This window comes from Aquidulcibacter sp. (assembly GCF_049239865.1).
Taxonomy (GTDB): domain Bacteria; phylum Pseudomonadota; class Alphaproteobacteria; order Caulobacterales; family Aquidulcibacteraceae; genus Aquidulcibacter.
Genome location: NZ_JBMLTR010000075.1, coordinates 1 through 55,433 on the forward strand (window position 1 = coordinate 1; position 55,433 = coordinate 55,433).

The 55,433-nt window shown below is 56.2% G+C and carries 58 protein-coding genes, 4 tRNA genes and 1 other RNA gene (1 of these 63 running past the window's edge); 45 read left to right on the forward strand and 18 right to left on the reverse strand.

All coding sequences use genetic code 11. The features are described 5' to 3' along the window. Window positions 1-354: 354 nt before the first annotated feature. The 3 genes from ACOVRA_RS04880 to ACOVRA_RS04890 form a co-directional block, all read right to left on the reverse strand. Window positions 355-1,149 (reverse strand): hypothetical protein, encoded by a 795-nt coding sequence (locus tag ACOVRA_RS04880; RefSeq protein ID WP_421719322.1) that lies wholly within the window; start codon window positions 1,147-1,149, stop codon window positions 355-357. A 114-nt stretch (window positions 1,150-1,263) separates the two neighbouring features. After that, window positions 1,264-2,049: an arginyltransferase gene (locus ACOVRA_RS04885; protein ID WP_421719323.1), complete on the reverse strand. Its 786-nt coding sequence runs from the start codon at window positions 2,047-2,049 to the stop codon at window positions 1,264-1,266. Between the two features lie 60 nt (window positions 2,050-2,109). Beyond that, the gene (locus ACOVRA_RS04890) at window positions 2,110-3,000 is read right to left on the reverse strand and encodes a flagellar motor protein MotB (RefSeq protein WP_421719324.1); all 891 of its coding nucleotides are present in this window, start codon (window positions 2,998-3,000) and stop codon (window positions 2,110-2,112) included. A 75-nt stretch (window positions 3,001-3,075) separates the two neighbouring features. On the opposite strand from ACOVRA_RS04890, the gene ACOVRA_RS04895 reads away from it, so the two are divergent. From ACOVRA_RS04895 to ACOVRA_RS04905, 3 genes are read left to right on the forward strand one after another with little or no spacing between them, the layout of a single operon-like run. Next, window positions 3,076-3,564 (forward strand): flavin reductase family protein, encoded by a 489-nt coding sequence (locus ACOVRA_RS04895; RefSeq protein WP_421719325.1) that lies wholly within the window; start codon window positions 3,076-3,078, stop codon window positions 3,562-3,564. After that, window positions 3,561-4,439, forward strand: coding sequence for an NAD(P)-dependent oxidoreductase (locus tag ACOVRA_RS04900; protein WP_421719326.1), 879 nt, complete (start codon window positions 3,561-3,563; stop codon window positions 4,437-4,439). Before ACOVRA_RS04895 ends, ACOVRA_RS04900 begins: the two co-directional genes overlap by 4 nt. Further along, entirely contained in the window at window positions 4,439-5,035 is a 597-nt protein-coding gene (locus tag ACOVRA_RS04905; RefSeq protein WP_421719327.1) for a hypothetical protein, read from the forward strand. Before ACOVRA_RS04900 ends, ACOVRA_RS04905 begins: the two co-directional genes overlap by 1 nt. A 3-nt stretch (window positions 5,036-5,038) precedes the next feature. Here ACOVRA_RS04905 and hemB read toward each other — a convergent pair whose 3' ends face one another. Next, window positions 5,039-6,049, reverse strand: a complete 1,011-nt coding sequence (hemB, locus tag ACOVRA_RS04910; RefSeq protein ID WP_421719328.1) for a porphobilinogen synthase — start codon at window positions 6,047-6,049, stop codon at window positions 5,039-5,041. Between the two features lie 64 nt (window positions 6,050-6,113). Here hemB and ACOVRA_RS04915 point away from each other — a divergent pair, with 64 nt between their 5' ends. From ACOVRA_RS04915 to ACOVRA_RS04945, 7 genes are all read left to right on the forward strand, one after another. After that, the gene (locus tag ACOVRA_RS04915; protein ID WP_421719329.1) at window positions 6,114-7,256 is read left to right on the forward strand and encodes an acyl-CoA dehydrogenase family protein; all 1,143 of its coding nucleotides are present in this window, start codon (window positions 6,114-6,116) and stop codon (window positions 7,254-7,256) included. A 127-nt stretch (window positions 7,257-7,383) separates the two neighbouring features. Beyond that, the gene (locus ACOVRA_RS04920; RefSeq protein WP_421719330.1) at window positions 7,384-8,391 is read left to right on the forward strand and encodes a glycerophosphodiester phosphodiesterase; all 1,008 of its coding nucleotides are present in this window, start codon (window positions 7,384-7,386) and stop codon (window positions 8,389-8,391) included. Continuing rightward, a complete protein-coding gene (locus tag ACOVRA_RS04925) occupies window positions 8,388-9,479 on the forward strand; it encodes an enoyl-CoA hydratase/isomerase family protein (RefSeq protein WP_421719331.1) in 1,092 nt (363 codons plus the stop codon). Before ACOVRA_RS04920 ends, ACOVRA_RS04925 begins: the two co-directional genes overlap by 4 nt. Then, window positions 9,473-10,360 carry a 3-hydroxyisobutyrate dehydrogenase gene (gene mmsB / locus ACOVRA_RS04930; RefSeq protein WP_421719332.1) on the forward strand — a complete coding sequence of 296 codons (888 nt, stop codon included), beginning with the start codon at window positions 9,473-9,475 and terminating at the stop codon, window positions 10,358-10,360. The genes ACOVRA_RS04925 and mmsB overlap by 7 nt, the downstream gene beginning before the upstream one ends. A 78-nt stretch (window positions 10,361-10,438) precedes the next feature. Continuing rightward, a complete protein-coding gene (locus ACOVRA_RS04935) occupies window positions 10,439-10,945 on the forward strand; it encodes a MarR family winged helix-turn-helix transcriptional regulator (RefSeq protein ID WP_421719333.1) in 507 nt (168 codons plus the stop codon). Between the two features lie 192 nt (window positions 10,946-11,137). Further along, window positions 11,138-12,358, forward strand: a complete 1,221-nt coding sequence (gene hemA, locus ACOVRA_RS04940; RefSeq protein ID WP_421719334.1) for a 5-aminolevulinate synthase — start codon at window positions 11,138-11,140, stop codon at window positions 12,356-12,358. Window positions 12,359-12,360: 2 nt separating this feature from the next. Continuing rightward, window positions 12,361-12,687, forward strand: coding sequence for a DUF6898 family protein (locus tag ACOVRA_RS04945; RefSeq protein ID WP_290803535.1), 327 nt, complete (start codon window positions 12,361-12,363; stop codon window positions 12,685-12,687). A 60-nt stretch (window positions 12,688-12,747) separates the two neighbouring features. Here the strand turns inward: ACOVRA_RS04945 and ACOVRA_RS04950 are convergent, their stop codons facing one another. Further along, entirely contained in the window at window positions 12,748-13,167 is a 420-nt protein-coding gene (locus ACOVRA_RS04950) for a MucR family transcriptional regulator (protein WP_290803532.1), read from the reverse strand. 345 nt (window positions 13,168-13,512) lie between these two features. Here ACOVRA_RS04950 and glyA point away from each other — a divergent pair, with 345 nt between their 5' ends. The 7 genes from glyA to thiL are packed head-to-tail and all read left to right on the forward strand — an operon-like array spanning window position 13,513 to window position 18,665. Continuing rightward, window positions 13,513-14,811 carry a serine hydroxymethyltransferase gene (glyA, locus tag ACOVRA_RS04955; protein WP_421719335.1) on the forward strand — a complete coding sequence of 433 codons (1,299 nt, stop codon included), beginning with the start codon at window positions 13,513-13,515 and terminating at the stop codon, window positions 14,809-14,811. Window positions 14,812-14,865: 54 nt separating this feature from the next. After that, window positions 14,866-15,360 (forward strand): transcriptional regulator NrdR, encoded by a 495-nt coding sequence (gene nrdR / locus ACOVRA_RS04960; RefSeq protein WP_421719336.1) that lies wholly within the window; start codon window positions 14,866-14,868, stop codon window positions 15,358-15,360. Further along, window positions 15,350-16,042, forward strand: a complete 693-nt coding sequence (locus ACOVRA_RS04965; RefSeq protein WP_421719337.1) for a RibD family protein — start codon at window positions 15,350-15,352, stop codon at window positions 16,040-16,042. The genes nrdR and ACOVRA_RS04965 overlap by 11 nt, the downstream gene beginning before the upstream one ends. 11 nt (window positions 16,043-16,053) lie before the next feature. After that, on the forward strand, window positions 16,054-16,662 hold the full coding sequence (locus ACOVRA_RS04970; RefSeq protein WP_421719338.1) for a riboflavin synthase: 609 nt from the start codon (window positions 16,054-16,056) through the stop codon (window positions 16,660-16,662). A 35-nt stretch (window positions 16,663-16,697) separates the two neighbouring features. Further along, entirely contained in the window at window positions 16,698-17,165 is a 468-nt protein-coding gene (gene ribH / locus ACOVRA_RS04975) for a 6,7-dimethyl-8-ribityllumazine synthase (protein ID WP_421719339.1), read from the forward strand. Then, window positions 17,162-17,647, forward strand: a complete 486-nt coding sequence (nusB, locus tag ACOVRA_RS04980; RefSeq protein WP_290801368.1) for a transcription antitermination factor NusB — start codon at window positions 17,162-17,164, stop codon at window positions 17,645-17,647. The genes ribH and nusB overlap by 4 nt, the downstream gene beginning before the upstream one ends. 16 nt (window positions 17,648-17,663) lie before the next feature. Continuing rightward, window positions 17,664-18,665, forward strand: a complete 1,002-nt coding sequence (gene thiL / locus ACOVRA_RS04985) for a thiamine-phosphate kinase (protein WP_421719340.1) — start codon at window positions 17,664-17,666, stop codon at window positions 18,663-18,665. On the opposite strand, the gene ACOVRA_RS04990 is transcribed toward thiL, so the two are convergent. After that, window positions 18,652-19,107, reverse strand: a complete 456-nt coding sequence (locus ACOVRA_RS04990) for a hypothetical protein (RefSeq protein WP_421719341.1) — start codon at window positions 19,105-19,107, stop codon at window positions 18,652-18,654. The genes thiL and ACOVRA_RS04990 overlap by 14 nt on opposite strands. Before the next feature lie 223 nt (window positions 19,108-19,330). Here ACOVRA_RS04990 and ACOVRA_RS04995 point away from each other — a divergent pair, with 223 nt between their 5' ends. From ACOVRA_RS04995 to ACOVRA_RS05020, 6 genes are all read left to right on the forward strand, one after another. Continuing rightward, window positions 19,331-21,460 (forward strand): sodium-translocating pyrophosphatase, encoded by a 2,130-nt coding sequence (locus ACOVRA_RS04995; protein ID WP_421719384.1) that lies wholly within the window; start codon window positions 19,331-19,333, stop codon window positions 21,458-21,460. Between the two features lie 451 nt (window positions 21,461-21,911). Continuing rightward, window positions 21,912-22,916, forward strand: coding sequence for an SH3 domain-containing protein (locus ACOVRA_RS05000; RefSeq protein WP_421719342.1), 1,005 nt, complete (start codon window positions 21,912-21,914; stop codon window positions 22,914-22,916). 121 nt (window positions 22,917-23,037) lie between these two features. Beyond that, window positions 23,038-24,141 (forward strand): SH3 domain-containing protein, encoded by a 1,104-nt coding sequence (locus ACOVRA_RS05005; RefSeq protein WP_421719343.1) that lies wholly within the window; start codon window positions 23,038-23,040, stop codon window positions 24,139-24,141. A gap of 172 nt (window positions 24,142-24,313) precedes the next feature. Continuing rightward, complete coding sequence (locus tag ACOVRA_RS05010) at window positions 24,314-24,736, forward strand: rubrerythrin family protein (protein WP_290807618.1); 423 nt, start codon at window positions 24,314-24,316, stop codon at window positions 24,734-24,736. A gap of 84 nt (window positions 24,737-24,820) precedes the next feature. Then, window positions 24,821-26,197 (forward strand): (Fe-S)-binding protein, encoded by a 1,377-nt coding sequence (locus ACOVRA_RS05015; protein ID WP_421719344.1) that lies wholly within the window; start codon window positions 24,821-24,823, stop codon window positions 26,195-26,197. Between the two features lie 10 nt (window positions 26,198-26,207). Further along, window positions 26,208-26,801, forward strand: coding sequence for a DUF3501 family protein (locus tag ACOVRA_RS05020; RefSeq protein ID WP_421719345.1), 594 nt, complete (start codon window positions 26,208-26,210; stop codon window positions 26,799-26,801). Here the strand turns inward: ACOVRA_RS05020 and nudC are convergent. Next, on the reverse strand, window positions 26,798-27,754 hold the full coding sequence (gene nudC / locus ACOVRA_RS05025) for an NAD(+) diphosphatase (protein WP_421719346.1): 957 nt from the start codon (window positions 27,752-27,754) through the stop codon (window positions 26,798-26,800). The two genes, ACOVRA_RS05020 and nudC, sit on opposite strands and share 4 nt — an antisense overlap. Before the next feature lie 127 nt (window positions 27,755-27,881). On the opposite strand from nudC, the gene ffs reads away from it, so the two are divergent. The 4 genes from ffs (at window position 27,882) to recR (ending at window position 30,895) form a co-directional block, all read left to right on the forward strand. Beyond that, window positions 27,882-27,980, forward strand: an RNA gene (ffs, locus tag ACOVRA_RS05030) — signal recognition particle sRNA small type. Between the two features lie 36 nt (window positions 27,981-28,016). Next, window positions 28,017-29,894 (forward strand): DNA polymerase III subunit gamma/tau, encoded by a 1,878-nt coding sequence (locus tag ACOVRA_RS05035; protein ID WP_421719347.1) that lies wholly within the window; start codon window positions 28,017-28,019, stop codon window positions 29,892-29,894. Between the two features lie 48 nt (window positions 29,895-29,942). Continuing rightward, window positions 29,943-30,266: a YbaB/EbfC family nucleoid-associated protein gene (locus tag ACOVRA_RS05040; protein WP_298226504.1), complete on the forward strand. Its 324-nt coding sequence runs from the start codon at window positions 29,943-29,945 to the stop codon at window positions 30,264-30,266. Between the two features lie 2 nt (window positions 30,267-30,268). Continuing rightward, window positions 30,269-30,895 (forward strand): recombination mediator RecR, encoded by a 627-nt coding sequence (gene recR / locus ACOVRA_RS05045; protein ID WP_421719348.1) that lies wholly within the window; start codon window positions 30,269-30,271, stop codon window positions 30,893-30,895. Between the two features lie 12 nt (window positions 30,896-30,907). On the opposite strand, the gene ACOVRA_RS05050 is transcribed toward recR, so the two are convergent. From ACOVRA_RS05050 to parE, 3 genes are all read right to left on the reverse strand, one after another. Further along, window positions 30,908-32,077 (reverse strand): saccharopine dehydrogenase family protein, encoded by a 1,170-nt coding sequence (locus tag ACOVRA_RS05050; RefSeq protein WP_421719349.1) that lies wholly within the window; start codon window positions 32,075-32,077, stop codon window positions 30,908-30,910. Between the two features lie 66 nt (window positions 32,078-32,143). After that, window positions 32,144-32,425: a DUF1272 domain-containing protein gene (locus ACOVRA_RS05055; protein ID WP_421719350.1), complete on the reverse strand. Its 282-nt coding sequence runs from the start codon at window positions 32,423-32,425 to the stop codon at window positions 32,144-32,146. Next, complete coding sequence (gene parE / locus ACOVRA_RS05060; protein ID WP_421719351.1) at window positions 32,394-34,409, reverse strand: DNA topoisomerase IV subunit B; 2,016 nt, start codon at window positions 34,407-34,409, stop codon at window positions 32,394-32,396. The genes ACOVRA_RS05055 and parE overlap by 32 nt, the downstream gene beginning before the upstream one ends. A 260-nt stretch (window positions 34,410-34,669) precedes the next feature. On the opposite strand from parE, the gene ACOVRA_RS05065 reads away from it, so the two are divergent. The 5 genes from ACOVRA_RS05065 (at window position 34,670) to ACOVRA_RS05085 (ending at window position 36,413) form a co-directional block, all read left to right on the forward strand. Then, a complete protein-coding gene (locus ACOVRA_RS05065; protein WP_421719352.1) occupies window positions 34,670-35,197 on the forward strand; it encodes a cold-shock protein in 528 nt (175 codons plus the stop codon). 84 nt (window positions 35,198-35,281) lie between these two features. Further along, window positions 35,282-35,782 (forward strand): DUF192 domain-containing protein, encoded by a 501-nt coding sequence (locus tag ACOVRA_RS05070; protein WP_421719353.1) that lies wholly within the window; start codon window positions 35,282-35,284, stop codon window positions 35,780-35,782. Window positions 35,783-35,848: 66 nt separating this feature from the next. After that, window positions 35,849-35,925: transfer RNA gene (locus ACOVRA_RS05075), tRNA-Pro, on the forward strand. 103 nt (window positions 35,926-36,028) lie between these two features. Next, the gene (locus tag ACOVRA_RS05080; RefSeq protein ID WP_298226493.1) at window positions 36,029-36,337 is read left to right on the forward strand and encodes an ETC complex I subunit; all 309 of its coding nucleotides are present in this window, start codon (window positions 36,029-36,031) and stop codon (window positions 36,335-36,337) included. Next, window positions 36,337-36,413, forward strand: a tRNA-Arg gene (locus ACOVRA_RS05085). The genes ACOVRA_RS05080 and ACOVRA_RS05085 overlap by 1 nt, the downstream gene beginning before the upstream one ends. Before the next feature lie 80 nt (window positions 36,414-36,493). On the opposite strand, the gene ACOVRA_RS05090 is transcribed toward ACOVRA_RS05085, so the two are convergent. Beyond that, window positions 36,494-37,015 carry a type II toxin-antitoxin system HicB family antitoxin gene (locus tag ACOVRA_RS05090; RefSeq protein WP_421719354.1) on the reverse strand — a complete coding sequence of 174 codons (522 nt, stop codon included), beginning with the start codon at window positions 37,013-37,015 and terminating at the stop codon, window positions 36,494-36,496. A 114-nt stretch (window positions 37,016-37,129) separates the two neighbouring features. After that, window positions 37,130-37,345 (reverse strand): type II toxin-antitoxin system HicA family toxin, encoded by a 216-nt coding sequence (locus ACOVRA_RS05095; RefSeq protein WP_421719355.1) that lies wholly within the window; start codon window positions 37,343-37,345, stop codon window positions 37,130-37,132. Window positions 37,346-37,577: 232 nt separating this feature from the next. Between ACOVRA_RS05095 and gatB the strand changes: the two genes are divergently transcribed. Further along, the gene (gene gatB, locus ACOVRA_RS05100; RefSeq protein WP_421719356.1) at window positions 37,578-39,071 is read left to right on the forward strand and encodes an Asp-tRNA(Asn)/Glu-tRNA(Gln) amidotransferase subunit GatB; all 1,494 of its coding nucleotides are present in this window, start codon (window positions 37,578-37,580) and stop codon (window positions 39,069-39,071) included. Window positions 39,072-39,085: 14 nt separating this feature from the next. On the opposite strand, the gene ACOVRA_RS05105 is transcribed toward gatB, so the two are convergent. Further along, window positions 39,086-40,240, reverse strand: coding sequence for a DUF1176 domain-containing protein (locus tag ACOVRA_RS05105; RefSeq protein WP_421719357.1), 1,155 nt, complete (start codon window positions 40,238-40,240; stop codon window positions 39,086-39,088). 46 nt (window positions 40,241-40,286) lie between these two features. After that, a complete protein-coding gene (gene lipB, locus ACOVRA_RS05110) occupies window positions 40,287-40,955 on the reverse strand; it encodes a lipoyl(octanoyl) transferase LipB (RefSeq protein ID WP_421719358.1) in 669 nt (222 codons plus the stop codon). A 75-nt stretch (window positions 40,956-41,030) separates the two neighbouring features. On the opposite strand from lipB, the gene ACOVRA_RS05115 reads away from it, so the two are divergent. The 3 genes from ACOVRA_RS05115 to mgtE all read left to right on the forward strand — a co-directional run bounded on the left by ACOVRA_RS05115 (window position 41,031) and on the right by mgtE (window position 42,959). Then, entirely contained in the window at window positions 41,031-41,303 is a 273-nt protein-coding gene (locus ACOVRA_RS05115; protein WP_269798756.1) for a FliM/FliN family flagellar motor switch protein, read from the forward strand. 91 nt (window positions 41,304-41,394) lie between these two features. Then, a tRNA-Leu gene (locus ACOVRA_RS05120) sits at window positions 41,395-41,479 on the forward strand. Window positions 41,480-41,573: 94 nt separating this feature from the next. Further along, window positions 41,574-42,959 carry a magnesium transporter gene (gene mgtE, locus ACOVRA_RS05125; protein WP_421719359.1) on the forward strand — a complete coding sequence of 462 codons (1,386 nt, stop codon included), beginning with the start codon at window positions 41,574-41,576 and terminating at the stop codon, window positions 42,957-42,959. Here the strand turns inward: mgtE and ACOVRA_RS05130 are convergent. Next, entirely contained in the window at window positions 42,949-43,920 is a 972-nt protein-coding gene (locus ACOVRA_RS05130; protein WP_421719360.1) for a peptidylprolyl isomerase, read from the reverse strand. The genes mgtE and ACOVRA_RS05130 overlap by 11 nt on opposite strands. 150 nt (window positions 43,921-44,070) lie before the next feature. Between ACOVRA_RS05130 and ACOVRA_RS05135 the strand changes: the two genes are divergently transcribed. The 4 genes from ACOVRA_RS05135 to ACOVRA_RS05150 all read left to right on the forward strand — a co-directional run bounded on the left by ACOVRA_RS05135 (window position 44,071) and on the right by ACOVRA_RS05150 (window position 48,319). Next, window positions 44,071-45,291, forward strand: a complete 1,221-nt coding sequence (locus ACOVRA_RS05135) for a lysozyme (protein ID WP_421719361.1) — start codon at window positions 44,071-44,073, stop codon at window positions 45,289-45,291. 74 nt (window positions 45,292-45,365) lie between these two features. Beyond that, window positions 45,366-46,541: an isovaleryl-CoA dehydrogenase gene (locus ACOVRA_RS05140; RefSeq protein ID WP_421719362.1), complete on the forward strand. Its 1,176-nt coding sequence runs from the start codon at window positions 45,366-45,368 to the stop codon at window positions 46,539-46,541. Between the two features lie 33 nt (window positions 46,542-46,574). Further along, entirely contained in the window at window positions 46,575-47,258 is a 684-nt protein-coding gene (locus ACOVRA_RS05145) for a peptidylprolyl isomerase (RefSeq protein ID WP_421719363.1), read from the forward strand. Between the two features lie 293 nt (window positions 47,259-47,551). After that, entirely contained in the window at window positions 47,552-48,319 is a 768-nt protein-coding gene (locus tag ACOVRA_RS05150) for a hypothetical protein (protein ID WP_421719364.1), read from the forward strand. A 15-nt stretch (window positions 48,320-48,334) separates the two neighbouring features. On the opposite strand, the gene ACOVRA_RS05155 is transcribed toward ACOVRA_RS05150, so the two are convergent. From ACOVRA_RS05155 to ACOVRA_RS05165, 3 genes are all read right to left on the reverse strand, one after another. Further along, complete coding sequence (locus ACOVRA_RS05155; protein ID WP_421719365.1) at window positions 48,335-50,035, reverse strand: class I adenylate-forming enzyme family protein; 1,701 nt, start codon at window positions 50,033-50,035, stop codon at window positions 48,335-48,337. 111 nt (window positions 50,036-50,146) lie between these two features. Beyond that, the gene (locus ACOVRA_RS05160) at window positions 50,147-50,866 is read right to left on the reverse strand and encodes a hypothetical protein (protein WP_421719367.1); all 720 of its coding nucleotides are present in this window, start codon (window positions 50,864-50,866) and stop codon (window positions 50,147-50,149) included. A gap of 67 nt (window positions 50,867-50,933) precedes the next feature. Beyond that, window positions 50,934-51,023, reverse strand: a tRNA-Ser gene (locus ACOVRA_RS05165). 233 nt (window positions 51,024-51,256) lie between these two features. Between ACOVRA_RS05165 and ACOVRA_RS05170 the strand changes: the two genes are divergently transcribed. The 5 genes from ACOVRA_RS05170 to ACOVRA_RS05190 all read left to right on the forward strand — a co-directional run. After that, window positions 51,257-52,426, forward strand: a complete 1,170-nt coding sequence (locus ACOVRA_RS05170) for a septal ring lytic transglycosylase RlpA family protein (RefSeq protein ID WP_421719368.1) — start codon at window positions 51,257-51,259, stop codon at window positions 52,424-52,426. A 90-nt stretch (window positions 52,427-52,516) separates the two neighbouring features. Continuing rightward, window positions 52,517-53,149, forward strand: coding sequence for a dTMP kinase (tmk, locus tag ACOVRA_RS05175; protein ID WP_421719369.1), 633 nt, complete (start codon window positions 52,517-52,519; stop codon window positions 53,147-53,149). After that, window positions 53,146-54,201, forward strand: coding sequence for a DNA polymerase III subunit delta' (locus ACOVRA_RS05180; RefSeq protein ID WP_421719370.1), 1,056 nt, complete (start codon window positions 53,146-53,148; stop codon window positions 54,199-54,201). Before tmk ends, ACOVRA_RS05180 begins: the two co-directional genes overlap by 4 nt. A 9-nt stretch (window positions 54,202-54,210) precedes the next feature. Next, on the forward strand, window positions 54,211-54,981 hold the full coding sequence (locus ACOVRA_RS05185; protein ID WP_421719371.1) for a TatD family hydrolase: 771 nt from the start codon (window positions 54,211-54,213) through the stop codon (window positions 54,979-54,981). After that, window positions 54,981-55,433, forward strand: partial view of an MBL fold metallo-hydrolase gene (locus ACOVRA_RS05190; protein ID WP_421719372.1) — the 5' portion only. The gene runs 381 nt beyond the window's last position; only the first 453 of its 834 coding nucleotides appear in the window; it begins with the start codon at window positions 54,981-54,983; its stop codon lies beyond the right edge, outside the window. The genes ACOVRA_RS05185 and ACOVRA_RS05190 overlap by 1 nt, the downstream gene beginning before the upstream one ends.

The following is a 55,433-nucleotide window of genomic DNA, read 5'->3' on the forward strand; positions in this document are numbered from 1 at the left end:
AAATGATCACATGCCGCGTAGAGCTGAAGCGCGAGAACGACGAGCTGATTGCCGAAGCCTCTTCTCAACAGCTACTTTTGCCGATGAAAGCCTAGCAAGTGGAACCGTTCTCTATAACCCGATGCAGGGCCTCCGATAAGGAGCGATTGTGAGTATGCCTATTTGTGGCCCCCAAAGGTCGCTTTAGCCGCCGCAATTCACGCTATGGCTAAACCTGTCGCTTCTGCCCTAGACCGCCTCAAGCAGGCAGGTGTTCCGAGTGGACATTTCGCATCCAAGCACCAAGCACCGACCCAGCAAAAAGGGCGCTTGGTTGCCCAAACGCCCTTTAGACAAAATGAGATATTGAAACGCTTAGAATGCCGCGTTCAGGCGGACTGAAACCGGGATCGTGATGCGGTCTGACTTGTCGTTGGCGGTACCCAAGCCCAGTGCGGTCAGGTTTGTATCCACTTCAGACAGTTTGGAATTGTAACGCACACCGACTTCGGCGCCGATTTCGGCAAATGGGGCGATCAGATAGGTCGCGCCCACATCGCCGCCGATCACATAGGTGACCTTGTCGTCATACAGATTCCAGGTGCCAATCGGCGCATTGGGGACCAGCGAGGTGGAAGCCGCAACGGTCGCCGACAGCGCATCGGTCTGGGTCACGCCGGCACGCAGGGTGTAATAGGGGAACAAGCGGTCGCTCATGAAAGGGCTTTCGAGCCATTGGCGATAACCCAATTCAACGCCCATTTGCTTGAAGTCGCTAAAGGTCGCGGTCAGTGGTGTCGAACAATCTGGGGCACCTGACACGACGATCTCGACGCAGCCGATATTGGCGCTTTTGCCATTGGATTGGCTGTAAGTGATCGCGCCAAACATTTCAGAGGTCTGCGTCAAGGCATAGCGCACTTCGATGGTCGCTTTGAGTGGGGCGTCGGAACTGTCTTTGAAATCCGTACCGCGCAGCCGCAAGATACCAGTGCCCGCGAGACTGGCGTTCAAGGTCGTCAGATTGACGCTGGCGCTTGAAGTTTGGTCGATGATTTTGCCGCTTACCGGAAACTCATACCCAACCGAACCACCAAAAGAGAACGGCGAATCTGCCAGTGCCGGGCTGCTCAATAAAGCAAGTGCAGAAACAAGATAGGATAAGCGCATAACAGATTACTCCACTCACAAAACATCGCTAGTTTGCTTGTGGGGCGTAATGTTTAACGTTTCCTGACTCGATAGGGGTTTTGCCTTAATTGCAGGCAACAAACTCGAAAATTTCTAGTCTTTATTAAGTAATGGACTTAGATCGGTCCATCCAGAAGATCCCAATGCTTCAATGGGTCGGAAGTTGGTTTTATAGGCCATTTTGCGAGATCCCCGAACCCAATAGCCCAAATAGACATAAGGGTATGTGACCTCTTGAGCTTGGCGTAAATGATCGAGAATCATATAGCTGCCCAAGCTTCGGCTTGATTCGCGTGGGTCAAAGAACGCGTAAACCATCGATAGTCCGTCTGCTAAGGCATCGACCAAGGCACAGCCAATCAGGCGGCCTTCTTCGTTATCCAAGCGATACTCAATGATATGAGTCCGCACCGAGGTTTCTTCGACCATCGACGAATAATCAAACACAGACATGTCCGACATGCCCGCCCCGAAATGGCGATCCTTTAAATAGGTCTGGAGCAGGGCATATTGTTCATAAGTCGCGTGGGCCGGAACGAGCTTTGAGACGACGTCTTGATTGCGCGCCAAAACACGCCGCCACCGCTTCGAAAAAACGAATTGAGCTGCGGGAACCCGAACAGAGACGCAGGCCGCGCACATATCACAAGCTGGCCGGTAGGCGATGTTTTGCGAGCGACGAAAGCCGGCATGAGTCAGGCTGTCATTGAGCTCAACCGCGTCATGCCCGTCGAGGGCAGCAAAAACCTTACGCTCCCGCCGCCCGTCCAAATAGGGGCAAGGCTGGGCCGCTGTCAGGTAAAACCTGATATTCTTGGAAGCGGAAATCCGCCCAGCAGGTGAAGTCGGGTCCGTGCTCATGTCGGGTGAGTGTAACAACCTTCCCAGTCTTTGGCCAACACCTGAAAGGGCAAAATTCCCGAAAGTCTGTGGAAAATTCTACAGACCACCATCTGCTGGTAGCGGTGATGAGGCGCGCTGCAGCACAATGGCAATCCGGCGGTTGGCGGCTTGATAAGGATCGTCTGGGAAGAGGGGGTCCGAGCCCGCTTTTCCCGAGACTTGCGCAATGCGGTCTTCACTCAAGCCCGCAGCTGTCAGCACGCGACGGGCCGAATTTGCCCGGGCCGACGACAGGTCCCAGTTCGAGTTGCGTGGATCTGGGTTGGGCGCGGCATCGGTGTGACCCGAAATGCTGACACGATTAGGCAAGGTCTCGATGATGCGGGCAGCAGCCTGCAGGATCAGGCGCGCGCGGTCATTCGGCACGGTCGAGCCCGGTTCAAACATCGGGCGGCCTTCTTGATCGACCAACTGGATGCGCAGACCTTCTGGGGTTTGGTCCACAATGATATTGCGCGACATTTCGGCCAGTTCTGGCATATCTTGCAACGCTTGACGCAAGCTCATCTCTGCTTGCTGGAATTCTGCCGCTTCGCGTTTGGCGATGGCGTCCTCAGCTGCTTTATCGGCAGCATCAGCTGCACCTTGCCCACTGCTTTCGCCGGCTTGGCTGGAAGGTTGGCTGGCAGGTGCAGCCGATTCAAAAATGGGGGTTGCCCCTTTCTGCATCGCACCTACTTCGCCCAGAGCGGTTCCGCCCAATATCCCACCAGAGCCTGAGGTTGAGGCTGACACACTGGCAGGCGCGAAATAATCAGCGATCCCGCGCTTTTGCTCGGGTGAGGAGGTGTTGATCAGCCACATCAGAAGGAAGAACGCCATCATAGCCGTCACAAAGTCAGCATAGGCCACTTTCCACGCACCACCATGGTGCCCACCGGCTACCTTTTTGACTTTTTTGATAATTATTGGCCGATTGGACGACATGATGTGCTTCTCACAGTGATAGTGTTGAGAAGTATGCACGATGTCGGTTAAGAGCAGGTTTGCAGGAATGAACAAATGACATTTGACTTAAAAGACTATCGATCTGCCTTGGGCAGCTTTGCCACGGGCGTCACGATCGTGACCACCTTGGATTCAAACGGAAACGGCCATGGCTTGACGGTCAATAGCTTTGCGTCTGTGTCCCTTGATCCGCCCCTGGTGCTGTGGTGCTTGGGCAACAAGTCCGATTCCTACGACTTGTTTTCCAAATGCGACGCCTATGCGATCAATATTCTGGCCGATAACCAAGGCGACTTGGCTATGCGCTTTGCGGGTAAGGGCGATCAAAAGCTGGCCGCAGGCGATTATGCTACACTGGAAACTGGTAGCCCCGTTCTGCCTGGCACAATTGCTGCTTTTGACACCAAAGTGGTGCAGCGGATTGAGGCGGGTGATCACTTGATCCTGATTGGCCAAACCTTGGCTTACCAACGCCATGATGGCCAAGGCCTCGCCTATTTCCGGGGGCAATTTGGTTCAACGTCGGCTTTGGCGAAGTCATGACCCAGCCGACACTGGCCTTCTTGGGACTGGGGGTCATGGGTGGCCCGATGGCGGGCTGGCTTGTCAAAAATGGCCATCCGGTGAAGGTTTGGAATCGTACCCAAGCCAAAGCAGAAACTTGGGCGCAATCTAATCCGGGCGAAGTCGCCGCATCAATCGCGCAGGCTGTGGCAGGCGCTGACTTTGTGATGGCCTGTGTGGGCGACGATCCAGACGCGCGGTCCGTCGCGCTGGAGGCCTTTGCCGCCATGAAGCCCGGTGCTGTCTATGTCGATCATACCACGACGTCTGCGGCTTTATCGAAAGAATTGGCGCTAGCGGCAGCTGGAGCGGGCTTAGATTGGCTGGATGCACCGGTTTCGGGTGGTCAAGCCGGTGCGATCAATGGCCGACTGACAGCCATGTGCGGCGCACGCGAGGCGGTGTTTGAGCGCGCCAAACCTGTTCTGTCTGCTTATTGCGGCAACATTGTCCGGATTGGCGAGGCCGGGGCAGGCCAATTGGCCAAGATGGTCAATCAGATCGCCATTGCCGGGGTCGTCCAAGGCCTGGCTGAAGCGGTTACGTTTGCCAAAGCGCAAAACCTCGATACTGACGCCGTGCTCGCCGCCATTTCCAAAGGAGCGGCAGGCTCCTGGCAAATGGAAAACCGCTGGGGCACGATGGTGGAAGATCGCTATGACTTCGGCTTTGCGGTTGACTGGATGCGCAAGGATTTGCGAATTGTTCTCGAAGCAGCCCAAGCTAAGGGACTCGATCTTGCCTTGACCCAGATGGTTGATGGATATTATGCCGAAATCCAAGCCGATGGTGGTGGCCGCCTTGATACTTCCAGTTTGGCGAAACGTTTCACTTCTTTGAGAAAGCCTGATTGATGTTCTCCCTTTTGATGATGGCAGCGATTGCTGAGACTCCGACCCCCTATAAACCGACCAATTTGTGTGATGGCATTGCCAAAATCGAACAGGCGACCTTGGACCGGCCGCTTGCGTTTAAGTCTCTGGTGGCAACCGAATCCCGCCCGACGCGTGTGCGCAACGCGCAAGGCGTGCTGACCGTCGAAAACCGACCCGTGACGGTCGTGAAGCCGCTGGAAGGTTTGGTTGATTGTCGGTTCGTTTATAATGCGTCGATCTCATTGGCGTGCTATGCCGCGCCTGTGGTGGATGAGACCGATGAAGCCGCCTTGGCGAAAGCCTTGGGCGATTTCTCCGATGAAGTGGCAAAATGCCTTAAAAATCAAAAGCTAACGCGTCGCAATGATGATTTTGGAGCAAGCCCATCGATTGCCTTTGCTGGCGGAGCGAAAGAGCCATTTTATCAGATCTCGATGGTGGTTTTGCCCGATGTCTCCGATAAGCGTCGGCCGGAACTCTTGGTTCTAGGTCCAGCTGAATTGCCACCGGCACCCGCTGCGAAGGCACGCCCCGCAGTGCCGAAGAAGGCCGCGCCAAAAGCCAAGCGCCGCTAATTCTTAGGCCTTGCCTAAGCGCTTAGCCGCTTCCATCGCCCAATAAGTGATAATGCCGTCGGCACCCGCACGCTTGAAGCACGACAATGCCTCTAGCCGCACGCGTTCACCGTCCAGCCAGCCATTGGCGATGGCAGCTTCCATCATGGCGTATTCACCAGAAACTTGGAACGCATAGGTCGGCACGCCAAAGCTTTCTTTGACGCGGCGAACAATATCCAAATAGGGCATACCGGGCTTCACCATCACCATGTCGGCACCTTCAGCAATATCGAGCGCGACTTCGCGAAGGGCCTCATCGCTATTGCCCGGATCCATCTGATAGGTCTTTTTGTCGCCTTTCAGCGCGCCTTTAGACCCAATCGCATCGCGGTACGGACCGTAAAAGGCGGAGGCATATTTGGCGGCATAGGACATGATGGCCACATCATGGAAACCTGAAGCATCAAGGCCTGCCCGAATGGCCCCGATGCGACCGTCTGTCATGTCAGATGGGGCGACCACATCGGCTCCAGATTGGGCCTCTAACACCGCTTGGCGCACTAAGGCTTCAATGGTTGGATCGTTCAGCATGGTGCCGGCATCATCAATCAAGCCGTCATGGCCATGATCGGTGAAAGGGTCGAGGGCGACGTCTGTCATTAGGCCAACATTGGGCGCGGCTTTCTTCATGGCGGCAATCACGTCTGGCACAAGACCTTTCGGATTAAAGGCCTCTGTGCCCTCGCCATTTTTGAGGGCTGGGTCGATGAAGGGAAACACCGCGATCATCGGGATGCCAAGGCTTTGCGCCTCTTGCGCCACCGCGACAGCCTCGGTGCGGCTATAGCGGAAGGTGCCGGGCATAGAAGTCACCGGAATGCGGCTTTCGGTGCCGTCGTGAACCACCATCGCCAAGATTAAGTCATTGACGCTTAACTGGGTTTCACGGGTCAGCCGACGTCGCCAATCGGTTAAACGATTGCGGCGCATACGGGTGGCGGGGAAGGCGGCGGGGGGCAGATGTGTCGTCATGGAAGTATGTGTAGCGCCATAATTGCGAAACGGCTACGCTGCCCCGCATCACAGGATTCCCGACATGGCCTACGACACGACCGAAGACCAAAATCTGATTATCGCAACCGCCCGCCGATTTGCAAAAGACTCACTCGCCCCCCATGCGATGGCGTGGGAGGAGGCAGGAACCCTTGACCGCGCGACTTTAGGGGCGCTGGCAGAATTGGGTTTTGCGGGCATTTATGTGCGCGATGATGTTGGCGGCTCAGGCCTGACGCGCTTGGACGCAGCGATTATTTTTGAGGAATTGTCGCGCGGGGATGTTTCCCACGCGGCCTTCCTATCCATCCATAATATGGCCAGCTGGATGATTGATACGTTCGGCTCAGAAGATCAGCGCCAACGCTTTCTGCCCGCTCTGACCAATATGGAGATGATCGCCAGCTATTGTTTGACGGAGCCGGGCGCTGGCTCCGACGCTGCATCCTTATCGACCACTGCACGGCGTGACGGGGATGAATATATCGTCAATGGTACCAAGGCCTTTATCTCTGGCGCGGGCTTTTCTGATCTTTATGTCGTGATGGTGCGGACGGGAGAGGCAGGTCCACGCGGGATTTCCACTCTATTGATACCCAAGGATGCACCCGGGCTGTCGTTTGGCAAAAATGAGAAGAAGATGGGCTGGCAAGCCCAACCCACCGCCCAAGTCATTTTCGAAGATTGTCGTGTCCCCGTTGCCAATCGCTTGGGCGAAGAAGGCCAAGGCTTCACCTTTGCCATGAAAGGCTTGGATGGCGGACGGCTGAATATTGCCGCCTGTTCCTTGGGCGGAGCCAGCGATGCTTTGGAGCGTGCCTTTGCCTATGCCCACGACCGCAAACAATTTGGCCAAGCCTTGTGGAACTTCCAAACCACGCAATTCAAATTGGCCGATATGGCAACGGAATTAGAGGCGGCACGTGTATTCCTGCGCCATGCCGCCGCCGCATTAGATGCCAAAAGCCCGGAAGCAACAAAATTATGCGCCATGGCGAAACGTTTTGTCACAGATGTGGGCTTTCATGTCGCCAATCAGGCGCTGCAGATCCATGGCGGGTACGGCTATCTCAAAGACTATGAGGTGGAACGCATTGTTCGGGATCTGCGGGTGCATCAAATCCTTGAAGGCACCAATGAGGTCATGCGCGTGATCATCGCAAGGGAATTAGATCGTGGTTTTTAACGCTCAGTTTGGTCGTCGCGCCCTGTTAATCGGTATGGGTTCTGCCTTGGGTACAGGCTTGGTTTCAGCTTGCGCTTCGGGGCAGGTGGACCCCGCCGTTAGCCCGCAAGTAAAAGGAGGTCGTGCCATGACCAAGCCTATCATCATCGCCCATCGTGGTGCCTCAGGCTTGCGGCCAGAGCACACCTTGGCCGCCTACCAACTCGCGATTGACCAGGGTGCGGACTTTATTGAGCCAGATTTGGTTTTGACCAAAGACGGGCATCTAATCTGTCGGCACGAGAATGAGATCGGCGGCACCACCGATGTCAGCGCGCGCCCTGAATTTGCCGATCGCAAGAAGGTGCATGTGATTGACGGCGAGCGCCACGAAGGCTGGTTCACCGAGGATTTCACCTTGGCCGAGATCAAGACCCTGCGCTGCAAAGAGCGGCTACCGCAATTGCGGTCGGGCAATATGGCCTATGATGGCCAATTTGACGTGCCGACCTTTGAAGAAGTGTTGGAGTTAGCTAAACAGCAAAGCGCGCGGACAGGTCGTACCATCGGCGTTTATCCCGAAACTAAGCACCCAACTTGGTTTGAAGGCCTAGGCCTATCGTTTGATGTGCCCTTACTGACTCTGATCCGGCGCTATGGTTTGGATGCGGCGGACGCACCAATCTTCATCCAAAGCTTTGAAGTCACCAATCTGAAGCGTTTGCGGACCAAGACGAAAGCGCCTTTGGTGCAATTGATGGCCAAGGATGGCGGTCCATTTGATTTGAATAAGGCGGGCGTCACGTATGCCAGCATGGCGACGGTCGCTGGTCTGAAAGAGATTGCTGCTTATGCTAATGGCGTGGGGCCTGAAAAAATCCTGATCCTGCCAAGGGATGGGGCTAATCGGACTTTGAGCGCCACAAGCTTTGTGACGGATGCCCATGCCGCAGGCCTTGTTGTTCACCCTTGGACTTTCCGGGCCGAGAATTACTTTTTGGCTGAAGACTACCGGAAGGGCCAAAGTGCGGATCCAACTTATTTGGCCCAGCATGGTGATCTTATCGCTGAAATACAGGCCTTTATGGCGGCGGGTGTCGATGGGGTCTTTTCTGACTTCCCGGGCATTGCCTTTGCTGCACGGGCAACCCGATGAGTGAAGCTGCCGCCCCGCCTGTATTGGTTTCAACGCAAGGTCATTTGGGCGTTTTGACCTTAAACCGCCCCGAAGCGCTGCATGCGTTGGATGGGGAGATGGTCAGGATCATGACCGAGGCCCTGTTGGCTTGGGCGAGTGATCCTGCCATCGCAGGCGTTATGGTTGATCATGCAGGGCCGCGCGGCTTTTGTGCGGGTGGCGACATCCGCATGTTAGCCGAAAGCGGGGCCAAGGATGGGCAAGATGCGCGTGATTTCTTTTACCATGAATATCGCCTGAACCATCTGATTGCCCATTATCCAAAGCCCTATGTTGCAATCCTTGACGGGGTCACGATGGGCGGCGGCGTTGGTATTTCGGTGCATGGACCTTTCCGGATCGGGACCGAGCGCACCTTGTTTGCCATGCCAGAGACGGGCGTCGGCTTATTCCCGGACGTGGGCGGTGGCTGGTTCTTACCGCGCTTGGCGGGCGAGATCGGCATGTGGCTGGCACTGACGGGCACGCGCTTGAAGGCCGCTGATTGCGTCGCGGCAGGTATCTTGACCCATTTTGTGCCGAGTGAACTTCTCGATGCCGCCAAAGCCCAAGTGGCGGGCGCAATGTCGACTCACACGCCACTATCTGCGCTAAAATCAGGGCTTGCCGCTTTGGAAGAAGAGGCAGGCCGGCTTCAGCATCTCACGCCTGACACGATCGCGCGCATCAATCATTGCTTTAATGGCGACAGTGTCGAGGCGATCATGGACGCATTATCGGCTGACGAAAGCGATTGGGCTAAAGAACAAGCCCGCGTGCTGAACCAAAAATCGCCTCAGACCTTAAAGGTCGCGTTCCGCCAATTGCGCCAAGGCCGCGCTGCCACCGACTTTGCAACCCATATGGCGATGGAATATCGCATTGGCGCGCGTGTCGTGCGGCGTCATGACTTCCTCGAAGGGGTTCGGGCTGTCATTATTGATAAAGACCAAGCGCCAAAATGGCAGCCTGCGACTTTGGCAGAGGTTGATGACGCCTTGCTCGATACGATTTTTGCGCCCCTAGCAGCAGGGGAAGGCCCAGAATGGGAGCCCATCACATGGTAGATATCGCCTTTATCGGTCTGGGGGCCATGGGCTCTGGTATGGCAGCCAATTTGGCCAAAGCAGGTCATCGCGTGCGCGCCTATGACCTTATGCCAGCCTCCATCGAAGCAGCGGTTGCCGCTGGATGTGTGGCTGCTGCTTCTGTTGGCGACGCTGTGGCTGGTGCAGCCTTTGTGGTGACCATGTTGCCAACCGGTGCGCATGTGTTGGACGTCTATCAGAATGGTGAAGGCGTTTTGGCCCATGCGCACCCCGATGCGGTCTTCATCGATTGCTCGACCATTTCAGTGGAAGATGCGCGAGCCGCTGGTGAATTTGCCCGTGCGCGCGACTTTTTGATGTGTGATGCGCCCGTATCGGGTGGCGTAGCTGCTGCTGCTGCTGGTACGCTGACCTTCATGGTTGGCGGGACAGCAGAGGAATTTGAAAAGGCAAAGCCTATCCTTGCGGCTATGGGTAAGGCGGTCATCCATGCGGGGCAATCTGGGGCAGGGCAGGCAGCCAAAATTTGCAACAATATGCTGCTGGCCATCTCGATGATCGGCACGTGTGAGGCTTTTGTCCTGGCGGAAAAGCTCGGCTTAGATGCCAAGGCCTTCTTTGAAATCGCGTCTCAATCGTCAGGTCAAAGCTGGTCGATGACAAGTTATGCGCCCGTGCCAGGATTGGTGCCAACAGCGCCTTCCAACCGAGATTTTGCCAACGGATTTGCCGGCGCACTGATGTTGAAGGATTTAAGGCTGGCATTGGAGGCAACCCACGCCGTTGGCATGACCGCGTCCTTAGCCTTAAAATCAGAAGAAATTTATAGTGAATATAGTGTTAAATACCCGCCAAATCGTGACTTCTCGGGTGTCATTGATATGCTTAGGAACCAGTAAAGTTCATTTTAACAAGATATTAGAGACTTTGCCTTAAGTTATCTCGAAACGTCGAAGAATACGGCGGGAGATAAAAATATGGCGGGTCAAACACAACAGAATTCTGTCGGCGAACTGGTCGAAGAATCGAGCTTAAGCGAATATCGTCGTGCGCTGTCCTTGGTAGAGCGCCTGCACCGGCAATTGCTGGATGTGGTGAAGGACGATTTGGATCGTGCGGGTCATGATGATCTGACCCCCGTTCAAGCGCTTTTGATTTTCAACATTGGCGATGCGGAATGGTCTGCGGGTGAATTGAAGTCCCGCGGCTTCTATCTGGGCTCTAATGTTTCCTACAATTTGAAGAAATTGCATGAGCTCGGCTATGTCGAGAGCGGCAAGTCCTTGCACGACAAGCGTCAGATCCGCTTGCGCCTGACCAAAGAAGGTGGCGACCTGCGTAAACAATTGGACGTGATGTTCCAACGCCACGCCGCTACCTTAAGCCCTGTCGGTGGTGTTGAGAGCCCTGATTTGGTCGCATCGAATAAGACGCTGACCCGGTTAGAGCGCTTCTGGGCCGACCAAATCCGCTTCCGCCTGTAATCAGGCGCACAACACCTCAATCAAAAAGCCGCTATCGAACGCTCGATAGCGGCTTTTTTGTGTGAAATCGCCTATGGCTTCTGTTGGCTGCGACATATTGCCTATGGCTTTGTGACCAATTTCGTCTACTTATCCCTCAACGACCGATCGGAATAACGCTCACCATGAGGGGGCCGCAGGGCCCAGCTTACTATGGATTATGAAGGTGCCTTCAAAAAGGCCGTCACGGAAGTCCGCAATGAAGGGCGTTATCGGGTATTTGCCGATGTGAAACGCGTCCAAGGCCAGTTTCCGCGCGCGCGCCGCCGGACCGAGACGGGCGAGCAGGACATCGTGATCTGGTGTTCCAACGATTATCTGGGGCAGGGGCAGCATCCCCGCGTCCTCGCCGCCATGACTGGGGCGATCGACGATGTCGGTGCGGGTTCTGGTGGCACGCGCAATATTTCTGGTACCACCAGCTTCCACGTCGACTTGGAATATGAGCTGGCCGATCTTCACCAGAAAGAAGCAGCCCTTCTGTTTACATCTGGCTATGTCGCCAATGATGCCACTTTGGCTACTATGTCCCGCATCTTGCCGGGCTGCATCATTTTCTCCGACGAAAAGAACCACGCCTCCATGATTGAGGGCATTCGCCGCTCCGGCTGTGAGAAGCGCGTATTCCGTCATAATGATGTTGCGCACCTTGAAAGCCTCTTGGCGCGGGCGCCGGCTGACGCGCCAAAGCTGATCGCGTTTGAGAGCGTCTATTCCATGGATGGCGATGTTTCGCCGATCCATGCGATTTGTGATTTGGCCGAGCGCTATAATGCCATGACCTATCTCGATGAAGTCCATGCGGTTGGCCTGTATGGCGCGCGCGGAGCAGGTATTGCAGAGCGGGACGGGGCCTTGGACCGGATCGATGTTATCGAAGGCACCTTGGGCAAAGCCTTTGGCCTGATGGGCGGCTATATTGCAGGCAGCCATGCCATGGTCGATGCCATTCGCTCTTTTGCACCGGGCTTTATCTTCACCACCTCCTTAGCGCCCGTTTTAGCGGCTGGCGCGTTGGAAAGTGTGCGCATCTTAAAGAGTGCTGAGGGCGCAGAGCTTAGGGTCCGCCACCAGCGACAAGCCAATCTGTTGAAGCGCTTGTTCCTCGAAGCCGGTCTTCCGGTGATGGATAGCTCCACCACCCATATCGTGCCGCTTCTGGTCGGTGATGCGGTGCAATGCAAGGCGATCTCGGATCGATTGCTGCAGGATCACGGGGTTTATGTCCAGCCGATCAACTTCCCAACCGTGGCGCGTGGGGCGGAACGCCTGCGATTTACGCCGAGCCCACTGCATGATGATGCTTTGTGTGAAGCCTTGGTGCAGTCTGTTTTGGATGTGTGGCACGCCAAGGCGCGGAGCCAGGTCGCCTAGATATGCCACCGGAGGTGCAGCCAGACCCGCTCTTGAGGCAACTGGCAGCGCGGGAAATCTATATCGAACGGCAAATCCGAGGGCCATACGCGCAGATCCGCGCAATCGATGCCCTTACTGGTCTAGAAGTGGCTGTGACCACACCGTCAAATGCCGCGCAATTTGACCAAAACCGCTTGGCTTTGCGTAAACTGGGGCAGTGCCTGATCGCGCAGGGTCACATGGTGTTGGATGATCGAGACCCGAGAGAAGCTGACCCATCTAACAAAGCGGCAGATCTGTCCAAAAACACATCCACCTCCTTACCAAAAGGTGGGTTTTATACTTAATCAATCCAATTAATATTTGGCTGTGTTAAGTATAAACCCAAATCCTCGACCCCCTTTGGCTTATCGCCCACGTACCCCGCGGCCCAGACCGATTTGGCGGGCAAATTCGCTGCGACGTTTTGCATAATTTGGTGCGACCATTGGATAATCTGCAGGCAGATTCCACCGGCGACGATATTCTTCTGGCGACAAATTATACTTCGATCGCAAATAACGCTTCAGCATTTTGAGTTTTTTTCCGTCCTCTAGGCAGACAATGTAGTCGTCAGTGATAGATTTACCCAAGCTTACCGCAGCTTTGGGCTTCTCGGTTGGCTTCTCAAAGTCATCGTTAGACAGTGTTACGAGGCTTTTGTGGATGCTGCGGATAAGATCACTAAGATTTTCCGCCCGAATTTCATTACCGTTTACATAAGAGGAGACGATCTCTGTTGTCATTTCCAAGATATCGGAACTTGCGTGCTCTCTTTGATTTCTCATGTTAAAACATTCCTATCTACGTTGGGTGTCGATGATTAAATAGAACTGATTTGGTCGTGAATTAAGATTGCCCAATTCAATAAATAGCTTTTTTCGATGTTTCAACTTTCCAAAAATGCCTTGCGGCTGCGAAATATCGTTTCTACGTGATTGAATTCAAATTATAAATTTCGCAAGAAAAAGCTTGATTTTCTATGATTATCTCGAAAACTGGAATTTTCATTAGTATTAACCTTGGTATATAATACCGGCCTAACTGTTACCTTTTGGTACGCATTGGCCCTTGCCCTGTTGCAAGCTGCGCCTAGGTTCATGTAGAACGAGCCAAACGGAGACAATTCTGCCATGACATCCCTCGCTGATAGCCAAACTTTTGTAAGCAAAGATTTTTTCTTATCCTCGCTTGGGGCGAAAGATTCTGAATTGGCAGCTGCCATTCAGGAGGAACTTCATCGGCAACAGACTCAGATTGAGCTGATCGCGTCGGAGAACATCGTGTCTCGGGCGGTCCTTGAAGCTCAAGGGTCGGTCCTGACCAATAAATATGCCGAAGGATATCCCGGTCGCCGCTATTATGGTGGCTGTGAATTCGTCGACGTAGCTGAAAATTTGGCTCTGGACCGTGCGAAGGCATTGTTTGACTGCAGCTATGCTAATGTTCAACCACATTCCGGTGCGCAAGCAAACCAAGCGGTCTTTATGGCGCTTTTGAAACCGGGTGACACTTTCCTCGGTCTTGACTTGGCAAGTGGGGGGCACCTCACACATGGCTCGCCCGCCAACCAGTCTGGCAAGTGGTTTAATGCGATTTCCTACGGCGTTCGTCCTGATACCCATTTGATTGACTATGATGCTGTGGAGGCATTGGCCAAAGAGCATCAGCCCAAAGTGATTATTGCGGGTGGTTCGGCCTATCCGCGTCAGATCGACTTTGCCCGCTTCCGCGCGATTGCTGATTCAGTTGGTGCCTATTTCATGGTCGACATGGCCCACTTTGCAGGTCTGGTCGCTGGTAAGGCGCACCCAAATCCGCTGGATCACGCTCATGTGGTCACAACCACGACGCACAAGACGTTGCGTGGGCCTCGCGGGGGCATGATTTTGTCGAATGACGAGGCTTTGGGCAAAAAATTCAATTCGGCGGTTTTCCCGGGCCTACAAGGCGGGCCTTTGATGCATGTCATCGCGGCTAAGGCCGTGGCCTTTGGTGAAGCTTTGACGCCAGAGTTCCAAGCCTATGCGCGTCAGGTTGTCGCCAATGCGCAGGCCATGGCAACGGCGGTAAAGGCTGGCGGTTTCGATCTGGTTTCTGGCGGCACAGACACTCATGTGGTGCTGGTCGACTTGCGGCCCAAGGATCTGACCGGCAAGGCCAGCGAAGCCGCTTTGGAGCGGGCTGGCTTTACCTGTAACAAGAACGGCGTGCCATTTGATCCAAAGCCACCTGCAACCACGTCTGGCGTTCGTTTGGGCTCTCCAGCTGGCACGACACGGGGTTTTGGCACCGAGGAATTTACTTGGATTGGCAACAAGATTGTGGAAGTCTTGGACTCGCTTGCCGGGACCCCCGATGGCAATCCAGAAGTGGAAAAGCGCGTGCGTGGTGAAGTCGAAGCCATGTGTGCCCGTTTCCCAATCTATTAGGGCAATATCGGCGAGGTACACGCTTCGCCAATACTGCTTTCGAAAGGATCGTCCATGCGTTGCCCATTCTGCGGATTTGCTGACACGCAGGTCAAGGACTCCCGTCCAGCTGAAGATGGGGTGTCCATCCGGCGTCGCCGTCAATGCCCCGCCTGCGGCGGCCGTTTCACGACCTTTGAACGCGTGCAATTGCGCGAATTGAAAGTGATCAAACGCGACGGTGCGCGGGAATTGTTTGATCGCGACAAGCTGCATCGGTCGGTAGCCATTGCTTTGCGCAAGCGCGAAGTGCCCGAGGAGCGGATTGAGCATTTGATCTCTGGCATCGTGCGGCGCTTGGAGACTTCAGGCGAGACGGAAATTGCCACCAGCACGGTTGGCCAATTTGTCCTGGATGCTTTGGGGGAGACCGATCCGGTTGCCTTCGTCCGCTATGCTTCAGTCTATCGCGATTTCCGTGAGGCAGAAGATTTCAATCGTTTTGTCGATGATGAGCTTGGCGCATTAAAGGAAAGCCTGAAACGTCGGGGCACCGTGCGTGAAGACTGAGGTGGCTAAGCATCGCCCCACCATCACCCTCAAGCTCGCGACCAGTCTCGATGCCCGAATTGCGACGGTGACCGGGGCGAGCCAGTGGATCACAGGACCAGAATCTCGTGCCGAGGTACATCGCATGCGGGCGACCCATGACGGTGTGCTGACAGGCATTGGCACCGTTTTGGCCGATGATCCCGAACTGACCGCGCGGCTTGATCCCATGCCAGCCCGTCAGCCTTGGCGTATTGTGCTCGACCGCAATGGCCGATTGCCTCTGGATAGTAAGCTGATCCAAACCACCGATAGGGCTGGCCTGATTTGGTGTACGGGCTTAGATGTGGCGGCTGAAGCACCAAGTGGCGGTTGCCAGGTTCATCATCATGGCGTGGGTGTGAGCAAAACTGGTCCTGTTGGATTAGACCTCCATGAGGTGTTGCGCCTTCTCACCGACACCTACGACATCAAAGCTTTGATGGTTGAGACAGGCCCGATCTTAGCCACCGCTTTCTTGCGAGCAGGCCTTGTCGACCATATCGCTTGGTTTCGAGCGCCCTTGCTACTCGGCGGCGATGGAAGACCCGTGTTTGACAGCCTAGATGTTGAGGAATTGTCGCAAGCTTGGGTCCTCCACCAGACGGACCATATTAGGTTTGGTCGAGACGTCCTCGACCGCTTCGACTTAAGCCCAACTTAGAAGGCACACAGATGTTTACAGGGATAATCACCGATATTGGCACCATCGTCGCGATGGATCATAGGCCGGGGACCGATGCTGTTTTCACAGTCGATAGCGGCTATGATGCGGCGAGTTTGGCCTTAGGCGCTTCAGTCAGCCACCAAGGGGTCTGCCTCACCCTTATTTCGTTTGAATCGATCACGACAGGGTCGCGCTGGCGGGTGCAAGTCAGCCAAGAGACTTTGGATGTAACATGTGCCAAGGACTGGCAAGTTGGGACACAGCTTAATCTCGAGCGAGCCCTGAAATTGGGCGACGAATTGGGCGGCCATATGGTTTCAGGCCATGTCGATGGTATTGGCGAAGTCATTGCAGTGACCCCTGAAAACGAGAGCCACCGGGTCACCATTCAAGTGCCGGAGCCCTTGGCCAAATATGTATCGCCCAAAGGATCCATCGCGGTCGATGGCGTGTCGTTGACCATCAATGAGGTGGATGATGTGACGTTCGGGATCAATATCATTCCCCACACATGGCAGGTGACAACATTGGGTCGCCTAAAGCTAGGTACACGTGTTAATCTTGAAGCCGATCAAGTTGCACGTTACGTGGAACGCATCCTATCTCGTAAGACCTGACGACCATTTCACCAGCTTCAACCTTGGACTAGGCTATGACACTTTCTTTCGATCCGCCCCACTTGTTGATTGTCGTCGGCGACTATTATGCCCATATCGCGGAAGAATTGGTGGCCGGTGCCACTGAATCCATCAAGGCCGTCAATGGCACCTATGATTTGATCAAGGTGCCAGGTGCCTTTGAAATCCCGGCCGTGATCGCCCATGCTGATCGCGCTACCCATCGCCCAGCAGGCCGTCACTATGATGGCTATGTGGCTTTGGGCTGCGTTATTCGCGGTGAGACTTCGCATTATGACTATGTCTGTGGCGAGAGCGCCCGGGCCTTGATGGAGCTGTCAGTTGAAGGTCTGCCAATTGGCTACGGCATTTTGACGGTGGAAAACGAAGCCCAAGCCCTCGTTCGCGCCAAGCGCGATCAAAAGAACAAGGGCAAGGATGCCGTTGTAGCCTGCCTCACCATGCTGTCGGTCAAGCGGCGCTTGAACATGGGCGGCGTATGACCCGCATCAAACCTTCGTCGATCACCGATGCGCGCCGCGGTGCGCGTCTGGCTGCCGTGCAAGCGCTCTATCAGATGGAAATGTCCGGCGGCGGTGTGACATCGACGGTGCGTGAATATGTCGATCACCGTTTGGGAGAAGATAGTGAGACAGGGCCGCTCGAGACAGCCGACGTGGATTTCTTCCGCGCCTTGGTTGAAGGTGTGGTGGCCGAGCAAGCCTTGATCGATGCGTCGATTAAGTCACGTCTGGCGAAGGGCTGGCGGCTGGAGCGGATTGATTCGATTGTACGCGCCACGGTCCGCGCGGCGACTTTTGAATTATTGCGCCGCGCCGATGTGCCAGTTGCGGTTGTGATCGATGAATATGTTGGCATCGTAAACGCGTTCTTTGATGGACCAGAAGGTGGGTTCACCAATGGGCTTCTCGACCGTTTGGCGCGCGAGCTAAATGCCAATGACCTCCGCCAAGTGACCTCCTGAACACGCGGTAGCCTTTGTGGAACCAGCACCTCCAGAGTTTGACCTAATTGCGCAGCTCTGGGCACCACTTACCCTTGGCGCGCCGGGCGCGTTTGGGCTGAAAGATGATGTGGCCCAGCTATCCAGCGCGCCGTTTGGCCACGTCGTCACCTGTGATCAGATCATTGAAAACACCCATTTCCTGCCAAGTGACCCATTGGACTGGGTCGCCAAACGTCTGGTACGGCGCAATCTGTCGGATTTGATTGCCAAAGGCTGCAAGCCCAGCGGCGCCTTTTTGTCGGTGGCTTGGCCAAAAAGCCGTCCTTACGCACACTTGGCCGATTTTGCTGCGGGACTGGGGCAGGACTTGGCAGAACTGTGCGGCGCGTGCCCGCTGCTGGGGGGCGATACCAGCACCACTCATGGGCCATTGGTAGCTAGCCTCACGCTGGTGGGCGTGCCGCTTTCGGCCGCGGGTCAGCCGATCTTGCGCAGCGGCGCACAGGCTGGTGATCTGATCTTTCTGACGGGCACGATTGGCGACCCGTTTTTGGGATTGCAAGTGCGTTTGGGCTTGATGGACGGGCAGGGGCTGGAAGGTGCGGTCTCAATTGCCTTGGCCCCTTCGCCACCGCCTTTGGCCGTAGCCGCGATCATCGCAGCCCACGCCAATGCGAGCATTGATATCTCAGATGGTCTGCTCGCCGATGCGGGCCATGTCGCAGCGGCCTCGGGACGTGCGCTCGAGCTTGATCTTGAGCGCGTGCCCTTGTCGGCAGAGGCTAGGGTTTTTTTAGATCGCGCGCAGCCCCCCGTTGAAGCTCTCTTAAGTCTCGTCACAGGTGGCGATGACTATCAAGCTCTGACCTGTGTTGCGCCAGCAGAAGCTGAAGCCTTCGCTTCAAAAATGAAGGCTTTAGGGGTTCAGATCACCCAGATTGGTGTCTGCCGCGACGGGCAGGGGCTGAATCTATTCTTTCAGGGCGAAAGGCTTGATTTGCCTGTCCGCACCGGTTGGCAGTTTAGCGGCGCATAAAGGCCACTTGCTCAAGCGAAACACGCGCGACACGAAGACCCGGCTTCATCGCCGTTACTGCTTGGGTCACGACTCTCACAATCGCGGCCTGATCATAAGTATTGGGGCCGTTGCCTTCGGGAATCGGACTGCGCCCGGTGGCGCGGGTGATGCCATCGCGCACAAAGAAATGCTGCTCCCGCACATAAGTCGCGGAATTGAGATCGGTCATGCGAATCTTGAGCGTGACAAACACATAATTCACCAAGGCACCATTGCGGACGATTGGCAGCACCACATTGGTCAGTTCTGCCACCAAGGGCTCGCCCGCTGCCTCGCCCTTGCCTTCGCCCTTGCCTTCAGCAGCTTGCGCGCGCTGCGGCGCTAAAAGCGGTGACAGGGCTGCAGCACCGATGGTGGCTGCGCTCAAAACAAGGGTGGAGCGGCGCGTTGAGTTGGTCATTGCAATTTCCTGCCACACGAATGTCGATGATTGGTTAATGCGCAGGCAGTTTTGGGGTTTACTGATAAGGATTTCCCGAAACCGACGCGGCACGTTGCAAGCGGCGCAATCGCCCCCTAAAGAAGATAGACCAATAAAGGGGGGTCATTCGGAGAGCGGGAGATAAACTGCCGCCACGGATGAGCCAGGAAACGAAAAGAGGTAACACATGGACGTTAGCGTCATGAGTGTGGTCGCGGCAATTGGTGCCGGGGTCATTGCGTTGATCTACGGGTTCATCACCGTTCAACAAGTTCTAAAAGCAAGCCCAGGAAATGCCCGTATGCAAGAAATTGCTGCGGCTATTCAAGAAGGGGCAAATGCCTATCTCAACCGTCAATACACCACGATCGCCATCGTCGGCGTCGCGATTGCGGTTCTCCTCACATTCTTGTTCACCATCACCACGTCGCTTGGCTTTGTGGTTGGTGCCGTTCTTTCAGGCCTTGCCGGTTATGTCGGGATGCTGGTGTCGGTTCGCGCCAATGTGCGTACCACTGAAGCGTCGCGCAACAGCTTGGCAGCAGGTCTCTCCATGGCCTTCCGTGCCGGTGCCGTAACCGGTATGCTGGTGGCTGGTTTGGCATTGATTGGCGTGGCTGGCTATTATTACGTCCTGACGCAAGTCATGGGTCTTGAGCCAACCAGCCGTGAAGTCATCGATCCATTGGTCGCTTTGGGCTTTGGCGCTTCTTTGATTTCCATCTTCGCCCGTCTCGGCGGCGGTATCTTCACCAAGGGTGCAGACGTTGGTGGCGACATGGTTGGCAAGGTCGAAGCTGGCATCCCAGAAGATGATCCACGCAACCCTGCAACCATCGCAGACAATGTCGGCGACAATGTCGGCGACTGCGCTGGTATGGCGGCAGATTTGTTTGAAACCTACGCGGTGACTTTGGTTGCCACCATGGTGTTGGCGTCGATCTTCTTCAAAGAAGCAGGTGCGGCTGTTATGATGTCTTTGCCACTGGCCATTGGCGCCATGGCGATCGTGACCTCGATTGTTGGCACTTATTTTGTCCGTCTGGGCAAAGACAACAACATCATGAATGCCTTGTATAAGGGCCTGATCGCGGCTGGCGTGCTCTCTGTTGCGGGCCTTTATGCTGTGGTCCAATACACCGTAACCCAGACCTATACGACCAGCGGTGGCGTGACCATTACAGCCATGAACCTGTTCTGGTCAGGCGTGATTGGTCTTGTCGTGACAGCCGCCATTGTGTGGGTGACCGAATATTACACCGGTACGGACTATCGCCCGGTGAAATCGGTGGCTCAAGCTTCGGTTTCTGGCCATGGTACCAACGTCATTCAAGGCTTGGCCGTGTCGATGGAATCCACCGCACTGCCAGCTTTGATCATCGTCGGCGGTATTTTGGCGACCTTCAACTTGGCAGGCCTGTTCGGCATCGCCATTGCAACCACGACCATGTTGTCGGTTGCCGGGATCATTGTGGCGCTCGACGCCTTTGGCCCTGTGACAGACAATGCTGGCGGTATTGCCGAAATGGCCAATCTGCCACCAGAAGTCCGCAAGACGACCGATGCGCTCGACGCTGTGGGTAACACCACCAAAGCTGTGACCAAGGGCTATGCCATTGGTTCGGCCGGTTTAGGTGCCTTGGTGTTGTTCGCGGCCTATACCGAAGACTTGAAATACTTCTCGAGTAATCCAGCAGAATATCCCTATTTTGCCGGTGTGAACGTCAGCTTCGACTTGTCCAACCCTTATGTTGTGGTTGGTCTGTTGATTGGTGGTCTCTTGCCTTATCTGTTCGGTGGCTGGTCGATGACCGCCGTAGGCCGTGCAGCTGAAGCGGTTGTGCAGGAAGTACGTCGTCAGTTCCGTGAAATTCCAGGTATTATGGAAGGCACGGGCAAGCCAGACTATGGTCGGGCTGTCGATATTCTGACCAAAGCTGCGATCCGTGAAATGATCGTACCAAGCTTGCTGCCAGTCTTGTCGCCGATCGTTCTCTTCTTCGCGATCAACATGATTGCCGGCAAAGCGCAGGCTTTGGCAGCAGTCGGTGCGATGCTGTTGGGCGTGATTGTGACGGGTCTGTTCGTCGCCATCTCCATGACCTCCGGCGGGGGCGCTTGGGACAATGCCAAGAAGTCGTTTGAAGACGGCTTTGTGGACCGTGATGGCGTCAAGCACATGAAGGGTTCAGAGGCGCATAAGGCTTCTGTGACCGGTGACACGGTTGGCGACCCATACAAGGACACATCTGGTCCTGCGGTGAACCCCATGATCAAGATCACCAATATTGTGGCTCTGCTCTTGTTGGCTGTCTTGGCCCACCAAGGCTAAACCACCAGACCATCAAAATATGAAAGTCCCGGTCGAGAGACCGGGGCTTTTTTGTTTGGGGCTCAATGTCACGGCGGATGGCGAGAATTTAACCGTCTAAAGCGCAGCGGGGCGCTTGGCCAAGTCACAATGGTTGGTTAGGCTGATCCGAACGAGGCAGGTGAGGAGAGTGGTAGTGCGGAAAGGTCGGTGTTCGAATGAGCCGAGCGCATGCGAGTTTGCCCGCGCTCAACTTGAGCTGCCCTATGCCGGGCCGGGAAGTGTTTGTTCGCGCTGCGGTAGCCCCTTAGCCGCCATTATCGAGCCTAGCGAGCCCAGCACTGGGAATTTTTCCCAAAGCGCGCACGATACAATGCCAGCTCAGCCGGAGCCAAATTTTGAACGGGAATCGGCCTCACGCTACGTACCCCGCGCGGATCTGGCATCGGAAGTATCCACTGGCTTTACGATCATGCGATTGACCCGATGGGTTGCGATTGCGGCCCTTCTTGTGTTGGTTGGCTTTATTGCTTGGCGACTGTTTGGCCCGGCGCAAGACACCGAGACAGGACTCGACCCAGCCGGTCTGTCGGCTTTAACCGAGGGGCTGGATATCCAGCAAATCTCACCACCGGAAATGCGCCGCGTGGATGTCTCCACCGAGGCACGCGTCTCGCCTGATCCGACCAGCGCGGTGATTATGTTGCTGGCCCCCGACACGATCTTGGATGTGACGGGGCGTATCGAAGTTGGCGGCCTGAATTGGCTGCGTATCACATTGCCGACGGATCGCTCTCGGTCGGGATTTATCCGCGAAGATATGTTGGCTCCGCTGGGCGAGGGCGACGGCGATTATTCAAGCCTGGATCCGCTGGCCGGCAATACAATTAACGGCTCCATTATGCCGATTGCCCCGGTCCAAGTGGGAGCCGTGCCGATGGCGCAACCCCTGACCTACCAGATTATCGGACCGCCAGCGTCCATCTATCAAAGCCCCGCACTTGAAAGCCCGCAGATGGGACAAGTGGCCAGTGGCGTGATGGTCATGGTTGTCGCCCAACACATGTCGAATGGGCAAGCTTGGTACCAAGTTCAATTGACCAATGGCCGAACGGGCTGGATATCGGGTAATTCAGCCATGCTGGCCTCGCAAAACCCCAGCATAGCTGCGACCGCTGTCGCCGCGGCACCGCCAGCGGAAGCCAGCACGCCGCCAGCGCCGAAAGCTGAGCCCGAAGTTCCAGCTGGGCCCATGGCTGTTAGCGTGGGCACACTGATGCGTGTGGATACCCCGACAGCGAGCTTGCGGGCACGCCCCGGGGTTGCGAGCGATCCGGTGCTGGAGGTTTTGCCAACCGATACCTTGATGTCGGTTGAAGATGTCCGCATTGTTGCCGGTATGCCGTGGTACCAAGTCACCTCGCCTAAGGGGAATCAGGGATGGTTGTCTGGTCGGGCCCTTGTCGCCAATCAATAAGGTTGGCGCTGTTGCTCTCACGGCCTAACCCCTGTTGCGCTGGCGCAAGTCCTGATAAAGCACCAGCCGAAACGCTGATTAATCCGTAGGTCCCAACCCGTCTTTCGCGAAAGCCAAGTGCATGTTTTCAGAGGAAACCCAGACATCGCAAGCTATGCGGCCTCGGGGATCGAGCGGTGCAAGCCGGGTCTTACTGATCATGGGCGCAATTGGCGTTTCGGCGCTGGTGATCTTGGGTGCCTTTTTCGGGTTTAGGGCAATGTTCTCGGGCCAACAAGCCGCGGTGCCGACCTTGGATGGGCCAAGATCCTATAGTGCCTTGGGGCGTACAGAAGTCCGGAAAGAGGCGTCTCTGACGGCACCTATCGCTTTGGTACTCAAGGAAGGCACCATTGTATCGGCTCAAAGCGTCGGTGAGAAAGCCGGGGTTGAGTGGATTTCATTGACCGCTGTGGATGGTGCGAAGGGCTTCGCCCCAAAGGCCTTGTTTCGCGAGATTGTGCCAACAAGCGGCAGTAATAAAATTAGCGGCGGCGTTCGCAATATCGTCACGTCCGCCCTTTTGAACCTGCGTGAAACCCCTTCGATGTCTGGCAAAATTGTTGGCACCGTCGACGGTGGCACCCGCCTCGTGTCTGACGGATCGGTAGAGGCAGAGGGTGAGTTGTGGATGCGTGTCCCATTGGATGGCAACACGATTGTTTATATTTTGCAGCGCTTTATAACAGCCGATGATGACGCCAACGGAAATGATGGGATCGGCGCGGACAATGCCACCGTCGGTGCTGTGGGCCGCGCCATCCAGATCGCCAATGTGCAGGCAACACCGCTGCCCAATTCCCGAATTGTCCGTGCGCTCCAACCCGGCGAAGTAGTCCGTGTGATTGGCCAAACCAATTCGGGCATTGCTTGGTACGTCTTGCGGCTCAATGATGGCAGCCAGGGCTTTGCGCCAAAGGCGGCCATCAGTATCGATGAAGGGGCTTCACGCTGGGTTTATCCAGACGGCACCGAAGCACCGGGCCCAAATGTGCCCCAAGGCCAAACCCAGCCGATTGATCCGGCAAGCCTTCTACAAATGAACGGTGCCAGCACCGGTGCCGATGGGGCGGGTGGGGAAGCCACCGGGGCCAACACCACGCCGGCAGAGGCCGCCGACGGCGTCTTGCCCGTTACACCGACGGCACCTGTAGCCCAGCCTGCCGCTGCGGGTCCCCAGCCATAACGAACCTGCCCTTGGTTGCACGCGTGAGTTATGGACCGCTCACGTAACATTGATCAAATCTATGGGTGCGATAGTTAAATTCAATTGGTATTTGCGCCAACTTTCTGTACTCAGGCCCCGGCAACCTGTCTGCGATGTCAGGCAAGGGTTAGCTTCGATTTTCAGGAGAGACATGATGAGCCTCGCAACCAGCAAAACACTCGACAATCTTAAAGAAGCCTTCGCCGGTGAAAGCCAAGCCAATCGCCGCTATCTTTACTTCGCGCAAAAGGCAGATGTGGAAGGCTATAACGATGTCGCCAGTGTCTTCCGTTCGACCGCCGAAGGTGAAACCGGCCACGCCCATGGCCATTTGGAATTCATGGAATCGGTTGGCGATCCAGCCACCGGCCTGCCAATCGGAGCCACTGCTGACAATCTGAAAGCTGCGATCGCTGGCGAAACTCATGAATATACCGACATGTATCCCGGTATGGCGCGCACTGCGCGTGAAGAAGGCTTCGACGAAATTGCGGATTGGTTTGAGACCTTGGCAAAAGCTGAAAAGTCCCACGCTGGTCGTTTCCAGCGCGCTTTGGACAGCATGGACGCATAATTCGCGTTTTCCGATTCTGGCAGGGGGCTGGGCTAAGCTCAGCCCTCTTGCTTATTTCGGATGTTACTAGGGAAAGGGCACTTCGTGGCAGAAGAGACAAAGCGGGCACCGCGTGAGGGCAGTCTTGATGCCCCATTTCGTCATCCAATCGCTTGGCAGGAAGAGAGCTATTACGATCTGTCTCTCATCGAGCATGAGATGGAACGCGTGTTCGATATCTGCCACGGCTGTCGGCGCTGCTTCAATCTGTGTGAGTCTTTCCCCAAACTGTTTGATATGGTTGATGAAAGTCCGACCGGTGAACTCGATAGCGTGCCAAAGGCTGCCTATCAGGATGTCGCCGACGCGTGCACCTTGTGCGATATGTGCTTCTTGACCAAATGCCCCTACGTGCCGCCGCACGAATTTGACTTGGACTTCCCGCATCTAATTTTACGCCATCGAGCTGCGAAGCGTCGGGCGGATGGGATCGACAACCCGGTCCGAGAGGCCTTAGGCGAAACCGACCGCAATGGCCGTTTGGCCCGTCCGGTTGCAGGTATCGCGAATTGGGCGAGCGACGTTAAAAATAAGCCTGTCCGCCAAGTAATTGAGGCGTTGACCGGCATTGATGCCGATGTTGAGCTGCCGAAATTCCACACAACCACGGCCTCCGACAGATTGGCGATGACGACGCCGGGCGATGCAGCAGGCCCCGCCTATAATCAGCGCAAAGCCGCCCTCTATGCGACCTGCTTTGTCGATTATAACGCCCCAGATACCGCCGTTGCTGCCGCTGAGGTTTTGGCGAAGCAAGGCATTGCCAGCACCTTGGTTTATCCCGAATGCTGTGGGATGCCGCAATTGGAGGCGGGCGATATTGCCGAAGTGGCCGGGCGGGCTGCCCGTGTTGCGGCCCATTTTGAACATTGGATCGATACGGGCCATGATGTCATCGCCTTGACGGCCTCTTGTGGCTTGATGATGAAGTTTGAGTGGCCATTGATCTTGCCGGATAATCCGCAAGTGAAGAAGTTGGCTGCCGCTACCAAAGACATCAGCGAATACATGGTCGAGCTATCCAAGACATTTGGATTGGCTGCGGGTCTAAACCCCATCGAAGGTGGCGTGACCGTGCATCACGCCTGCCACGCGCGGGCGCAGAATATGGGCCAGAAGTCGGCCGAGATGCTCAAGCTCATTCCAGACACCAAAGTGGATGTGGTGGAACGTTGCTCTGGCCATGGCGGCACGTTTGGGGTCCTGAAAGAAACCAAGCCAATGGCCTTTAAAGTTGGTAAGCCGGCCGCCAAACAGGTCGCTGCCAAAGATAATGAGACTTTGTGCTCCGACTGCCCGTTGGCGTGCAAGCATTTGGGGCAGATGTTGATTGCGGAGACTGGGCCAGACAAGGGCCCTGCAAAACAACCTCTACAAGCCCACCCCATTGAGATTTTGGCCCGCGCCTACGGCCTTAGCTAGGAAAAAAGACATGCCTGCTTCTTCTCGCACCATCACCCGTTCTGACTTGATACCGGATGCGGAATTCTCCCTCGTTCGCAAGGCGCGTCGGGCCGAATTATTGCCGATCAAGAAACTGCGCCGGATTGATCTGGGGCCTGTCTGCACCGTCTATTTCGAAACGTTCGAGACGATGTTGTTCCAGATTCAAGAGATGCTTCTGATTGAAAAGGGCGGGGAGGAACAAATTCAGGACGAATTGGCCGCCTATAACCCTCTGATCCCCAAGGGGTCTGAATTAGTCGCAACCATTATGTTTGAAATTGATGAGCCTGTGCGTCGGGCCAATATTCTCGCGCGTTTGGGCGGCATTGAAGAACATTTCTTCTTACAAATCGGAACCGAGAAAGTCCGCGCGGTGCCGGAAGGTGACGTCGAGCGCACGCGCTCGGATGGCAAGGCGTCTTCGGTTCACTTCATGCATTTTCCGCTGGAACCCGCCCATATCGCCGTGTTTCGGGAGCCGACAACCCAAATCATGGTCGGCAGCGATCATGAGAGCTATGCCCATCTGACGATCTTGAGCCCAGCTACACGGGCCGAGTTGGCACGGGATTTTGCCTAAACCTTCTCGCTGACCCAGATGCGGATCAGATGATGGGCAATCGCAAGTGGAGGCGGGGCGCGTAAGGTCACGCCATCGCGTGTACAACCGGCTTCAGACAAAAGTTGCCGCGCCTCATCCCGGCTAAACCAGATGGCTTGGGATATTTCGTGTGTGTCAATGTTGAGGTCATAGCTCTCGACCTCGGCAATTAGGCCAATCATCAATTGCGACGGGAAGGGCCAAGGTTGGTTGGCGACAATGCGCGCGCTGGTCATCTTGACGCCAGCTTCTTCAAACAACTCGCGCGCGCAGCCTTTTTCTACTGTTTCGCCGGGTTCGATGAAGCCAGCCAGGGCTGAGATAAAGCCCGCCCGAAAGCCAATACCGCGACCCAGCAAACATTGATCGCCTTTAACTGCGAGCATGATGGCGACCGGGTCTGTACGCGGGAAATGTTCCGTTTTGCACGATGGGCAGGCCCGCTTCCAACCCGCCTCAGCCATATGGGTTGTATCACCGCAATTTGCGCAAAAGCCGTGGCGGCTATGCCAGTCCAAGATCGCTTTCGCCGTGCCGGCAATGGCGAGGTCGGCCATGTCCATGATGCCTGCGGCCATGCGCAAATCTTCGGGTTCGCCCAAGCCTTGAATCGGGCCGTCATTCCAATCAAACCGGGCGGGCAAGGTGGTTGCAAAGGTTGCCCGGCCCTTGTCATCCAACCCCATTAAAATGGGTTCTGGGCTCGATTTTGGCAGAAAGGCGGATCGGCTGGTGCTCGCTAGTCGCAACAGCTTACGCGCGCCGGTCGATTGCGGGTCTTGGCTCAAAACAGGCTTGCCGTCTTGGATCAAGATCAAATCGGTGTCGGGATGATTGAGCAGGCTTTCCATTTTGTCGGCGTCGCGGCGCAGCGCGCTGGCGCGGTCGAGAGGGAAGGCGGTGAAGGGGATGAAATCAGAAGTTTGTGCCATAGACTGCACCTGAACTGGCCCGCCCGTCTTGGTCAAGCACGATTTGTTGCTGGCTGGCACCTGCTGCATCCACAGGATTGCCGCCATTAGCGCTTGAAACTAGCGACCTGACTTGCGATATGGGGGGTGGAGATCGGCGGTGGACGTAGTCCTCGCCAATTCGGTCAGGTCCGGAAGGAAGCAGCCGCAACGAGTTTCGCTATGGGTCGCCGTTCGGTCTCCACCCTTTTACCTGTGCGCACCCACAGTTTGGAACCCCAGCATGGACGAAACGGATCTTGGCGGTGAAGGTGATCTTCCACAGTCAGGAGGATTTTCTGGGTACGACCAAGCCGATGCTGAGCCGGACGATCTGACCTTGTCGATGTTTGGTGAGCCTGCAGAGGTGCCACAAAAGACCGCAGTTGAGCAGGGTGCCCAACCTTATTTGGTGCTGGCCCGCAAATATCGGCCCCAACGCTTTGAAGATTTGATTGGGCAAGAGGCGATGGTTCGCACCTTGACCAATGCGTTTGCCTCTAACCGTATCGCCCATGCATTCATGCTGACCGGGGTGCGCGGGGTCGGCAAAACCACGACAGCCCGCCTGATTGCGCGCGCGCTCAATTATCAAACGGAGACGATTGATCGGCCTTCGATCCAGCTTGATCCGCTCGGCAGCCAGTGTGAAGCCATCACGCGGGGCAATCATCCCGATGTCTTTGAACTCGATGCCGCCTCGCGCACCGGGGTGGGCGATATGCGCGAATTGCTCGATGGGGTGCGCTATGGCCCAATCGCGGCGCGCTACAAGGTCTATATCATCGACGAAGTGCACATGCTGTCAAAGAGCGCGTTCAACGCGCTGTTGAAGACGTTGGAGGAGCCGCCTCCGCATGTGAAATTCATCTTTGCAACCACTGAAATTCGCTCGGTCCCCGTCACCATTTTGTCGCGCTGCCAACGCTTTGATTTGCGCCGGATTGAGCCCGTGGTGCTGGCCGATTATTTGGAAAAGATCGCAAGTCGTGAAGGCACGCAGATTGCGCGCGACGGCGTGGAATTGATTGCACGCGCGGCCGAAGGCTCTGCTCGCGACGGCCTTTCGCTCTTGGATCAAGCCATAGTTCAGGATCAGGGCAATGGGGTCACCGGCACCGAGATCCGCGACATGTTGGGTCTGGCTGACCGGACCCGCACCATGGATTTGCTGGGCGCGATCCTCAAGGGCGATGCCAAGACGGCGCTACAAGCTTTCCGCGAACAATATGATTTAGGCGCTGATCCGGGCCTTGTGCTGCGCGACTTGATGGACTTAACCCACGAGATCTCGCGCGGGGATGTTCTGGGTGCCGATTGGCATCCCGCAGGCGCAAGCGACCATATCCAGCAAATGAAGGCCTTTGCGCACAGTACCACACCTGCCGCGCTTGGCCGCCTGTGGCAATTGATCTTGCGGGGCTTTGAAGAATCGGGCCGGGCACCTGATCCGGTCCAAGCCGCTGAAATGTGTTTGTTGCGCGCGTGCGCTGCCCAGCAATTGCCGCCGCCTGAAGATTTAGCCCGTCTCTTGATTGGCCAGCCCATGGCGACCTCTGGCTCGCCGGGCCCAGCATCGTCCCAAGGCCACAGTGCTGGCCCAACGGCCGCCTTGGTACCCCAAGCCGCGCAGCCTACACCTACATCAGCCGCGCAGCCGAGTTTAAGCTTTGAAGGCTTGCTCGAAGCGCTTGAAGACGCCCGTGAAATTGTGCTCGTGACAGAATTGGAACGCTTTGTCCGCCCAGTCAGCCTCGAGCCCGGCCGCTTGGTGATCGAGCTTTTGCCCAATGCGCCGGTAGACCTTCAAAAGCGCGCCGTGGAAGCGCTGTCTGCCCTTACTGGCGACGACTGGCTGGTAGAAGCGGGCTCTGGCGGGCAAGAGAGTATTGCCGAGCGGAACAAGCGTTTGGAGGTTGAGCGGGTCGATGCCGCTAAACAGGCCCCCGAAGTCGTTGCGGCACTGAGAGCTTTTCCCGGTGCCCGCATTCTCGACGTCCGCGCTGCACCGGTCCCAGAAGTGGCCTTGGAAGCTGTCGTTGAGGACGGCGATGAAGACGGTGACGCTGAGGTCAGCAATGTCCTATCGGTGGACTTTAACCGCCGCCGCGTCGGCGACTAGAACTTAATTCGGGATCATGGCGTATCCCTTTTTGACAGGACGAGTGCAATGAAAGACCTTGGCGGATTGATGAAGACCATGCAGCAGATGCAGTCGAAAGTGGCAGATGCGCATAAGAAAATGGAAAAGATCGAAGCCGAGGGCAGCGCAGGTGCCGGCATGGTGAAAATCACCAGTAATGGTGAAGGTAAGCTGTTGGCGATCTCGATCGATCCCAGCCTGTGCGTGGCTGAAGATGTCGAAATCCTTGAGGATTTGATCAAGGCCGCTTTTGAAGATGCCCGCAAAAAGGTCGAAGCCAGCCGTGCGGCGATGGAAAAGGACTTGATGGGTGGCTTGCCTCTGCCCCCCGGCTTCAAGATGCCTTTCTGATCATGACGGACCGGAATGCGCGGACCAAGCGCGCCACAGCAAGCCCGGAGATCGAGCGCCTCGTCTCGCTCTTGGCTAAATTGCCGGGCCTTGGGCCGCGCTCAGCCCGTCGGGCTGCGCTCCATCTCTTGAAGAAACGCGAAGGCCTGATGCAACCACTCGGCCAAGCTTTGGCCGAGGCAGCCGAAAAAGTGAAAGCCTGCCAGCGATGTGGCAATCTCGATACCCAAGACCCTTGTTCGGTCTGTAGTGACCCGGCCCGCGATCAGAGCACCTTATGCGTGGTTGTTGAAGTCAGTGATTTATGGGCACTGGAGCGCTCCGGTGCCTATTATGGCCAGTATCATGTGCTGGGTGGCGTCTTGTCGGCTTTAGACGGTGTGCGCCCGGAAGACTTGCGGATTGGCAGCCTGATGTCGCGCATCCAACAAGGCGGCATTACCGAAGTCGTATTGGCCTTGGCAGCCACGGTTGAAGGCCAAACCACCGCTCATTATCTCGCCGATGTTTTGGCCGATAGCGGGGTGGCGACCACCAAACTGGCCCATGGCGTGCCCGTGGGTGGAGAATTGGATCATTTGGACGACGGGACGCTGCTGGCGGCCCTAAAAGCGCGCCGCAGCGTCTGATGTCTCTTGGCTTTAGCCGGCCACCACGTCGAAGGTGAGGCCAGCGCTTTTCACAAGGCGGGCACGCAGGGCAGGGCCCATGACGGCGCCGGGCGTCCAAATCCCGCCGGCAGCATCCTTGGCCTCGTTGATGAGGCACAAAGCCGATTCCGCGATCATTTTCGATGTGGACCCATAGCCTGGATCGCGGTCGCCCGTGACCGCGACTTGGACTTCGGCACCTGAATCGGATTGGGCAATAAACAGCACGTCATAAAAGCCTGTCTCGCGCTCTTCCTTGGAAGGGCCTTCACCGGGCTTTGGCCCACCTTCACCGCCAAGGCTCTTATCGCCTGCAATCGCATTCGCCATGGCTTGGCCTTTTTCGCCAGGGCCCGTGACCATCATCTCTTCATAGACAAGACCTGCGCCATATTTATGGCCGAGCAGCGCATTGGTGCGGTGCACATTGCGGGTATTGATGGGGGCCATCACGAATGGCGCGACCCAGACGCCCATTTCTTCGTCCAGATAGGGCTTCATGCCATGGGGCTGGGTTGGGCCGTCAAAGCCGGGAGTCAAGGCAAACGGATTGCGCAAGAGATCGAGTACACCGGGTTCGCTCATGGCGGCAGCCATGGTGGCCTTCAAACTCGCAGCTGTGCCGCCTGAGAAGGTGCCCTTCATTTTGCGGACGCGGCCTTTGACCTTGGTTGCTGGGCTGCCAGTCTTTTCGATCATCGCCTCTTGCGCCATTTGCACGCCAAGATCGAAGGGGATGGAGTCAAAACCGCAAGAGAACACGATCCGCGCACCAGAGGCTTTGGCCGCGGCCTCATGCGCGTCGATCATTTTGCGCATCCACGCAGGCTCGCCGCACAAATCGACGTAATCCGTGCCATGCTCGGCACAAGCGGCAACCAAGCCATTGCCGTACAGCTGATAGGGTCCAACTGTGGTCAGAACGACTTTGGTGGAAGTGACCATGTCTTTCAGAGAGGCTGCATCATCGCTGTCGCAGACCACCAGCGGCGTATCCTTGGGCGCACCAATTTCATCGCGGACTTGCGCCAATTTCTCAAGGCTGCGGCCACCCATGGCCCAGCGCACGCCGGTTGGATAGGTGGCGGCGAGATATTCCGCGACCAATCGGCCAGTAAAGCCAGACGCGCCAAATACGATAATATCAAATTCTTGGCTCATGCCGTTTCTCCCTCATTCTTTGGAGGTGTGTGGCGCGGAAAGGGCGCAAGGGCAAGAGGGCCAGACCTATTTTGCTTGGCACGCGGCCTTAAGCGGTGCCCGCTCTATTTGTCCGGGAAAGCGGGCCAAAGCGGCGGCTGGCCGGATCGGGCGCGGGACCAAATTTCCTTGGCAGGCCGGGCAAGTTCCAGAGAGCCTACCCATGGCGCAAGCCTCGCAATAGGTACACTCAAAGGTGCAGATAAAGGCCTCGGCACTATTTGCGGGCAAATCGCGATCACAGCATTCGCAATTTGGCTTGAGTGCCAGCATCGCCCTAGACGTCCAGCTCTTCCGCGTAGCGGGCATTTTCCTGAAGCCATTTAAAGCGCAGCTCAGGCTTGCGCCCCATCAATGTCTCAACGAGCTCGCCCACACTTGGCAAATCACCCTCGGGGATAACCAAGCGCGCAAGTGTGCGGGTGGCCGGGTTCATGGTCGTGACTTTCAATTGCGCCGGCATCATTTCGCCCAAGCCTTTGAAGCGACCGATTTCGACTTTGGCGCGCGGGTTGAAGGCGGTCTTCAACAACTCATCCTTATGCGCATCATTCTTGGCATAAACCGTCTTGCCGCCATGGGTCAGGCGATAGAGCGGCGGCAAAGCCACAAACAAGCGGCCTGAATGGACCAATTGCGGCATGGCGCGGAAGAAATAAGTGGCCAGCAAAGCGGCGATATGCGCCCCGTCGACGTCAGCGTCCGTCATGATGATGACGCGCTCATAGCGTAAATCCTGCACCCGGAACTTGCTGCCAGGTGCAACACCCAGTGCAAGGGCGAGGTCGGAGAGTTCCTGATTGCCCGCAAGCTTATCCCCACCTGCGCTGGCGACGTTCAAGATTTTACCACGCAGGGGTAAAATGGCTTGGGTATTTCGGTCGCGCGCCTGTTTGGCACTGCCACCTGCCGAATCGCCTTCGACGATGAAGATTTCTGTCCCAATCGCATCTTGGCGCGCACAATCGGCCAGCTTGCCCGGTAAGCGCAATTTGCGCGTGGCGCTTTGGCGCTGGACTTCTTTTTCCTTCCGCCGCTTCAGGCGGTCATCGGCTTGGGCAATCGCCCAATCCAGCAAGGCGCGGGCTTCACGCGGGCTTGCGCCCAGCCATTGGTCGAATGGATCGCGAATAGCATTCTCAACAATGCGGGCGGCCTCTGCGGTTGCCAACCGGTCCTTGGTTTGGCCGACAAATTCAGGTTCGCGCACGAACACGCTGATCAACGCTGCTGCGGTGCCAAACACGTCCTCAGAGGTGATTTGGGCAGCCTTTTTATCGCCCACCAACTCCCCATAATTGCGCAAGCCCTTGGAGATGACGGTCCGCAGGCCCTGTTCATGCGTGCCGCCTTCTGGCGTCGGGATGGTATTGCAATAGGACAGCAAGAACCCGTCGCGGTCGCCAAAACCACGCACACCCCACGTCAAAGCCCATTCTACCGCGCCATGACCGCCAGATTGGGCCGTGCGGCCAGCAAACATGGTGGTGGTGACAGTGGGGGCTTCACCAATACTGCCTTGGAGATAATCGGCCAGACCGTTTGGAAAGCACAAGACTTCTTCCAAAGGTGTGGAATCGCCGGGGCGGATACGCTCTGGCGCGCACTTCCAGCGAATTTCAACGCCACGGAACAAATAGGCCTTGGATCGCGCCATGCGGAATAAGCGCGCCGGGTCCAAACTTGCGCCTTCGCCGAAGATGTCTGGATCGGGGTGAAACCGCACAACTGTGCCGCGACGATTATGGACGGGACCCAAATGTTCAATCGGGCCTTGTGGGATACCGCGTGAGAACGCCATGCGATAAAGCCGCTTGTCGCGCGCTACTTCGACTTCGAGGCGATCGGACAGCGCATTGACCACCGACACACCCACGCCGTGCAAGCCACCCGAAGTCTGATAGGCTTTGTCTGAGAATTTACCGCCCGCATGCAAAACGGTCATAACGACTTCAAGGGCAGATTTGTCGACATATTTGGGATGCGGGTCGATGGGAATGCCGCGGCCATTATCGGAAACGGCAAGCGCGCCATCGGCCTCTAAGGTCACTTCAATGCGCGTGGCGTGACCTGCAACTGCTTCATCCATTGAGTTGTCGAGCACTTCGGCAAACAAATGGTGCATGGCGCGCGCATCGGTGCCGCCAATATACATGCCGGGCCGCTTGCGAACGGGCTCTAGGCCTTCGAGAACCTCAATATCCTTCGCGGAATAACCTGCGGTGGCTGCAGAGACACCTGCGGGCTCTAGGTCATCAAACAAACCAGATTTCGGAGCGGCATTGGCAGCCATTCGGCGGGATTCCTTGAATTCTAATGCGGATGAAAGCGGCCTGATATGGGCTCTTGTTTGGGCTGTGGGTCAAGCCTTTGTGGTAGCTAACAGCGGCTTTCGCTCTCTCCATAAACATCTTGCGCTCTTGTAAACCCTGTGTTTACTTACCCTATAGTAACGTTAGGGCTCGGGTGCGGGGGGCTCTCCTAGAGCTCGATCTAGAAGTCCCGCGTGACAAGCCTCGCGCTGTACCAATTTGAGCGAAGGGATCAAGAGTTGTGACACATCAATTATTAGAAACCGTCCTAGCCATGGGTAAAGAACCATTAGGCTCCTTGGCTGAAGGCATTGTAAAATGGTTTGACCCTGTCAAAGGCTTTGGCTTTGTCCAGCTAAAGGTCGGTGACAGTGAAAATCCTCGTGAAATCGACGCTTTACTGCACGTCAGCGTGCTGCGAAAGCACGCCACCGCAATCCCCAAGGAAGGCGATGAGATCACCGTTTTGACCGCGGAGGGCGATCGCGGCCTGCAAGTTGTCGGGATTTTGAGCCTGCGACCCGTGTTCCGGCCACCGCCAGAAGATGTGGATCAATTTGTTCCAGTCACCGTCAAATGGTTCAACCGCTCCAAAGGCTATGGTTTTGCCGGCCTGACCAGCGAAGGCGCAGAGTCTGAAGATATCTTCGTCCACGTGGCCACACTGCGCCGCGGCGGGATTGATTTGGTGGACGGCGGGGAAGTGTTGCGCGCTCGGGTGGAGCGCAGCGCCAAAGGTGCAGTGGCGACTGCGGTCGTGCGTGCCTGACAGCTTAACGTGGGCTAAGTCTCTACCGGTTTGGCGCGTGTCTGCCATCTTGGCGGACCTCAACAGGTCGTGATAGGGAAGGGCATGACAAAGCTTCTGCACTTCATTCTCCTCGCCTTCATGGCTTGTGTCGCCCTTCCGTCCACATCGTTTGCCCAAGCGGTAGCGATTGAAGGGCCGCAGCGCGGCCTAAGGGTTGAAAAATTGTCCATCGCGACGCCGTCGGGTGTTCGGTCTTTCAATGTGGAAATGGCAGATACCCCACGTTCGCGTGAGATAGGGATGATGTGGCGGACCAACGTGCCCCGCGGCACGGGCATGTTGTTTGATTTTAAAACGCCAGAAGCGGCAACCTTTTGGATGGAAAACACGCTCGTTTCGCTCGACCTGATTTTCATTCGTGCCGATGGGCGCATCGCCAATATTGCGGCCAATGCACAGCCCTTGTCGCGGGCGCTTATCCCGTCAGACGGCCCAGTGCTGGCGGTTCTTGAGATTGGCGCTGGTGAATCTCGCCGGTTGGGATTGGCTGCAGGCCAGCGCGTAACCCACCGAATTTTCGCGCCGGCTCGCGCAAAAAAATGAGACTTCAGTAAAATCTGTTTAGAGCGCTTGCCCTCATCGGTCTGGTCGCGCTATACGCGCGCCTCTCGGGGAGTAGCGCAGTTTGGTAGCGCATCTGGTTTGGGACCAGAGGGTCGCAGGTTCGAATCCTGTCTCCCCGACCATTTTGGTCGATGTTACAAGCGGGACATGCTGTTTTAATGCATTGCCCGCTTTTACATTTCTGCCGAACGCGCTCATGATGAGACATCTAGTTTCGAGGCCTTCATGACATTTGCAAAAATCTACCGTCCAGCCAAAACCGCCATGCAGTCGGGCCGGGCCAAGAGCAATGTTTGGATGTTGGAGTTTGAATCAAACGCTGTCCGCTCGTCTGACCCCTTGATGGGCTGGACCTCATCATCCGATACTCAAGGCCAAGTACGTCTGACCTTTGATACGCGCGACGAGGCAATTGCCTATGCGCAAAAGTATAATCTGGCGTTTCAGGTTATTGATCGGCAAGAGCCTAAGCGCATTCCGCGTGCGTACTCTGATAATTTCACCTTTTACCGCCGTGAACCCTGGTCTCACTAGGCCCAATAGCTCAGCAGGATAGAGCATCCGCCTTCTAAGCGGACGGTCGCAGGTTCGAGCCCTGCTTGGGTCGCCATCCCCTTTTTAAGGTGTCGCGTTTCGAATGAAAGAATGGATGACCAATGATGGTCGCCTGTTTCAAGCTTCGGCCTAGGATCAGGCTACCACGCGCCGCTTCGTCGTCCGCCGTTTGGAGATAGGGCGAGCCTCGATTGCCTCACCCGCAGATGAATCGACACGAATATCATAGGGCGACAGCTTGCCGGTTAGGCTCTCCATTTTGTCTCGAACAGCATCCGCAAAGAAGCTGCTTCTGCTGACCCGCAAAAACTTAGCGAGTTGATCTACATTGGCCAGCAAGTGGTCATCAATCGTCATCGTGATGGGAACAGACTTCGGCGGCGGTAAGGGTGCAGCAATCTGAACCAAGGTTGCACCCTCCAGCTCCCCGGCCAAGTCCGGATCATCCATAAGATCTGCAATTGGTCGTGGCGTAGGCACTGCCTCTGGCCGGGCGCGACGGGCTTCAACATCCAGTTCTAGGGCTTCGCTGATATTGGATTGGGCTTCTGCGAAGGTTTCGCCCTCGCTCACAACGCCTGGCAGGTCGAGGACGACGGCAGTCCAACCGCCGTCTGGGTCCCGCGTAAAGGCGCAGGTATAGAAATCAGTTCGCATATCTCAACTCCTGTCGTGCCTTTACTGCACACTTGGTCACGATCTTGACGTCTTGTTTCTTCATCTCAATTTGACAGGTATTCTTCCTGCTCGTTTCTATCCTAGTCTGCCCCTTTAACTTGGCGGCCAAGGAAGACCAGCCTGTCGGTATATGCTGCGTAATGTCTTCAATTTAAAAGCGTCGGTATTGGTAATGATGGTTACGCTCAGAGGGCCATTGGTCCAGCGTTCGTGACTTCCTTTTGTTCGTTCAACCCAAAATCCGTTTTCCTTCAGAATTTTTTGAATCTCACGGGTGCCGATTACCTTGGTCTTCGCCATCAAATTCATTGCTGTAATACGTTTATTATATGTATTTTCGGGAATGTTGCAAGGTGAAAGTACGTAGGATATGCGTGTTTTTCGGCACGTTCTTATATCATTTCCACCTTGATGGTTGTGTTTCGACCTCTATAAGCGGTCTTATTCTGACGCTGGGCGTAACGGCGTGCCCGACCAGCCTCGCCAGTTCTTTGTGTTTTGCGTTCTTTGCCAAACCGCTCTGCCCCGTTATGAAGGCTTCATGACCACACTCGCTAATGATCTTGATATCCGCTCCGCCCGTCCCGACCAACTTGTGGCTGGGGCCACGGGTGATTGGGAAATCATTGTGGGCCTTGAAGTCCACGCGCAGGTGAGTGCGCAGTCTAAGCTGTTTTCCGGTGCCAGCGCCTCTTATGGCGGCGCACCAAACGCCCATGTCAGCCTAGTGGACGCGGGCATGCCCGGCATGTTGCCTGTCTTGAACCGCTATTGCGTTGAGCAAGCGGTGCGGACTGGCCTTGGCCTTGGGGCTAAGATCAATTTGTGGAGCCGGTTTGATCGGAAGAATTATTTCTATCCCGATTTGCCACAAGGCTATCAAATCAGCCAGTTCGCCCACCCCATCGTGGGTGAGGGCACGTTGAACGTTGATTGCGATAATGGCGAAACGGTTCCCATTCGCATTGAGCGCATTCACTTGGAACAAGATGCGGGTAAGTCGATCCATGATCTCGACCCGCGCGCGACTTATGTCGATTTGAACCGTTCGGGCTGTGCCTTGATGGAAATCGTCTCCAAGCCCGACATCCGGTCAAGTGAGGAAGCGGCCAATTACTTCAAAACATTGCGCGCTTTGGTCCGCTACCTTGGCACCTGCGACGGCAATATGGATGAAGGCTCGATGCGGGCAGACGTCAATGTGTCGGTGCGCAAGCCCGGTACGCCTTTCGGCACGCGCTGTGAAATCAAGAATGTGAATTCGACGCGTTATGTCGCCTTGGCTGTTGATTATGAAGCGCGCCGCCAAATTGAGATTCTCGAAGATGGCGGTACCATCACGCAACAAACCCGCTTGTTCGATGTGAAGACAGGCAAAACACGTTCCATGCGTTCGAAAGAAGATGCGCATGATTATCGCTATTTCCCAGACCCGGATCTATTGCCTCTAGAGCTGGATCAAGCTTGGGTGGATGCGATCAAAGCCAGCCTACCAGAGCTGCCCGACGCCAAGAAGCAGCGCTTCAAAGCCGATTATGGCCTCTCGCCCTACGACGCGGCCGTGCTGGTATCAGACAAGGATGCGGCAGACTTCTTTGAGACCGCAGCCAAAGGCCGTGATGCTAAGCTGGTGAATAGCTGGATGACGGTTGAATTGTTCGGCTGGCTGAATAAGCATGACAAGACCTTGGCCGAGACCCCTGTTTCGGCTGAGCGTTTGGGCGAATTGGTCGATCTGATCAGCAATGGCACAATCAATGGTAAGATTGCCAAGGACGTCTTCCCGCGCATGATTGAAACTGGCGACGCGCCCTTGGTCATCGTGGAGCGTGAAGGCCTGAAGCAAGAAACCGATACGGGCCTGATCGAAGAGACGGTCGACGCGTTGATCGCCGCTAACCCTGACAAGGTTGAGGAAGCCCGGACCAAGCCTAAAGCGCTTGGTTGGTGGGTTGGCCAATTGATGAAGGCAACCGGCGGCAAAGCCAGCCCTGCGGTCATCAATGAAGTGATCAAGGCGAAGCTGGGGCTGTAATTACCCCAGCGTTTCTAGCGCTTGGATTTGATGGGCGCCACCATTTCGGTTTTGATCCGCACGGGCCAGAAATCGGGCATCAGTCCGCTGCAGGCGTTCATCTCGATCAAGCTAGTCAACACAAAGTTTGTGCCGTCCCAAGTGTAGGTTTCGGCCGATCCGCAATCGCCAATGCCGCGGCCCTTTGAAAAGGCACTGATTTGGCCGGTTTCAGGCTCAATGCTGACATTCACAAGGCTGTTGGCATCTTCCTCGTCAGCGGCCGGCTCTGGCGTCGAGAATCGATAAGGTTCCAGCTTGGTTGAATTGGTCTGCAGATAGAATTTTGACCACATATTATAGGCCCCAGCGCCACAGGGGATTGCCCATAAGGTGCGGCCCTTGCCGAGATTGAAGCCCTCAATGCCCTGACCGCCGGGATCTAATCGGTCGCTATCGTCGCATTCAGCCTTACGGCGGTCGCTCACCAGTTTCGGTACCGTGGTTCGGCTCGATAGCTTGGTAAAACCAAGCGCATTCACGCGTGGGGCTGCCGGGGCAGGGGGCACGCGCTCGCGCGCCAGCTTGCCCACATCCACCCAAGCGGCGACAGTGCCTGTGCGTCCTTGCAGCGCTTCTATGGCGCGAAGGGCGGCAACAAAGCCCGATAGGCTGGCAAAGGATTGAACGGTCCGACTGGTTCCGCTTGAATAAACAATTGCTTGGCCCGATTTGGCTACAGCGATGAACCGATCCACATCTGCACCACGCAATTGGCTTGCGCCGCTCTCATGGGCTGTCAGCACAAAGACACCGTTTGCTAAAGGCCGCCCGTCCCGACCCACGATGCGCAAGCTGCCTTCCTTGTTGCTGGTCTGGCTTGCATCATAGAGGCCTGAATAAATGATCTTTGGCTTGGCGCTTGGCCCCGCCTCAAGCTCTACCCAAAGCCAGCCCATTTCCGTGTCGACTGCAACGCCGCGCGGGCGTGTGCCGATGCCCATTTCATTGAGGCCAGAGATCGAAATCGCGGTGCAGGTCTTGATATTGCTGCAGTTCACACTCCAATCGCGATAATCCTTGGGCAGGCTTTGCGCTTGTGCCGGAGTGATGAATAAGCCTGCGAGCGCGAGAGGCAGGAGAAGCGGTTTGGCGACAGACAGGTTCATATGCAGGGGCATATCAGCCATTGGCTTTGCGTCAATGGCCTTCTACGCGAAGGCAGAAGCTTGGCCATTAAAGGGGCGCAGCAACCGATGTCACCGGTCCAAAGCGAGCCACAAAAGTTTGCCGTAACGCTTCGTCGACTTCTCCATAGGTAACCGGATGGCCCAGATCGACAAGGCTGGTCACGCCCAGACCGCTTTCAGAAATGCCGCACGGGATGATTCCATTAAAGTGGGTGAGATCTGGCTCCACATTCAGGCTGATGCCGTGAAAGCTGACCCATTTTTTGACCCTTAAGCCCACGGCGGCGATTTTGTCTTCGTGACGGGCAAAGCCTGGATGGGTGCGGTCAACCCAAACGCCGACGCGGCCACAACGCAGTTCGCCCTTGATTGTAAATTGGGCCAGCGCGTCGATTACCCAGTTTTCGACGGATTGAACAAAGGCGCGTACGTCGCGCTTATGATGCCGCAGGTCGAGCATGAGATAGGCAATACGCTGGCCGGGGCCATGATAGGTATATTGCCCGCCACGCCCGCTCTTGAACACTGGAAAGCTTGCGCCGGGCAGGAGGTCTGACGGTTTCGCACTGGTACCCGCGCTATAAAGGGGCGGATGCTCCAGCAACCAAACCAATTGATTCGCCGCTCCAGCCGCAATTTCAGCCGCGCGGCCCTCCATAAAGGCCACCGCAGCCTCATATTCGACGGGTTTTTCCGATACGGCCCATTCAATCACGTTTTTTCTCCAGAATTTGCAGTATCTTTACGCGCGTTAACCAAGTTCCAACACTCATGGGCTCTATCTAGTCTCGTGACAGATGATAGTGAACACCCCCCCTCGCAGATTGAGAAGGTCATGGTCGAAATTTCGGTCTTGGTCGGACGATCTTCCTTGCCCATGCACCAATTGCTCCGGATGGGTCGCGGCGCGGTTATTCCGCTCACGGCCTCGCCGAATGACCCCGTTTGGGTCTTGGTCAATAACCACCCTGTGGCCCGTGGCGATATCCAACTGGATGATGACAAGATTTCAGTTGAAATCACCGGCGAAGCCGATGTTTATGACTATATGGCAGGTCCATAACAGTCCTTCACTGTTTGGAACTGGCAAGATGCAGGCGATAGGGCTTCACAATGGCGGCGTGTTCTACTAAAAGCGCCGCTCTTTCCGGAACGTGCTCATGGCGGAACTGGTAGACGCGCTAGCTTGAGGTGCTAGTGGGGAGACCCGTGGAGGTTCGAGTCCTCTTGGGCACACCAACGGAAAGATGGCTTTTATGCCTGTATCTGCTACCAGCATGATGATACAGGCAAACAAACTTAGGGGCTTACGACATGACGGAAAGTGACAGTCATGGACGATCTACAAGCCCTGGGGGTCGACCCCACTAAAGCAGATCATGGGCCAGACCGCCTGATTGCCGTTAAGGTGATTGGGGCTGCTGGCGATCATGACGGGCCTTTGTTGCGTCGCCTGTTGTTGCCGATGCACCCTGCCGATGTGGCAGAGCTTCTCCAAAACGCCCCCAAAGAGACTGCGCGCACCATCTTTACCTTGATCGGCGAAGACCTTGATGCGGAAGTCTATGCGGAATTGGAAGATGAATTGCGCGAATTCGCGCTGGAATTCATCCCCGCCAGCAAGCTCGCGCAAAAGCTTGATGATCTCGATACCGATGACGCTGCCGCTATTGTCGCCGAATTGGACGATGAAGATCGCGCCGAAGTGTTGGCAGCTGCCTCCGATGACGTGCGGGTTGCCGTTGAAGGCGCGCTGTCGTTTGAAGAGGAAACCGCTGGTCGTTTGATGCAGCGCGAGTTTGTCGCCGCGCCCCAACATTGGGACGTCGGGCAAACCATCGACTTCATGCGCAAGACCGGCGAAGACCTCCCCGATCTTTTCTTTGACATTTATGTTGTCAGTCCAGCGATGCAGCCCATCGGCGCGATCCCTGTCTCTAAGCTCATGCGGGCCAAGCGCACCATGCTGCTGCAAGACTTGATGGAAGCGCCAGAAATCATTGTCGACCCCGAGACCGACCAAGAAGTCGTTGCCCACGCCTTCCAAAAATACCATTTGATCTCCGCACCCGTGGTCGATCGCAGCGGTCGTTTGACGGGGATGATCACGGTCGACGATATCGTGCGGGTTATTCAAGACGAGAACGAAGAAGACTTGTTGGCGCTCGCTGGTGTGCGCGATGCGTCAACGGCGGACTCGGTCTGGTCATCGGTGAAGTCGCGCCTGCCGTGGCTGGTGATCAATCTGGTCACAGCCTTGATCGCGTCCGTCCTGATCAGCAAGTTTCAAGCCTCGATTGAGAAGATCGTCGCCCTTGCCGTCATGATGCCCATGGTAGCCTCGATGGGTGGTAATGCCGGCACCCAAACCGTAGCGGTCGCCGTGCGGGCTTTGGCGGCGCGGGAACTAACGCCTGGCAATTCGGGCCGGATCATCCTGCGTGAGGTGATTACCGGCTTGGTCAATGGGGCCGTCTTTGCCGTGCTTTTGTCGAGTGTGGCGTTGTTCTGGTTCCAAAGCGTGTTGTTGTCCGTCACCATCGCTTTGGCAATCTTGCTCAATTTGTCGGTTGCAGGCCTTGCTGGCATTTTGATCCCGCTGACACTCAAACGGCTGGGGCAAGACCCGGCTGTGTCTTCCGGCGTGCTCGTCACCTTTGTCACGGATATGGTAGGCTTTGTGGCCTTCTTGGGTCTTGCGACCCTGATTATTCTTTAGGGCTGATACGAACAGGCAAGGGGGCATTACAAAGCTCGAGCTTGCCGGCCTTAAATTTGGTCCAGCTGTCGCGCCGGTTTCTTCGGCTTTCAAGTATCTCGGCATAGATCGCATGATCTGTCCGCAGAGCTTCTAGGCTGATTTGCTCTGAGACAGGCAGTCTGGAGCCCAATTCCGCTTTAATGATTTTAGGCTTAGTTTGGCCAGAGGCGTAAAAGCCCATCGCCTCGCTACCGCGCGGCAAAGTCGCAAATTGATCCATCCCGTCCACAACACGACCCAGAAGCGTGACATTGCGGTCGAGCGCGCGGGGGCTGTGGCCATTGACGGCATAGAGTTCAGCCGGGCCACCAGAATCGGCACCTTCATCGCGACCAGCGCCTACCATGCCATAGCAATGCGGCAGCCAATAACGTTTTGCCTTTGGATCCCAAGCCACTGGCCAATTGCGCCAGAAGCCGACCTTTGGGGCATAGACATCGCCATCCTTTAATTCCAACGGCTTGAACTCCGCGCCATAGGCACGGTCAAACTCTGCCGCCATGCGACCAGCCCTAAAGCCTTGGGCAGTTGCTGCGGCACCATCGCCCCATTGAACAACGTAATTATCTTGGCTGCGCACGATCTCGCGCCCGCTGAAAAAGGCTTTGGCCAATAATTCATTCAAAGCCTGCACATGATTGGGCGCAAAGTCTGGTGCCAATAGGATGATCACACGCGCCGGTGTTGATGCCCCCGCTTGTGTAGGCTCGAAATAAAGATAGAGCAGGCGGCTTTGATCCAACTTCGCCCAAGCATCTTTGGGGGCAGCGGCGATCAACTCAGAACTCGTCAAGGCATGCCAAGGTTTTGTCGGGGCAGTCGGGGTGGACTGCGCCAAAGCCGGCCCCGAATAAGCGACTAACGCCAGCGCTCCAATCCCAAAAGCGCGCTGTAGAAGGCTTGATTGCTTGCCCAACATGGTCTGATCCTTGCTTAATCCGGTGTGTCGCGAGAGCTGGAAGGTGCAGGAATGCCCACTACTTGTCGAGCAGCCATTGTGGACAAAAACGGCATCAATCCTGCACAGCCAGTCTCATCGGGCGGAATCCGTCTCTTTTTGGAACGAAAAATGTCCAGACTCACTGCGTCTCGCGCTGCATTGGACCTGATAGCCAGCTTTGAAGGCTTCCGTGCACGTGCGGCTAAAACCCCCGACGGGCGGTGGACGCTGGGCTTTGGCCATGTTGCTACCGCACGCGAGGGCCTGTCGGTGTCGCGTGCTGAAGCTGAAGACTTGCTGCGTTGGGACCTTCGCCCTGTCGAAGACATGGTGCGCCAGTCCGCCTTGACGCCCTTAAACCAGAACCAATTTGACGCTTTGGTGTCCTTTGCCTTCAATATTGGCGTGACAAACTTCGCCACCAGCGACGTGCTGCGCTATTTGAACCAAGGTCAACCAATCGCAGCAGCCCTCGCTATGCATGCGTGGCGGCGTGCGCGCGTGAATGGTCGGGTTTTGGTTATTGATGCGTTGGTCCGGCGTCGAGCAGCTGAGGCCGCGCTCTTCTTAGAGCCTTTGGGTCCGCGCCCCGCTGCGCCCAGCTCGGTTTTAAGCCCAGAGATTGATTATACAGCAGCGCTTTTGACCCATGCATCGGATCCACGTGACATCACATTGGGCGTCGAGGCAGACGGTGCCACGATCGCAACTGAGCCTTCAGAGAGCATGCTGCCTGAGAAGCCCAAGGGCGAGCCATTTCCAATCAAAACGGTCGCTGAGACTGCGTCAGTCGCAGAAGTGAAGGCGGCTCCGGTTTTGGACTTCAGTTCTGAAATCAACGACGAACCGCGACTGGTCTTGGTTGAAAATGAGCCTGCTGAGGAAAACAAAGCGGCGGATGAAGCGGTGGAGGAAACCCTCGATCCAGTCTTAGCGCCCTTTCCAAAAGAAGAGGCGGTGGCAGCCAATCAATCCGATCAAAGCCAACCCGTGCCAGCCAATGATGGCCTGCGCACTTTAGCGCCTTTTGCGCCTGAAATGGATTTGGCATCAGAACCTTCAATCCCCGGGAGTGTCTCGGTTCCGCGGCCGCAAATCCTTGAGCCAGCCGCACCGACACGTGTGCTGACGTGGGTTGTGTTAGCGCTCGGCGCTGTTTTCTTGGCTGGCGGCCTTTGGTTTGCGCATCTCATGGGGGCGCTGACGCCCGACCCAGAGGCCAAGGTCATTAGCCTGCAAGCGCTTATGGCAATCCTCTCGGCGTGTTTCGGCTTTGTTGCCGTGGTGACCTCTGCCGTATCCCTGGCCCGTGGCCAAGAGAGCGGCGATGAGACTGCCTTACTGCCCTAAATACTGCCCAAAATACTGCCCTCTGGGCTTACCCTTTTACTTGCACTCGAAAGCGGGCTCGCGCATGGTAAGCCATGCTTAGAAACTCCTATCCCAGCCTCGATTTCGACCTCGGCGAAACTGCCGATGCCATCCGTGAAACTGTCGAACGCTTTGCGGCCGCAGAAATTGCCCCGCGTGCGGCCGAGATTGATCGCAGCGACGAGTTCCCGCTCGATCTCTGGCCCAAGCTCGGAGACCTCGGCCTGTTAGGCATTACCGTGGCTGAAGAAGATGGCGGCTCTGGCCTAGGCTATCTTGAACATGTGGTCGCGATGGAAGAGATCAGCCGCGCCTCTGCCTCGGTCGGCTTGTCTTATGGCGCGCACTCCAATCTGTGTGTGAACCAGTTGCGGCGTTGGGGAACGGCGGAGCAAAAGGCACGTTATCTGCCGAAACTGATTTCTGGTCAGCATGTTGGTTCGCTCGCTATGTCCGAAAGTGGCTCCGGCTCAGACGTCGTTTCCATGCGCTTGCGGGCGGACAAAAAGGGCGACCGCTATGTGCTCAATGGCGGCAAGTTCTGGATCACCAATGCCAAGCATGCCGATACCTTGATCGTCTATGCCAAAACCGAACCCGAAGCCGCTTCGCGCGGTATCAGCGCTTTCTTGATTGAAAAGGACTTCAAAGGCTTCTCGGTCGCCCAAAGTCTTGACAAGCTTGGGATGCGTGGCTCGCCAACGGGCGAATTGGTGTTTGAAGATTGCGAAGTGCCGGAAGAAAATCTGATGGGTCCGCTCAATAAGGGCGCGCAGGTTTTGATGTCTGGCCTTGATTATGAGCGCGCGGTTCTGGCCTCTGGCCCGATTGGCATTATGCAGGCCTGCTTGGATGTGGTTTTGCCCTATATCCACGAGCGCAAACAATTTGGCCAAGCCATTGGCGAGTTCCAGCTGATGCAGGGCAAAATCGCCGACATGTATGTGACTTTGTCGACCACGCGCGCCTATGTCTATGCCGTAGCAAAGGCCTGTGACCGTGGCTTGACCACCCGCAAGGATGCCGCTGGCGCAATCCTCTATGCGGCGGAGAAAGCGACCTGGATGGCTTTGGAGGCCATTCAATGCTTGGGTGGCAATGGCTATATCAATGATTATCCGACCGGCCGCCTGCTACGCGATGCCAAGCTTTACGAAATTGGTGCTGGAACCAGCGAAATCCGCCGCTGGCTTATCGGGCGGGAGCTGTTTGGCGAGACGGCGAGCTAGGATTTGTGTCGATCGAGACGAGGGGGCCTATTGGTGAAACGTCGTACTTTTTTCGCAAGCTTTGCATCTCTCTTGGTCGCGGGCACGGCCTTTGCCCAAACGCCTGTACCCACCGTCGAACCTATGACCGCGACACCGGTCGTGGCACCCGCGCCGAAAGTCTTCTTGACCACATCCATGGGCGAGATTGAAATCACGCTCGACCCCGTGGGTGCGCCTAAGACGAGCGCCCATATGCTGAAGATGTTTCAGACAAAGCACTTTATCGGCGCATCTTTCTTTCGCATTGAACCGGGCTTTATCATTCAAATCGGTGATTTGGATGCCCAATTCAAAGGCCGCTATCCACCCCTTAGCCCCGTTGAGTTAGAGACGGCGACCAATAAGCATTTTAAGGGTGCTGTTGCCCTCGCGCGTGGCGATGCGACGAATTCAGGGCATTCGAGCTTCTATTTTGACTTGGCAGACAATCCCTCCCTCAACGCCGACCCCAAGGCCCCACCCAATACGACTGGCTATGCCGTCTTCGGGCGGGTAACTGCTGGCTGGGAAGTGGTGGAGGCTATGGCGAAAGTGGAGCGCGCTCCCACAGGCGGCCCATTCCCCGGCAAGGCCCCTGTGGTGCCCATTGTTGTGACCGCCATCCGCACTGACCCGCCGCCACCTAAGCCAAAGCCACCTGCAAAGGCTGCGCCTAAAGCGAAGAAGAAGCGCTGAAGTTTAAGGTGCCGTGTCGCCTGTGAAGCGATAGGTGTGGCAAACTGACTTCACGCTCCAGGCAGTGCAGACGGATCGCTATGTGCCTGTGATGATGCCACACGCTGCCCCGCAAGAAGCAGCAGGCTGATGCTGAGAATGCCGAACAAAATCATGACCCAAGCCTAGGGCGGATGGGGCGGCGGATCAATCTCGAGCTGAAATTATCACAAAACCGGCCGTATCTGGGATTGCAATTCTCCTACCGATAGGTAACAAAAATGTGATTGCAGTCCAATTGCTCGGGGGTGACAATGCTGGACAAAATTGAAGCGGCCCAGGCCTTTGTGATCGATGAATTTAGAAAGACCCATCCACGCGACCGGGATGCGGTGCTGATTATGATTGCCCTTTTGTGGTTCGGTTTATTGGCCGGTTTCATTCCCGACATGCTCAGAAATATGATTAAGGGGCGGGAGTATCAATTAGTTACGCACCTCCATGCAGCCTCTTCAGTTGGCTGGATGGCACTTTTGACGTGGCAAGCCTTGCTGATCCGCGAAGCCAAGCCAGCTGCTCACCGTGCCAATGGCAAGCGGTTTGGACCCATTCTAGGGATTATCGTCGCGGTGAGTGCTGTAGCCACGGTCTGGTTCGCCGATCATGCCCGTCTAAGTAATCCTGATTTCAACCCCGCCGTGATGGCTTTCCAATTGGGTCATGTGTTTCCCTTTGCGGTGTTGACGGCAATCGGTTTGACAAACACAGATCAACCCGACTTGCATAAGCGGATGATCTTGCTGGGCATTGTCGGAATTGTGGATGCTGGATGGTCGCGTTGGATCGGACTCGATATCCGGGAATTGATTGGCCAAGGCTATGCCGGTCAATTGCTCGGCCGCTATCCGTTATCTTGGGCGCTGATGATGGCCATGGGCATGTATGACCAAATCACGCGTGGTCGGCTCCACCCAGCTTTTCTGCCCGCGGTCGGTTTCACCTTATTCACCCAAGTCGGCGCTGCCTTATTGTTCTTTGCGCCTTGGTGGCCAAGCTTGGCCGTGCGGATCCTTGGGGGTTAGGCAAGAATCCACCCCCTAATGCGCGTCATCCACCTTCAAGCTGTCCCTCAGCGCGCGCTTTAGGAATTTGCCGGACGCATTGCGCGGAATGGCCTCGTTGAGGAACCAGACATAGCGGGGGACTTTGTGCTTCGCCATCAGGGCCAAACAATGCTCGCGCAATTCTTGGGCCGTCAGGCTCATGTCTGGGCGAACCAGAATCGCCGCACCGACTTCCTCGCCCAAGCGGTCGTCGGGCACGCCGAACACGCAGCATTCGGCCACGGAAGGATGGCGATAGGCGACGGCTTCGACCTCGACGCAATAGACATTTTCGCCACCGCGCAGAACCATGTCCTTCTTGCGGTCGACGAGGAAGATAAAGCCGTCCTCATCAATGCGCGCGACATCGCCTGTGTGCAGCCAGCCGTCCGTGATGCTTTCCTTGGTGGCATCTGGTCGGTTGAGATAGCCTTTGATGACGGGCGCGCCTTTGACCCACAATTCCCCCATCTCGCCGACGGGTAAGAAGTTGCCATTGTCATCCACACAGCGGGCTTCAAAAGTTGGCATGGCGGGGCCACAGCTGGCGGGCTTGTCAACGAAGAAGTCGGCGCTGACGGCGGTGATGATGCCGCAGGTCTCGGTCATGCCATAGCCCGTATTGGGGCGTGCTGTCGGCACAGAAGCGTCAATCTTGGCGACAAGATCAGGCTGCACTTGCGCGCCACCACCGCCCAGCGTCAAAAGGCTGGAGGTGTCGGTCGTAGCAAAATTGGGATGGGTGATGACTTCGCGCGCCATGGTGGGCACGCCACTCATCGCTGTGACCTTTTCGGTCTCAATCAGGCGCAGGGCTTCGCCCGCATCCCATTTATACATGAGAACCATTTTCCCGCCGCTGGCCGTGGCGACATAGGCGGCGCAATTATTGGCGGTGACGTGGAAGAGGGGCGTGGTGATCAGGCCGACAGGCGGGTTTGGTGCCGGCACGCTGGCGGGGTCAATGCCATTGGCCCGCATCGTGGCAAGGCCTTGGACTTGGCCAGAGAAGCTCATATTCATCAGATTGGCGACGCAGCCGCGATGAGTCAGCTGCGCGCCTTTGGGGAAGCCCGTGGTCCCTGAGGTATAAAAGATGCAGGCATCATCATCTGGATCAATGTCCACCTCTGGCATGGCACCACCGCCAGCGATCACCGTTTCATAGGGCACAATTCCAGCCGGCAAAGCGTCACAGCGCACGCCCACAATCAGGATGCCCTCGGCCATCTGCGGGCGTTCCATCACACGGGCCAGACGTTCAGCATCGCAAAACAACACTTTGGGGCCGGAATCCTTCAAGCCATATTCCAGCTCATCGGTGATCCACCAGGCATTCATGCCAACACAAGCCACGCCAATCGAGATACAGGCCCAATAAAGCAACATCCATTCGGGATAATTGCGCATGGCCACCGCGACCCGGTCACCCCGCCGCACGCCTTGGGCCCACAGCCAAGCGGTTATGGCATTTACCTGTTCATGGGCTTGGCCATAGGTGATGCGCTCATCCTGATAGACCAGATAGTCTCGGTCGCTGAACGCCACCGTCGACAACCAGACAGCACGTATATTGGGCGGGGCGTGCTTATAGCTGCGGATCAGGCTGCCGCGCACATTGATCTCTTCAATCTCGAAGGGTTGCCCAACTGAAGTCAGTTCCGTCCAAGCCTGCTTGAGTTCCTTATAGTGCATCTCACCCCCCAGAATTGTTTGCACGCGCTTTTTGGATGCGCGCTTTTGTTATCTGAATGTATCCGGTGTTGTGGCGAGAGGGTCAAGTGGGCGGCGGCGGCCTCTAACCGTCTAAAAGAACCCAAGGACTGCCTTATGTTGGATCGCGGCTTCACAGCCGCGAATTAGTCTCGCAATGCCGAACGCCTCAACACCGTAGATTTTCCACAATTCTCCCTGTGAAGGTGGGTCGTCGACGACATCCCACATTTCCTCGCTTTCAATGTCTATATCCAACGGTAGATTGATAAACCGAGCGAGAATTAAACATTCTTTGAGTAAGCGAGGGGCAGATCCAACCATGCCACCGATGCCTTCGCGCTGTGGCTGGGCACCGTCAAAAATCACATGCTCGAAGTCCGTGGGCAGATAAAAACCCTCAGCGTCAGAGTGCAACATCAGATGTTGGAAAAGCGATTGTGCCGCCTTAGGCGCTGACAAGCGCTCCGCTGGCTGAGGATGATCAAATTCTAAGTTCTTTTGGATTTCTTGGTAGAGCGTCGCGGTGACCGGGTCTTCAGCATATTGGTCATATCGGACTTGTGCCGGAATGCGGCCTTCACAAACACAATAAGCAGCAAGTCGCCTAACCGCGTGTAAGCCTCCATATCCGAGCATCTGAGCGTCAAAAACTTCGCTGTCAGGAATGCCCAGCGGTTCATGATGCGGAGGCATGCCCGCCTCCGCGAGAACCTCATTTAACAAGTCAAAGGATTCCTTGAAAATCGCGACTTCCTCAGCATTGTCTCGGGCTTCACGCGCAAGAAAGCCCACGCCAATCGTAAGTCCCATCTGGTCCTCCAGAGAATAATCTTACAAAATCATCACAACTTGGCATCATATTTTTGGGAGTTCAAACTGGCGGACAGGGTGGGATTCGAACCCACGGTAGGCTTCCACCTACGGCGGTTTTCAAGACCGCTGCCTTAAACCACTCGGCCACCTGTCCGCGTTTTGACGCAACACCTGAAAGAAAATGTTAGATCGATAAAATTCGACCTAATTTTCAAGCGTTGATTTCAAACCTCTCTTGTAGAGTGCAACCCGCAGTCGGATCAACCGGCGCGATAAGAATGTCTGCAGAAACTACTGCAGACCAATATGGTGGGACACACAATGGTCCGGGATTCGGCACTGAAGAAGCTTGTAGTTACGCATTGTTTTAAAAATAAAATTACTGTTTTGCGTGTCGCTAGTCCTGTGTGGGCCAGCGCGCTGTTCTTGGCAGTTGGTTTTGCAGCTTTCCCTGCAGCGGCAGCGCCCAATGCCCGTCCGATGGTTGCGACCATCAATAGCGAGGCGGCCTCTACCGAAGCGGTTTCTATCAGTAAGCCCGCAAGTAAACCAGTGCGTAAGGTCGACACTCAGACGGCAAAACCCGCGCCTGCGACGGCCAAGCCAAGCACTGCAACAAGCCCGCAAGGCGCGCCGATTGAGCGGGTGCAAATGGCCTCGCTGACACCTGCAACAACGCGGGCACCAAAAGAGGCAACCTCTGTTGAGCGACCTGCTCGCGCGGCCACGATTTCCATTCGTGCGTCAGAGCCAGAATCTGCGCCCTCTGTGCGCCCATCTGACGTGCAGGGCTTTCAAAAGATTGGCGCGCCTTATCAGGTGAACGGCACGTGGTATATTCCAACCCACGAGCCTGACTATAATGAAGTGGGCACCGCATCGTGGTATGGTCGCGACTTCCACGGCAAGTCGACCGCTAATGGCGAGCTGTTTGACATGAATATTGTCAGCGCGGCCCACCCAACTTTGCCGATCCCGAGCCTTGTCGAAGTGACTAATCTGACCAATGGCCGCTCCATGGTGGTGCGGGTGAATGATCGCGGCCCCTTTGTGGCCGATCGTTTGATTGACCTTTCCGCGCGTGGCGCAGAGCTTTTGGGCTATCGTGAGCAGGGGTCTACCCAAGTGCGCGTGCGCTATATCGGCCCAGCCGACCCTGAGCCTGTGGTCACCAACGCCAATCTGACCGCACCGGGCGAAGAAAAGAAGTGGACTAAACCCACACCGGCGCCAGTACAGACCGCAACAACGACTCGCGTCGCAGAACAAAAGCCCGCTCGGCCAATGAAGCCAACCACTGTGAATACAGACGACGTGGCTTCAGGCCTCTATGTTCAGGCCGGAGCATTCTCGCGCCGGGCCAATGCAGAGCGTGCGCTAGCCCAAGCGGCTGAGATTGGCCAAGCAAAGATTGTGGAAACCGAGACCGCCTCTGGTGCAAGCCTTTACCGGATCCTGATTGGACCCGTTCAAAGCCAGAGCGAAGCTGCGGCCCTCGCAGAAGCCGTAACCGGACAGGGCGTCAGCGGTGCCCATATCATGGCCTCGCGCAACTAAAGCCCAGCCCAGACTGCATCATAGCCCTTGCCTAGAACAGGCGGGCGGGTCACTTCTGTCTGCACCATGACAGCAGACAGGTCTTGAAGCATGACGGGCGGCCATTTCATCACCTTGGAAGGCGGCGAGGGGGCCGGAAAGACCACCTTGTTGTCGACGCTAAAGGCGCGACTGGAAGCCTTGGGTCATGAAGTCGTGCTGACGCGTGAACCTGGTGGAACACCGGGTGCCGAGGCCATTCGCGCGCTCTTGGTGACAGGCGCTGCCGATCGCTGGACGGCCTTGTCCGAGCTATGTCTCTTTTTTGCGGCACGTGAAGACCATTTAGAGCGCCTGATCCGTCCGGCCCTCGCGCGCGGTGCGATTGTCTTATGCGACCGGTTTTCGGATTCCACTCGGGCCTATCAAGGTCAAGCCGGCGGGGCAGGGCGGGCGGCGGTTGAGGCCCTAGATGGCCTGATCGTCGGACATACCCAGCCGGACTTGACCCTTATTCTCGATATTGACCCTGCCATTGGCTTAAAGCGGGCTGCCGCGCGCCGGGGCACCGAAGATCGGTTTGAAGGCAAGGCGTTTGCGTTCCACACGGCCTTGCGGGCTGCCTATCTGGAAATCGCCGAGACCTTTAAGCATCGCTGTGGCGTTGTGGATGCATCGGTTGCGCCAGAGGAATTGGCCGATTCTGCTTGGGCCCTCTTGGTTGCACGTTTGAAGCTGTCATGAGTGACGAAGCCCCCACCCCAGATCAAGAGCCCGGTTCACCCCACCCCCGCGCGGTGTTTGAGCTGTTTGGTCATGAAGCAGCAGAAGCGGAATTAGCAGACAGCCTTTCAGGCGGACGCTCGCACCACGCTTGGCTGATCACGGGGCCTAAAGGCGTGGGCAAGGCTACCTTGGCTTATCGGTTCGCGCGCAGAATATTGGGGGCGGCCCGGGACCCGTCCAGCCCGCTTGCCAGTGCACCAGACGATTTGGTCAGCCGCAAGATCGCCCAAGGCTCGCACGCAGACTTGCGCACGGCCACGCGGCTTGACCCTGAAAAGGGCGAGATTAAGCGCGATGTAACCGTTGCCGCCATTCGCGACCTCACCCATTTTTTCACCATGACATCTGATGGGGCAGGGGGCGCGCGGGTTGGCATTGTCGATTGTGCCGACGATATGAGCTCTAACGCCGCCAATGCGCTTTTGAAAACCTTGGAAGAACCGCCGGCGGGTGGAACCCTCATTCTGCTCGCCCATGCGCCCGGTCGATTATTGCCAACTTTGCGGTCGCGCTGTCACCGGCTGGATTTGACGTGCCTATCGGAAGAAGCGATGGCAAAGGCCTTGCCGGATATTGATGCGACGACGCGGGCTTTAGGGGCAGGCAGGCCCGGTCGCGCACGCGCCTTGGCGGCTTTGAATGCCTCTAAACTTTATGGCTCTTTGTCGCGCCATTTGTCCGGTTTACCCCGCGCGCCCTTGGATGAAGCGCTCTCGCTAGCCGACGCGTGCAGCGACGCAGACCGCTTTCATGCCGTGTTTGATATGATGGAAGATTGGTTAGCGCGTGCGGGAAGGGCAGGGCTTGGCCTTGAGATTTCAGAGATTGAGCCGGGTGAAAGCGTGTTGTTGGCGCGGCTTGCGGCGGGTGCTGGCACCGATGCTGCGGCCAAGGCCTGGAGCCATGTGCGCGAGGTTCGTACGAAGGTGGAGGCCCTCAATCTCGACCGGAGTTTAGCTACGCTTGAGGCGCTGCGTGCCATTCGTGCAGACCTCAGTCCGATGCACTAGATAAGCGCCATGATCGATAGCCACGTTAATTTACACCACGAATCCTTTGCGCCGGACTTTGATGAGGTCTTAAGCCGGGCGGCAGAGGCAGGCGTGCATGCCATGCTGACCATTTGCGATAAGATGGCGTCCTTGCCCGCGATTGAAGCCATTTCAGCCCCGCGTGCAAACGTCTGGCACAGTGTCGGCGTGCATCCCCATTATGCCGACGATCATGCAGATTTGACGGTCGCACAGCTCATCACGGCTAGCACGAATCCCAAGGCGATTGGTATTGGCGAAACAGGCCTAGATTTTCATTATGGCTATAGCTCAGAGGCCGCACAAATTGCGGTGTTCCGCACCCATATAGAAGCAGCGCGTGAAACAGGTCTGCCGCTGATCGTCCATACTCGCCAAGCCGATGAGCTGACGGCGACAATCCTCGAAGAGGAAATGGGCAAGGGCGCGTTTAAAATCCTGCTGCATTGCTACACCAGTGGCCTAGATCTGCTCCGCCGTGGGCTGGACCTTGGGGCCTATGTATCCTTTTCCGGCATTGCGACGTTTAAGAATGCAACTGACGTGCGCGAGGCCGCCCGCCAAGTGCCGTTGGACCGGGTGTTGATCGAAACCGATTGCCCGTATTTGGCCCCTATCCCGATGCGGGGTAGACGGAATGAGCCTGCGTTCCTGCCTCATGTCAGCCAGTTTTTGGCCGATTTTTATGGGCTGGAGGCAAGCGCCTTTGCCGACCTTGCCGACCGAAATTTCTTCGCCCTATTTGATAAGGCCGCCTGATGAGCCAGTCTGATGCCACCCATGTTCGGGTCACAATTCTTGGCTGCGGCTCCTCTGGTGGCGTCCCACGTGTGGGCGGGGAGTGGGGGGCCTGTGACCCAAACGATCCGCGCAATTACCGCACCCGCTGCAGCCTGCTGGTTGAGGCCTATCAAGGCACCTATAGCCACGAGACCTCGACCGTTGTGTTGATCGACACCTCGCCAGATTTGCGCACCCAGTTACTGGCCGCAAAAGTCAGCCATGTGGATGCGATCCTCTACACCCATGATCATGCCGACCAAAGCCATGGCATCGATGATCTGCGCGCCATTGTCTATCATCAGCGCAAGCGTATCCCGACTTTTATGGACGCCGTGACACGGGAAAATCTGGTTCGCCGCTTTGGCTATATTTTTGAAACCCCGCCCGGCAGCCATTATCCAGCTTTGCTGGATGCCCATGAGATGCCC

Coding starts and splice junctions, on each gene's coding strand:
- ACOVRA_RS05050 (WP_421719349.1), bottom strand. CDS start 32,077: ATGAGCCAAGAATTTGATATTATCGTATTTGGCGCGTCTGGCTTTACT.
- ACOVRA_RS05010 (WP_290807618.1), top strand. CDS start 24,314: ATGATGAGCCTCGCAACCAGCAAAACACTCGACAATCTTAAAGAAGCC.
- hemA (WP_421719334.1), top strand. CDS start 11,138: ATGGATTATGAAGGTGCCTTCAAAAAGGCCGTCACGGAAGTCCGCAAT.
- mgtE (WP_421719359.1), top strand. CDS start 41,574: ATGGACGATCTACAAGCCCTGGGGGTCGACCCCACTAAAGCAGATCAT.
- tmk (WP_421719369.1), top strand. CDS start 52,517: ATGACGGGCGGCCATTTCATCACCTTGGAAGGCGGCGAGGGGGCCGGA.
- ACOVRA_RS05105 (WP_421719357.1), bottom strand. CDS start 40,240: ATGGCTGATATGCCCCTGCATATGAACCTGTCTGTCGCCAAACCGCTT.
- ribH (WP_421719339.1), top strand. CDS start 16,698: ATGACACTTTCTTTCGATCCGCCCCACTTGTTGATTGTCGTCGGCGAC.
- ACOVRA_RS04890 (WP_421719324.1), bottom strand. CDS start 3,000: ATGTCGTCCAATCGGCCAATAATTATCAAAAAAGTCAAAAAGGTAGCC.
- ACOVRA_RS05140 (WP_421719362.1), top strand. CDS start 45,366: ATGCTTAGAAACTCCTATCCCAGCCTCGATTTCGACCTCGGCGAAACT.
- ACOVRA_RS04990 (WP_421719341.1), bottom strand. CDS start 19,107: ATGACCAACTCAACGCGCCGCTCCACCCTTGTTTTGAGCGCAGCCACC.
- ACOVRA_RS04995 (WP_421719384.1), top strand. CDS start 19,331: ATGAGTGTGGTCGCGGCAATTGGTGCCGGGGTCATTGCGTTGATCTAC.
- ACOVRA_RS04900 (WP_421719326.1), top strand. CDS start 3,561: ATGACCCAGCCGACACTGGCCTTCTTGGGACTGGGGGTCATGGGTGGC.
- nrdR (WP_421719336.1), top strand. CDS start 14,866: ATGCGTTGCCCATTCTGCGGATTTGCTGACACGCAGGTCAAGGACTCC.
- ACOVRA_RS04880 (WP_421719322.1), bottom strand. CDS start 1,149: ATGCGCTTATCCTATCTTGTTTCTGCACTTGCTTTATTGAGCAGCCCG.
- ACOVRA_RS04925 (WP_421719331.1), top strand. CDS start 8,388: ATGAGTGAAGCTGCCGCCCCGCCTGTATTGGTTTCAACGCAAGGTCAT.
- ACOVRA_RS05040 (WP_298226504.1), top strand. CDS start 29,943: ATGAAAGACCTTGGCGGATTGATGAAGACCATGCAGCAGATGCAGTCG.
- nusB (WP_290801368.1), top strand. CDS start 17,162: ATGACCCGCATCAAACCTTCGTCGATCACCGATGCGCGCCGCGGTGCG.
- ACOVRA_RS05155 (WP_421719365.1), bottom strand. CDS start 50,035: ATGCACTATAAGGAACTCAAGCAGGCTTGGACGGAACTGACTTCAGTT.
- ACOVRA_RS04920 (WP_421719330.1), top strand. CDS start 7,384: ATGACCAAGCCTATCATCATCGCCCATCGTGGTGCCTCAGGCTTGCGG.
- ACOVRA_RS05090 (WP_421719354.1), bottom strand. CDS start 37,015: ATGCGAACTGATTTCTATACCTGCGCCTTTACGCGGGACCCAGACGGC.
- recR (WP_421719348.1), top strand. CDS start 30,269: ATGACGGACCGGAATGCGCGGACCAAGCGCGCCACAGCAAGCCCGGAG.
- hemB (WP_421719328.1), bottom strand. CDS start 6,049: ATGACGACACATCTGCCCCCCGCCGCCTTCCCCGCCACCCGTATGCGC.
- ACOVRA_RS05080 (WP_298226493.1), top strand. CDS start 36,029: ATGACATTTGCAAAAATCTACCGTCCAGCCAAAACCGCCATGCAGTCG.
- ACOVRA_RS04905 (WP_421719327.1), top strand. CDS start 4,439: ATGTTCTCCCTTTTGATGATGGCAGCGATTGCTGAGACTCCGACCCCC.
- ACOVRA_RS05180 (WP_421719370.1), top strand. CDS start 53,146: ATGAGTGACGAAGCCCCCACCCCAGATCAAGAGCCCGGTTCACCCCAC.
- ACOVRA_RS05020 (WP_421719345.1), top strand. CDS start 26,208: ATGCCTGCTTCTTCTCGCACCATCACCCGTTCTGACTTGATACCGGAT.
- gatB (WP_421719356.1), top strand. CDS start 37,578: ATGACCACACTCGCTAATGATCTTGATATCCGCTCCGCCCGTCCCGAC.
- ACOVRA_RS04895 (WP_421719325.1), top strand. CDS start 3,076: ATGACATTTGACTTAAAAGACTATCGATCTGCCTTGGGCAGCTTTGCC.
- ACOVRA_RS04945 (WP_290803535.1), top strand. CDS start 12,361: ATGCCACCGGAGGTGCAGCCAGACCCGCTCTTGAGGCAACTGGCAGCG.
- parE (WP_421719351.1), bottom strand. CDS start 34,409: ATGGCTGCCAATGCCGCTCCGAAATCTGGTTTGTTTGATGACCTAGAG.
- ACOVRA_RS05095 (WP_421719355.1), bottom strand. CDS start 37,345: ATGAATTTGATGGCGAAGACCAAGGTAATCGGCACCCGTGAGATTCAA.
- ACOVRA_RS05035 (WP_421719347.1), top strand. CDS start 28,017: ATGGACGAAACGGATCTTGGCGGTGAAGGTGATCTTCCACAGTCAGGA.
- ACOVRA_RS05000 (WP_421719342.1), top strand. CDS start 21,912: ATGCGATTGACCCGATGGGTTGCGATTGCGGCCCTTCTTGTGTTGGTT.
- ACOVRA_RS05150 (WP_421719364.1), top strand. CDS start 47,552: ATGCTGGACAAAATTGAAGCGGCCCAGGCCTTTGTGATCGATGAATTT.
- ACOVRA_RS05055 (WP_421719350.1), bottom strand. CDS start 32,425: ATGCCCGCTACGCGGAAGAGCTGGACGTCTAGGGCGATGCTGGCACTC.
- ACOVRA_RS05185 (WP_421719371.1), top strand. CDS start 54,211: ATGATCGATAGCCACGTTAATTTACACCACGAATCCTTTGCGCCGGAC.
- ACOVRA_RS04915 (WP_421719329.1), top strand. CDS start 6,114: ATGGCCTACGACACGACCGAAGACCAAAATCTGATTATCGCAACCGCC.
- ACOVRA_RS05070 (WP_421719353.1), top strand. CDS start 35,282: ATGACAAAGCTTCTGCACTTCATTCTCCTCGCCTTCATGGCTTGTGTC.
- ACOVRA_RS05135 (WP_421719361.1), top strand. CDS start 44,071: ATGTCCAGACTCACTGCGTCTCGCGCTGCATTGGACCTGATAGCCAGC.
- ACOVRA_RS05005 (WP_421719343.1), top strand. CDS start 23,038: ATGTTTTCAGAGGAAACCCAGACATCGCAAGCTATGCGGCCTCGGGGA.
- glyA (WP_421719335.1), top strand. CDS start 13,513: ATGACATCCCTCGCTGATAGCCAAACTTTTGTAAGCAAAGATTTTTTC.
- ACOVRA_RS04970 (WP_421719338.1), top strand. CDS start 16,054: ATGTTTACAGGGATAATCACCGATATTGGCACCATCGTCGCGATGGAT.
- ACOVRA_RS04950 (WP_290803532.1), bottom strand. CDS start 13,167: ATGAGAAATCAAAGAGAGCACGCAAGTTCCGATATCTTGGAAATGACA.
- ACOVRA_RS04935 (WP_421719333.1), top strand. CDS start 10,439: ATGGCGGGTCAAACACAACAGAATTCTGTCGGCGAACTGGTCGAAGAA.
- mmsB (WP_421719332.1), top strand. CDS start 9,473: ATGGTAGATATCGCCTTTATCGGTCTGGGGGCCATGGGCTCTGGTATG.
- nudC (WP_421719346.1), bottom strand. CDS start 27,754: ATGGCACAAACTTCTGATTTCATCCCCTTCACCGCCTTCCCTCTCGAC.
- ACOVRA_RS05160 (WP_421719367.1), bottom strand. CDS start 50,866: ATGGGACTTACGATTGGCGTGGGCTTTCTTGCGCGTGAAGCCCGAGAC.
- ACOVRA_RS05130 (WP_421719360.1), bottom strand. CDS start 43,920: ATGTTGGGCAAGCAATCAAGCCTTCTACAGCGCGCTTTTGGGATTGGA.